Source organism: Labrenzia sp. ATLA3 (assembly GCF_057180185.1).
Window position 1 is genome coordinate 802,424 of the sequence record NZ_JBXUKV010000001.1, and the last position, 55,603, is coordinate 858,026.

Genomic DNA, 55,603 nt, shown 5'->3' on the forward strand with positions numbered 1-55,603 from the left:
ACCAGATCGCCGAACTGGCGGGCAATCCGAAGCTGGTCGGGCTGAGGCCGATGATCCAGGATATTGAAGATCCGGACTGGATGCTGCGCCCGGACCTCGTGCCGGCATATGAGGCGCTGATCGAGCAGAACCTCGTGTTCGATGCCCTCACCCTGCCACAGCATCTGACGAACCTCCTGAAAATCGCGGAGCGCCATCCCGGCATGCGCATCGTCATCGATCATGGTTCCAAACCGCATATCGCGGATGGCCGTATGACCGGGTGGGCAGAGGATATGGCCACCGTTGCGCGGGACACCACAGCCTACTGCAAACTTTCCGGTCTGGTCACGGAAGCAGGCAGCAACTGGACCACGGAAACCTTGCGCCCCTATGTGGCGCACCTGCTGGACACCTTCGGCCCGGACCGCCTGATCTGGGGCAGCGACTGGCCGGTCTGTACCCTCGCCTGCTCCTATGAGGACTGGATCGGGATCACCGATGAGTTGCTGCGGGACCTTGGTGCCGCGGACCGGCGGGCTGTTCTCGGTGGAAATGCCGAGCGGGTTTATCTCAAGAGGGCGGATTAATTCTCACGCTCATACTGAGGAAGGTCGATAGGCCTCTCTCAAAGGATAAGCCAGCTACTCGGAGCAAGCGGCCCATCCTTCGAGACAGCGCTTGCGCGCTTCCTCAGGATGAGGCTGAGTGTCGTTGAATCTGGTACAATCCGTCCCGGTGCTGCAGCGACGGCCACCCGGCCTGTCCGCTGAATGACTTTGGACACCTTGCTACGGATTCACCCCGGACAGGCGTAGCGCAGATCCGGGGCCTACTCTCAATGCAGCTTGCTGAAGCCCGCGTCATTTCGAAAGTGACCGTCATTCCACCATCTGGAAATGAGTGCGCGCAGGGCCTCCCTTCGGTCGGCCGAGGTGACGTCAAAGTCTGGCGCTGGCGACCGGCATCATGTTGGCTGCCGGTCACCGACCAAACAGTCTAAACGCGCCGCCCTGGCGTCAGTCCATTCACCTTCTCGATGATCGACGCCGCGTCGATGCCGAAATGCTGGTAAAGGTCGCCAATCGTGCCGGTCTGGCCGAAATGTTCGACGCCGAGCGGGATGGTCTGGTGACCGGCGACACCGCCGAGCCAGGCGAGCGTTGCCGGGTGACCGTCGATTACGGTGATCAGTTTGCAATGACCTGGGAGATCGCCAAGCAGTTGCTCGATATGGGATCTTGCAGCCGCGTTGCCGCGTGATCTTGCTCGTTGTGCTGCCGTCCAGCCGGCGTTGAGGCGATCGGCGGAGGTGACGGCCAGCACGCCGACATCACGCCGATTACCGGCGAGTTCTCCTGCGGCCTTGATGGCTTCAGGCGCAACGACGCCCTGATAGGCGATCACCACTTCACAATTCGGACCTGGTTTACGCAGCCAGTAGGCACCATCGATGGCGCCCTGGCGGAAAGCATCGTCAGCCCGTTTTCCCGGTTGTTCGATCGGGTTGGTCGACAGGCGCAGGTAGACGGAACCGCCAGTCTCGTCGCGCAGCCAGGTGCGCTCATCCGGATCACCTTCGCCGTCGCGCTGCAGGTAATCGAAGGCCCATTCCATGATCACGGCCAGTTCGTCGGCAAAGGCCGGTTCGAAAGCGGCCAGCCCGTCCTGGCTCATGCCGATCAGCGGCGTACCGATGGACTGGTGCGCACCACCTTCCGGAGACAGGGTCACGCCGGAGGGCGTGCCGACAATCATGAAACGGGCGTCCTGATAACAGGCATAGTTGAGTGCATCGAGACCGCGGCAGACGAAGGGATCATAAACAGTGCCGATGGGGATCAGCCGTTCGCCGAAGAGCGAGTGAGAAAGACCGGCAGCGCCCAGCAGCAGGAACAGGTTCATCTCGGCGATGCCAAGTTCAATATGCTGGCCTTCCGGCGCGAAGTCCCACTTTGCGGTCGAGGGAATCCGGTGTTCGATAAAGGCATCCGCCAACGCCTTGCGGGCGAAGAGCTTGCGCCGGTTGACCCAGGGCCCGAGGTTGGTGGTGCCGGTCACATCCGGCGACGTGGTGACGATACGTTCCGCCAGCTTGCTGTCACCCTTGGAGAGATCGTCCAGCACCTTGCCGAAGGCCATCTGGGTGGAAATATCCCGATCCGAAGCCAGCTCGATGGCAGGCACGGCGAGTTTGTCGTCGGAAAAGCGCCGCGTGCCCTTGGCGAAGAACGGAACCTGATTCAGGAATGCCTTCAGCGCGCCGACGTCCGAAACGGTCGCGAAGGGCTCCCATTCCTCCCCCTCGGCAACACCCATGTGCTTTTGCCACTCGGCCATCTGGTTCTTGTTCATCAGGCCGCCGTGATTGTCCTTGTGGCCTGCAATCGGCGTGCCCCACCCCTTGATGGTATAGGCAAGGAAGCAGGTTGGCTTGTCGTTATCGATGGCTGCAAAGGCTTCGGCCATGGTCTCGGTGCAATTGCCGCCGAGGTTTTCCATGAGATCCGCCAGTTCGTCGTCCGACCGGCGGTCGATCAGCGCGGTAACATCCCCCTGGTCGCCCAGGTCGTCCATCAGGCGTTTGCGCCAGACGGCCCCGCCCATGAAGGTGAGCGCGGAATATTCCTGGTTGGAACACTCGTCGATCCAATGGCGCAGCTTGTCACCACCCGGTTCTGCAAACGCAGCGCGCTGCAAGGCACCGTATTTGACCCGAACCACCTGCCAGCCGAAGGCATCGAAGATCTTCTCGACCCGGTCGAACAGCCCCTCGCGGACGATACCGTCAAGCGACTGACGGTTATAATCGATAATCCACCAGCAGTTCCTCAGGTCGTTCTTCCAGCCTTCCTGGAGGGCTTCATAGATATTGCCCTCGTCGAGTTCCGCATCGCCGACCAGAGCGATCATTCGGCCAAGCGGCTTGTCGCCAGACCAGCTTTTGGCTGCGATGTAGTCCTGCACCAATGAGGCGAAGGAGGTGATCGCGACACCGAGACCGACCGAGCCGGTGGAGAAATCGACGTCGTCGATATCCTTTGTGCGGGATGGATAGGACTGGACGCCGCCCAACCCACGGAAATTCTCCATCTTCTCGCGGGTCTGATTGCCCATCAGATACTGGATCGCGTGAAAGATCGGCGAGGCGTGCGGTTTGACCGCCACCCGGTCTTCCGGCTTCAGTACCGAGAAGTAGAGGGCCGTCATGATGGAAACCATGGACGCCGAACTTGCCTGATGCCCGCCAACCTTGATGCCGTCCACCTTCGGACGAATATGGTTGGCATGGTGGATCATCCAGTGTGACAGCCACAACAGGCGCTGTTCTATGGTCTTCAGGTGTTCGGTGCTCATGGAGGCGTTCCCGTTAAGTGCGTACTCGCCGTTACTGTAGCTTCAGGCAAGAACCGGTTTCTTGCTAATTCCTAATCTTTTGAGCTAAGTCTTGGAGACTTTCACCAAGAAGGAAGCTTTCCTTGGCGATTTCCGACACGCTCGACACATTTGATATCCAGATCCTGCGAGAGTTGCGCCAGAACGGCAGAATATCGATTCAGGATCTTTCCGAGCGTGTCGGCTTGAGCCCGACTCCGGTTGCCCGCCGCCTGCGAAACCTGGAAGAACGCGGCATCGTGACAGGATATTGCGCTCTGATCGATGAGGTGAAGCTCGGCTACGAGGTCTCGGTTTTCGTGTCCGTCGAACTCGACAAGCAGATCGACATCACGCTGGACCAGTTCGAAGCTGCCATCCAGGCGTTTCCGGAAGTGGTCGACTGCTGGCTGATGACCGGCAACCGGGACTACCTCATGCGCGTGGCAACCACCGGGCTCGCAGCCTTCGAAACCTTCCTGACCGGGAAACTGACCAAGGTGCCTGGCGTTGCCAACATCGAAAGCTCCATACCGCTGCGACGCGTGAAATCCGGCGTAGCGCGGACACCCTGATTTGGGCCAGCTGCCGGCTTTGTCTGAGCCTCTGGTTTCATATTCCAGATCCCTCTCCTCACCTTCCCCAGATCCTCATCCTGAGGAGGGCCAACGGCCCGTCTCGAAGGATGGGCCGCTTGCTCCCGGACTTGCTGCCCATCCTTCGAGACGCGAGTAAACTCGCTCCTCAGGATGAGGTGGTAGGGGGGAAAGGATTTGGAACGCAACGTTGCGGGTTGACGCCAAGCCGACTTGGACAAACCTCAGGCAGCAACGGCCGCAGGAACCTGCGGCATGGCCTGCGCAATGTCTTCAAGAATATCGTCCAGATCTTCCAGCCCGACGGACAGGCGTACGAGGCCGTCGCTGATGCCATGGGCCGCGCGTTCTTCCGGGGTGTAGGTGGAATGGGTCATGGAGGCCGGATGCTGGATCAGCGTTTCGGCATCGCCCAGGGACACGGCCCGCTGGATCATCTTCAGGCCATTCATCATTGAAATTCCAGCGTCCAGTCCGCCCTTCAGTTCGAAGGCGATCATGCCGCCCGGCTGGCTCATCTGCCTGTTGGCCAACTCGTGCTGCTCATAGCTTTCAAGACCCGGGAAATAGACCTTTGACACCGCGGGGTGTGCTTCCAGCCATTCGGCGACTTTCTGAGACGACGCACAGTGTCTGTCCATGCGCAGTGCAAGTGTTTTCAGGCCGCGCAGGATCAGCATGGCATTGAACGGGGCCATCACGGCACCGGTCATATCCTTCATGCCGACAAGGCGAATTTCCTGGATCTGTTCGGCCCGTCCGACAACAAGACCGGCCACGACGTCACCATGACCGCCCAGATACTTGGTGGCTGAATGCAGGACGAGGTCGGCGCCGAGTTCGATCGGGCGCGTCAGATAAGGGGTGGCATAGGTGTTGTCGACAATCACCGTCGCGCCAGCTTCATGGGCGATTTCCGAAACGTGGCTGATGTCGACAAGGCGCATGTTTGGGTTGGCCGGGGTTTCGAAATAGACAACGCGGGTCTTGTCGGAAATGACGCTGCGCAGGTTTTCCGGGTCGGTCAGGTCCACATGGGTGATCTTGATGCCGAATTTGGTCAGGCCGTGGCGCATATAGGCAAAGGTGCAGCCATACAGGGTTTCATCAACGATGATCTCGTCCCCAGGTGCCACGAGCGTCCAAAGGGTTGATGTGATCGCGCCCATGCCGGACGACAGGGCGAGACCAGCCTCCGCTCCTTCCAGATCCGCGATGCGTCGCTCCAGCAGATCCAGCGTCGGATTGGAAATGCGGCTGTAGATGTGCCCTGCCCGTTCACCGGCAAACATCTCGCCGCCGGCTTCGGCCGTCTCGAATACGAAGGTTGAGCTCAGATGCAACGGCGGCGTGAGCGACCCCTCGTTTTCATGCGGATTGTAAGCGAGGTGGATCGCGCGGCTGGCAAAACCCTTGTAGGCACTCATGGTTGTCTCCCTGATTTCAGCCTGAGCAATATGATCTAACTTCAGGGGTGATAGATTTCAAAATCTGTCAGTGATAGAATTGAAATTAGCATAATCTGCCAATTGAGATCGAGATGGACAAGAAAGACCGCCAGATCATCCGCGCCTTGCAGCAGGATGGCCGCATGACCAATCAGGATTTGGCGGAGGCGGTCAACCTGTCGCCCTCACCCTGCCTGCGCCGGCTGCGTAATCTGGAAGCCTCCGGGGCAATCAAGGGGTTTTCGGTGGATGTGGACGCCGCAGCCTACGGCCTGCCGATCACGGTCTTCGTCCGCATCCGTCTGGAGCGACACAACGAGGAGGACGTCCGCCGGTTCGAAAGCCGGATGCAGACCATTGAGGAGGTTCTGGAATGCCACGTCCTGACCGGCGCGATGGATTATCAGCTGCGCGTGGTGGTGTCGGATCTTGAAGCCTATGAGACTTTCATCCGTAACCGCATTCATCCGATCGGCGGCATTGCGTCAATCGATACCAGTTTCGTTTATGGCACCGTCAAGAAGACGGCGGTGTTTCCACCGCTCGCCTGACCTGATGAGCCGTGTTCCTATTCCTTCCGGAATTTCACCGGTGGCGATTTTTCCGGCAACAGCCCGGACCGGAAGCGCTGCAGCACCACCTGAAGAAGCAGGCCAACCAGCAGCATGCGGATGAAGGAACTGCGGGTCGCCCATTCCGGCGGCAGACGGTTGGTGAAGATTTCCGTCACCGACCACAGCGTCCAGATGGTCAGAGCCCCAAGGATGGCGCCCCTGTTGTTGCCGGAACCGCCGGCCATCAGCATCACCCAGACCAGGAAGGTCACCAGCAACGGATCTGTGGCCGTCGGCGACAGGAAGCGGAAATAATGCGCAGATAGAGCGCCCCCGATCCCCATGATGGCGCAGCCGATGACGAAGGTCTGGATCCGGAATTTCTCGACATCCTTGCCGGTGGCCGCCGCCGAAGCCTCGTTGTCGCGGATCGCGCGCAGGCTGCGTCCCCATGGGCTGTCGTGCAACCGCGAAGCCGCCAGATAAACCAGCAGCACCACAAACCAGACAAAGCCGAGAAATACGACGTCGCCCATGCGCCCGGTGGTGAGATCCGCCAGAGGTCTTGGAATGCGGGACAGGCCCAGGCTGCCGTTGGTGAGCCAGCTTTCATTGACGATGACGAGCCGCAGGATCTCCGCGATCCCGATGGAAGCCATCGCCAGATAGTCGCTCTTGAGGCGCACGCAGATCTTGGCAACCGCCCAGCCGGTGAGCCCGGCGAGAATGGCTGCCCCAATCAAGCCAAGCGGCACAGGCAGACCGAAACCGCCAAGGTGCTTGGACGAGGCCGGGGTTGTCAGGATCGCCGAGGTATAAGCCCCCACGCCATAGAACCCGGCGATGCCGGCATTGAAGAGACCGCCCATGCCCCATTGCACGTTCAACGCAAGGCAGAGTATCGCGTAGATGCCGCCCAGGATCAGGAGGCTGACCGCATAGAAAAAGAGACCGGTAAGTTCCATCAGAGCAACCTCCCCTTGAAGAGACCCTGGGGCCGGAAGATGAGCAGGCCGATCATCAGCACGAAAGCGACCGCAGTCTTGTAGGACGGCGAAATGAGCGCATCGTCGCCAATCCAGTGGTAGGAGGAAAGTTCTTCAGCCAGGCCGATGATGAATCCGCCTGCCATGGCGCCCATAGGTTTGCCGATCCCGCCGAGAATGGCGGCGGCAAACATCGGCATCAAGAGGTTCCAGCCCAGATTGGGGTGCACGCTGGTGTTCAGTGCGGCAAAGGTTCCGGCAATGGCCGCCAGAGAGGCACCGATGATCCAAGTCCAGCGAATGACCTTGGCCGTGTCGAGGCCGGAAACTTCAGCCAGTTCCGGATCGTCGGCAACCGCCCGCATGGACCGGCCGGTTCTTGTGACGGTCAGGAAGTAGTGCAGAAGCACGGCAATGATCGCCGTCAGGATGACCGCCTGAAGATGCAGGACGGACACCCGGAATGTGTCGAACAGCACCATTGGCGGTTTGACACCGGTGAAGAACACCTGGTTCTGCGATCCCCAGACCAACTGGACGATGGAGCGGAAGACGAGCGCGATGCCGAAGGATGAGATCACCGTGTAAATGGTCGGCAACTCACGCAACGGCTTGTAGAAATAGCGGTCGACCAGCAGCGCCGAGACGATGGTGAGCGCAATACCGAAGGGAATCAGCAAAAGCGGATTGACCGGGACAATGGCGGCCATGGCCAGGACACCGTAGGTCCCCAGGGTCATCAGATCACCATGGGCGAAATGGGCAAACCGCAGGATGCCGAAGATCATGGAGATACCGACGGCGCCAAGCGCATAAATGCTGCCGATGGCCAGCGCCGGAAACAGATAGAAATTGACGAACTCGATCATGCGGCCGCTCCCCCGAGGAAGAGGCGCCGGACATCGTCATCTGCCAGCAATTCCTTGCCGGTGCCGCTGGCATAGTTCCGGCCATTCACCAGGATATGGCCATGATCGGCAATCTGCAGAGCCTGGCGGGCATTCTGTTCCACCATCAATATCGTGATCCCGGTTTTGCGGATGTCGATGAGCAGGTCGAAGATCCGCTCCAGATAGGCAGGCGACAGACCGGCTGTCGGCTCATCCAGGAGCACCAGCTTCGGATCGCTCATCAGGGCGCGGCCCATGGCCACCATCTGACGCTGTCCGCCTGAAAGTTCGCCCGCAGGCTGTTTCAATTTGTCCCGAAGATCCGGAAACAGGGACAGCACGCGTTCGCGCGTTGCCGCCTTGTCCTTTGGTGGAGCTGCGTAGGTTCCGACATCAAGATTTTCGTCCACGGACATGGTCGCAAAAACGTTTTTCGTTTGCGGCACGGCTGAAACGCCGAGCGGAACAAGGGCTGATGTCTTGCAGCCCGCAAGCTCTTTCTCTCCAAGCTTGATCGACCCCGCGGACACGGTGGTCAGTGCAAAAATGGTTTTCAGCAGGGTCGACTTGCCGGCGCCGTTCGGGCCGAGAATGACCGCGATTTCACCCGGCTCGACCGTCAGCGATACGTCCTCGATGATCGGCGGTCCGCCATAGCCGGCGCTGACAGCCGCAACGGAAAGTCGTTCGGTCATAGCTGCGCCTCATATTTTCCGCCGCCGAAATAGGCTTCGATCACCCGTTCGTCGTTCCGCACTTCATCGACCGAGCCTTCCGTCAGGAGCGTGCCCTGCGCCATGACCAGCACGTGGTCGCACAGCTTGGAAACGTAATCGAGATCATGCTCGATGAGACAGAAGGTCAGCCCCCGCTCCCTGTTCAACATCAGGATCTTGTCCGCCAGCTTGGACAAAAGCGTTCGGTTGATGCCGGCGCCGATCTCGTCCAGCAGAATAATCTTCGGGTTGCGCATCAGCGCGCGGCCAAGTTCGACCAGCTTCTTCTGACCGCCGGAAAGATTGCCCGCCTTCTCGTCGATGACATGATCCAGTTCCAGCAGGTGGACGGTATCGCGCGCCGTCTCATAGATCTGCCTTTCCTCGGACTGATAGTGCCCGCGGCGGAAGATCACGTTGAAGACATTCTCGCCTTCCGGTGCGGAGGCGGATGCCATCAGGTTTTCAAGGACGGAGAGATGCCCGAATTCATGCGGTATCTGGAAGGTGCGTGCGAGACCTGCCTTGGCCCGTTGGTGGGGTTTGAGCGAAGTGATGTCCTTCCCGTCCAGAAGCACCCGACCGGCGCTTGGCCGAATGGCGCCTGCAATGACGTTGAAGGCGGTTGTTTTTCCCGCACCGTTGGGCCCGATCAGGCCGGTGATGCGGCCTGCGCCGATCTTGAAGCTTGCATGGTCAATGGCCCGCAAACCGCCAAAATCGACGCAGATTTTTTCCAGCTCAATCACGCTGTTGCCTGGTCGGCTTATTCAACAATTTCGACTTGCTTGTAGCCGTCACCATCGACGACGAACTTGCCGATATAACCGCCGACATCACCATTTTCATCGAACTCCGCGGAGCCGCTGGCGCCTTCGTAGTCGATGTCCTTGCCTTCCTTGATAAGCTCAATCGCCTTCGCCCATTCGCCCGGGCCGACTTTCTCACCCGGAGCCATGGCAACTTCCTTCAGGGCTTCGGCAATCTTGGCGCGGTCGGTCGAGCCGGCCTTTTCAATCGCCAGCAGCGCCAGGAAAGTTGCGTCATAGGTCTGGTCGACAAAGGCCTTGTCTGCACCTTCGCCATATTCCGCGTTGAAGGCATCATGCAGGGCCTTCTGGGCCGGGTTTTCGGCCGGAGACGTTGGTGAGGAGAAGAACGATGTCTTCAGGGCATCCGCACCCACGTTCTGGATCAGCAGTTCGTCGCGCAGACCATCCGTGCCGATGAATTTGGTGAAGAGACCGCCTTCAATGGCCTGACGCACGATCTTGCCGCCGCTGTCGCCGGCATAGGCGATCACGACCAGTGCTTCCGCATCGCCCTTGGCCAGGCTGGCAAGTTCGGAGCGGTAGGAATCTTTCTTTTCTTCGTGCTTCGCCTCGGCGACGATCTCACCACCGGCTGCTGTGTAGGCGTCGATGAAGGTTTCGCCAATGCCGACGCCATAGTCGTTGTTGACGTAGGTCAGCGCTACTTTCTTCAGGCCTTCGTCCAACACCATCTTGGCGAGGATCTCCCCCTGATAGTTGTCGGAGGGCACGATGCGGAACACCAGGCCGCCGTCTTCCAGGGTGGTCATGGCAGGTGACGTGGCGGTCGGCGAGATCTGCGGGACGCCCGCCGGAATGATTGCGGCTTCAGCCGCGGCAATGGTGGTGCCGGACATGAGCGAGCCCATGATGATCGGCACGTTTTCAACGTTCACGAGTTTCTGGGCGGCGTCGACCGCGCCCTGTGCCGTGCCGGTGGTGTCACCATAAACGGCAATGGCAGAGCCGCCGAGCAGGCCACCCTGCTCGTTCACCTGCTTGACCGCGAGATCGGCCGCGTTCTGAAGCGGCGGAATGAAATTGGCGATCGGCCCCGTGATGTCCATCAGGACGCCGATCTTGGTGTCGTCCGCCAGTGCGGCTGTTCCCGTGCCGAGCAAAGCCGCTGCGGCCACAATTGTCGTCAACTTTTTCATACTGTCATCCCCTCATTGCTTGACTTTGAATTCCTGCACAGCCTTTTCTTTCCTCCTTGAAAGGCCTTGTCTTTTTTAGTCGCGCAGGACTTCTGTTTCGAACCGACCCGGCAAGCTGACTTCCAGCAGTTCCAGGTCGGAAGTTGCATCCGCGTATCGCGTCGCCATGTGCGGCGGGATTACGAAAGCGTCTCCGGCAGACAGGCGGTAAGGATCTTTGCCTTCGCCCTCCAGGGTCATTTCACCTGCCAGCACAAAGTTGAATAGAATATCGCAGTCATGGCGTGTCCAGGGAGCAGCCTCCCCGGCCGGACGTGCCACCATAACAGACGCCACGCCCTTCGTGTTGTCGCAGATGGTGGTGTCTCGCGCTTCGAAACCCGGTATGCGGAACGGACTGAAGGCGCCGTCTTTTGCCAGGCTGTGAACGAACTTCTGGCCCTGCCACTCGCGGTCCGGCCGCTCATGGGGTGTTGGCAGGGTCATCTCGTGATCGATCTCGGTAATGTGTTCCGCGGGAACACCGATCTCGACCACCTCGATGCCTTCGGCCGCATGCATCACCCGGTGGCGGATTTCCGGTGGCTGAATGAAGCAGTCGCCTGCCCTCAGACGGCGCATGCCGCCCTGGTCTTCGTACAGAACGTCGACCCAGCCGTTAACGCAGAAGATCAGCTGAAAACCGACCTTGTGGAAATGGACCATGTCCGGCACCGGACCGTCCGGCACCCGAATATGCGAGGCGATCATCGCGCCGCCAAGGCGCGTGGGCACCAGATCCCGATAGGACATGCCGGCCCGTCCGATCACCCAGGGGGCCTGGTCGGCGAGGCGGCGCACCACGAACGCGTGTTCCGTTTCCGGCATGACCAGTGGCGGATTGAGTTCGTCAATCTCGACGCGCGTCCCGCTTGGAGAAACCAGAAGACGTTCGCCGTCTGCAAATTCATCCGGATTTTCGGTGAGGATGCGCAGCGTACCTGGGGCTTCGCTCGCGCCCTTTTCCACCCGCACGCGCAGGCCGTGGCCTGAAAACACCGCGATTTCCGGACTATCGGCCGGATAGATCATGTCCAGCCGCATGTTCAGCTTCTTGGTGAAGAACGGCAGATCCTTGGAAAGGTCCTGTGTCGGCAGTCTGACTTCCGCGCGGGTTTCGCTCATGTCCTGTCCATCGCTCCTGTTCCTACTGCGCGTCAGCCTGCTTGCGCGGATGAGTTTTCGTTCTGATTGCGGATTTCCTCGTGCGCCTGGAGGTAGGCCGCCTCCCCCTCGAAGACGAACCGCAGGATCCTGTCGCTGGCGGCAACCGCATCCCGGCGGCAGAACGCCTGATAAAGCTGGGTGTTGCCGGCGACGATCAACGGGTGGTTGGCCTTGTCTGCAAAGGTCATCAGGCGAACGGCCTGAACCTGTGTCATGTAGCGTTGCAGCGCCTTGCGCAGCGAAACATTGGGAACAGCGGCGATCCAGCTGTTGCGGAAGGTCTCGCAAGCCCGGTGCAGCCGCTCGAAATCGTCTGCTGCCATGGCAGAGTGTGCTTCCGCCTGGATGTCATCCAGACCCTTCAACTCCTCTTCCGAAAGGCTGAGAGCTGCCATGGCCGCCGCCCGTGGCTCAAGGAGCCGGCGCAGGTCGAAGATTTCCAGAATTTCCTGATGATCGAGCCTCGGCAGCATGAAGCCGCGCGTCGTGGGCTCCAGATACCCCTCGTGAGCCAGGCGCATCAAGGCGTCGCGTGCCGGCATGCGAGAAACACCGAACTCGGCGGCAACAGCCGTGTCGACAAGACGGACATCCTGACCAAGTTCGCCGCGCTGGATGCGCCCCATCAGCAGATCGTGGATCTGTCCGCTGGTGCTTTGAGCCGCAGACGCGTTGGCGGATGATTTTCCAGCAATCACCGGCAGGCCTCCCCTGTCACACACAGCGACACACCACCAAAATCGTATACGAAACAATTCAAGGCAAATCGGATCAATCGCATGTTCAACCCATTTTCCCGCACTTGAAAAGTCCTTTAAGCTTGAACTATCGGAAAAACTGTATACGAATAATTCCATACTGGTCAATAGCGTGTTTGATGCAGGAAGGAACTGCTTCGGCACTCTCACCGACCTGCGGACACGAGCTTTCGGGGAAACGCATGACAACCAGAGAAGACGGCTACTTCCTCTATCATTCCATCGGCCAGTATCCCGGCAAGGCCGCCGGGTTGAGCGCCGCGATGGCGGAGTTTGCCTCGGTCTGGAGCGCCCCGAACGATCAGCAGTGGTCCTATCTGCTGGGCAAGCGTGAAGCCTTCATTGATCACTGGCGCGCAATTATCGAAGCACCTGCCGGGTCTGCCACAACGTGTGAAAACGTCACCCAGGGCGTGGACATGGTGATGCGGGCCCTGCCGGACGGCCTGCTGCGCGGCCGGAAGGTTCTGGTGGCAGCGGACTGCTTCCCGTCCAACCATTTCCTTCTAACCCGCCTGCAGGAACGGCTCGGCTTCGAGCTGGTGACCGTACGCGCCCGTCAGGGTGCGAATTTTGTCTCCGACGAAGACATGATTGCCGAGTGGGACCGCGATGTCGCGCTCTGCCTGATTACCTGGATCAGCTCGACCACATCCCGCCGCTCAAATCTCGAAAGCCTCGTTGCCCACGGCCGTTCGATGGGCAGCATCATCGGCGTGGATATCACCCAAGGTGCGGGCCTGCTGCCCTTTTCGGTCGACGCGCCGAATGTGGATTTTGTCGTATCGACCAGCCTCAAATGGATGTGCGGTACACCTGGCGCCGGCATCCTTTACGTTCATCCGGACCTGATCCGCGATTGCAGACCGGAGCTGCGTGGCTGGTTCAGTCAGGACAACCCGTTCAACTGGGATATCGACGCCTTCGAATACGCGCCGGACATTCGCCGCTTCGACAACGGCACACCGTCGATCATGCCTGCCGCAGCTTCCCTGCCTGCGCTCCAATGGCATGCGAGCGCCGATAGGGACGCCATCTTGCGCAGCAACAGGCATCTTTGCAGCATTCTGATCGATGGCGCGGATGCACTCGGGCTGAAACTTCTCACACCCCGGGTGGAAGAAGACAGAGGTGGCAGCCTGATGTTCGGTCTCGCCTCAGCCGAACAGGCCACGCTCGTGCTGGACCATCTACGCCATGCGGGCCTCATTGCCGATACCCGCGGCGCGACCCTGCGCCTTTCTCCTGGCATTCAGACGTCGGAAGACGCCGCACGTGAATTGGTGGTGGAACTGGGGACGGTGCTTTCCCGGTAACCCCGGGAGGGAGCTTCGTCAGCGGATGTCGCCCATCCTTCGAGACAGCGCTTCGCGCTTCCTCAGGATGAGGTTGGCATAAGTTAACAGGTTTACTCGGGGAACTTTCAGCCTCGCATCAACCTACCCCTCATCCTGAGGAGGCCGTGAGGCCGTCTCGAAGGATGGGCCGCAAACTCAGCAACCACACACCCTGATCTGATACAGCTTACGTAGCCACTCGCCTGCTTCGCGGTCCTTCTCCCGAGAACCGATCTTGAAGCTCAGCTGCTCCGCGCAAGAGCGACACCCGGGTCTCGCCAAGCTCGCCCGGGGTCACAATCGAGTGGGATGATCCGTCACTTAAGTCAGGACCGGAATTGGCTCATGCAAAGCTCTCAACGGTCTTCAGCGCTCCGTCGAGATCCGCGCCCTTTTCATCCTTGAGAGCCGCTTCGCGCAGGCGTGCGACCCATTCCGGGCCGTCGTCCCGATTTTCCACCAGCCGCGCCCCCGCCAGCACCTTGTCGAATTTCGACAGGCCTCTTGCGTGAGTGTCAGAGTAGCCCTTGATGAGGCGTCGGCACCTCAGCACTTCAACGGCCATGGCGTAGCGGTCAGGCAAATAGCCCGACACCATCTTCAGCCAGCTCTCCAGATGGTCCTGTTCCATCTGGTGGCGCAGGGTTCTGCGGCGCCAACCACGCAAGCCGCCCAGAAAGTAAAGCATCGCAAAGCCGCGCAGACTGTCGGTGCGGATCCGGCGGCCACGGTTGAACCAGCGGTCGATGCGTTTCATCCACGCCGGATCGCTTTCCATCTTGCGGCCCATCTTTTCCGGCAGCAGGCCAACGATTTCTTCCGCGCGCGGATGAAGATAGTCGGTCAGATGCAGCAGCTTGCCGTCCTCCACCTTCATTTCCGTCTCGATCCGGTTGAACCGCTGAGGACGTGTTTTCAGATCGGCAACCCGGATGACATCGTCATAGGCCATCGCATTGGCGATGTATTTCGCGGCCTCGCGGGAGAGTTCGTAATCCTTCTCCGCGCTATCCCGGCTGATGAGACCTTCCAGCCGGCCAAGGTATTCCGCGCCGTAATCCGTGTCCTGAAAATCGACCACCTTGCGCAATCCGGCACGGGCCATTTCGCGCACCGGTTCCGGCAAGCCCGCAACCTTTGCTTCCAGCGAGGCCCAGGCCTTTTGCGCCATGTCCGGGCCGGCAGGCCTGACGATTTCCTGCTGTGCGGGTTTAACAGCCTCGGGCTTGGGGTCTTCACCGTGTTTCGCCAGATCAAACCCGGCAGCAAAAGCCCTCAGACTGGCTTCCACACCCTTGCCGCCTGCACGAATAGCGTCTTCAAAGGCTGCCCGTTCGAAGGGCAGAGCACCGGAGCCAGCCAGCGCCCCGAACAGGGAAGCGGAAATCACGGAGCCGACCTTTAGGGCAGCGGTATCCATATCGGCCAGAACCAGCTTTTGTGCCGCCAGTTCGGCGGCGGCTCTCACTTCTTCGGAAGAGGCCATGCCGTCACCCGGCACGGATTTTTCGGACACCGCGAGCATGCGGTGGCTCGAAGCGATAAGCGTGGTGCGGTCCGGGGTCACGAAGCCACGAATGATCGCACGGCCGGCTTCCATCATTTCCGCTGCAACGATGATGTCGACATCACCGGCAGACGGGGCGAGCGAAAAGACCGGGGCTTCAACGTCCCCCGGGGCCATCTCCATGTAATAGATGGTCGCGCCGGTTCTCTGGGCAACGCCTGCCACGCTCGTGGCCTGGCAATGATAGCCCTGCGATCTCGCCAGGCTTTCGATCCAGTTCGTCAGAACGCCACCGCCCTGCCCGCCGACGGCGAGAATGGCGAGCTTGATAACCCCTTCGAGCGCGGGATCGGCCGGTCTGGCATCCAGTGGCAATGCAAGCGACATCACGCGCCCTCCCCGGTAAAGGTCAGCCGGGCACCAGCCCGCCGTGTCTGCAGCCAGGAAATGATTTTCGTCCGAAGGCCGGCATACCAGGCTTCGAAACCGGTCGGGTTATGAACCACTTTCGCCTCAAAGAAGGACGGACACAGGATTGCCGCATCGGCGACTTCGCCGCAGTTGCCGCAACCGACACAGGACTGGTCGATGTGGGCCACCGGATCGTCGCGCAGCGGATCGTCCAGCTTCTTCAGCGAGAGCGACGGACATCCAGACAAGCGGATACAAGCATGATCGCCGGTACAGACGTCCTGATCGACACCGAACCGGGGTATCTCGACCCGTTCACCACCCGCAATCGCCTTGTTGCGCAAGGGCTTTTCCCTACGCTGGCGGTTGAGCATGCACTCGGACGATGCAACGATCACCTTCGGACCGTCATATTCGGTCGTCAGTGCCTCGCGGATGGTTTCGCGCATCCGGGTGACATCATAGGTGCGGTTGATCTGCCGGATCCACTTGACCCCGGCGCCCTGAAGCGCCTTCGTAATCGGGTTGTTGGTCGACTTGGTCTCGTTCTTTGCCCGGCTGGAGGGAATGTCCTGCCCGCCGGTTGCCGCCGAATAATAGTTATCGACAATAATCGCGACACTGTCGGACTTGTTGAACACCATGTTGCCGATGGAGCTGCTGAGACCGTTATGCCAGAAGCCGCCATCGCCAATGATGGAGATCGCCCGTCTCTCTCCGCCGCCATCGAAGGCAGCGTTTGAGGCCGGCCCGAGGCCATATCCCATGGTTGAGCCGCCGATTTCGAAGGGCGGCAAGCAGGCAAACAGGTGGCAGCCGATATCACCGGTGATCTGGTGCTGGCCGACTTCCTGCTCCACCATCTTCAACGAGGCGAAGATCGGACGTTCCGGACAGCCCGTGCAAAATCCGGGCGGGCGGATCGGCACCGTCTTGGAAAGATCCGGCAACTCCGGCTTGGGCGTGTTCGGCGCCAGCACCTTGCCCGGAAGAAGCTCCGGCGCATATTGGCGGACAAAGGCATCCAGACCGTCGAGCATGATCTGGCCGGTGTATTCCCCCGCACGCGGGAAAATGCCCTTGCCTTCCAGCTTTGTCGTCCGGCCTTCCTTGTAGAGCATGGCCCCGAGCTGCTGCTCGATGAATTCCGGCTGGCCTTCCTCGATCATCAGCACGGCTTCCTTGCCCGCGCAGAACTCCAGAAGCTCCGATTTCACGAGCGGATAAGTCACATTGAGCACGTGAAGCGGGATCGAGGTGTTGCCACTGATATCGGCGAGCCCGAGCCGTTGCAGCGCACGGATGACGCTGTTGTAGATGCCGCCAAGGCAGACGATACCGACCTTGCCCTCGTCCGGTCCGAAACGCTCGTTCAGACGGTTTTCCAGAATGAACTTTTCGGCTGCCGGCCAGCGGTTGTCGATCTTGTCATGCTCATGGGCATAGGACATGGGCGGCAGCACCACCCGCTTGAAGTCGCGCATCGGACTGGACAGCGCATCGCGAACGGAAAGCGGCGGCGGCACGTTGTCCCTGGTCTCGAACCGGCCGGTGACGTGGCAGGAACGGATACGCACCATCAGCATGACCGGCGAATTGCTGGCCTCCGACAGGGCAAAACCATCGCCGACGGATTTGACGATCGACGTCAGGTTGGGCCTTGGATCGAGCAGCCAGAACTGCGATTTCATGGCAAAGGCGTAGGAGCGCTCCTGCATGATGGAGCTGCCTTCGCCGTAATCCTCGCCAACGATGACAAGCGCGCCACCATTGACGCCGGAAGACGCCAGATTGGCCAGCGCATCCGAGGCAACATTGACACCGACCGAGCCCTTGAAGGTGACTGCGCCGCGTATCGGATAATGCACGGAGGCGGCCAGCATGGCGGCTGCGGCCGCTTCGGAGGCGTTGGCCTCGAAACGTATGCCGAGTTCACCCAGAAGATCCTCTGCATCGGCAAGCACATCCATCAGATGAGAGATCGGCGCGCCCTGATAGCCGCCGACATAGCCAACACCATTTTCCAGAAGCGCCTTCGTGATGGCCAGAATGCCCTCACCCGTGAAGGTGTCTCCGGTTCCCTTGCGAAGATGCTCTACCTCAGCCTTGAACGACCTTTCGGCCATCGGCCCCTCCTTACGCGATCAACTTATATCGGGTGCTTGCGCACGTTCTTCAAAATTGCCTGCAGCGTGGCGACAAAAGCTCTTTGATCCGCGTCGCTGATGCCTTTGAACATCTGCCGGTAGGCGCCGGCCAGATGTGGCCAAAGCTGCTCATGAGTGTCCCGTCCCTTGGACGTGAGATGAATACGGACAGCGCGACTGTCTTCCTTGTCAGACACCCGGCGCACCAGACCGTCCCGCTCAAGCGCGTCCAGCGCCCGGCTCAACGTCGAGACTTCAACAACCGCGTAGATCGCGAGTTCGCGGATCAACAGGCCGTCGATCACGGACAACACGGCCAGGGTTCTCATCTTCGGTGTCGTCAGGCCCAGGTTGGCCATTTCCTCGCGCAGTGCGGCGTTGTAGCGGCCCATGATGCGGTTCATCAGATAGGGTGGAAAATTTTCCAGTCCGATTTCACCGAGCCGCGGCAAGCGGGCCTCGTCCAAAGTTACGTCCGTCAGATCCTCATCGCTCATGCACCCATCCCCTTCGCCAGATTGTAGCCGGAACCGCCGCCGAGCCCCGGCCCGGGATGGGTCGAAGCTCCGATCATGTGGAGATTCCGGATTGGGGTGGCGCTATTAGCTGAATGCGCAAAGGGGCGCCAGACAAAAAACTGATCGATGCTGCAGGCCCCGCCATAGGGATCGCCGCCGACCAGATTGATGTTGAGGTCGTTCAGATCCGCCGGAGAATAGGCCCGCCGGGCAAGTTTGATCTGATCGAAATTGCGGATGTGCCGCCTGAGGATGTCTTCCAGACGATCAGCGAAAGCTTCACGAATAGCCTCGGTCCATTCGGCCCCGGTCTCGATCTTGCCGGCCGCATCCCCTTTTATCGTGCGCGGGGCATCGGGTATCTGAAGCCACAGGATGCCCTTGCCGTCCGGTGCACGCGACGGGTCCAGCCTATGGGGCTGGCCAACGCAGATCGTCGGAACTTCCGGCAACAGGCCACGCTCGGCCTCGTTGGCAGACTTCGAAACACTGTCGATGCCGTCCGCCAGATGAACCAGCGCGACATCTTCCAGGCCTTCGGCGATCCAGTCCGGATTCCCGTCCAGGGCATAGTGAAGCTGAAAATTTCCACGGCCGTAGCGATAGGTCCGGGTTTGCTCCGGAAGAGCTTCCTGTTTCAAGAGCCGCTGGTAAAGCTGTGTCGGCGTGACGGAAGCAATCACCGACTGGCCCTTGATGGTTTCACCGTCTGCTGTTTCCACGCCGAACGCCTTGCCATCCTTGACCAGAACACGTTCGACATCGACACCCGTGCGGATCTTGCCACCCTTGGCCTCGATCAGGCTTCTGAATGCCTCGGGTACGGAACCCGAGCCACCCTTGGCCACCGGTGCGCCGGCAGCTTCCAGCGCAAATGCGATTACCCGGCCCATCTGGCCCGAATAGGTGCTTTCCGGCGTCAGACCGGTATGAAGAACCCAGGGCGCCCAAAGCGCCTGCAGGGTCTCGCTCTGATAACTTCCTTCCAGCCAGCCGCGAGCCGGTTGCAGACAGGAACCGAGCCAGGCTTTCAATCCGCCGAGACCGCGCTTCCAGGCCTGACTGAGCATCAGGCGCGCCATCTTGCCGGACCAGAGTGGACCGCCCAGCAAGGCAAACAGGAACTCCGCGTCGGCTTCGATACCGCCGACATCAGCTTCATGCTGTTTGCCGTCTCCGGCCGCAAGGGCTTCGAAGGCGGCAATGTTAGCCGCGCGGTCCGTCGTCAGCTTCAGCGCCTCGCCTCCCGGCCGCAAAACGGCGGTCGGATGCGGAGAGTGGCAGAAATCGAGGCCGTGACGGCCAAGATCTTCCGCCAATTCCGCATAGGCAGGAGAGGTCAGGAAAAGCACAAAGGTTGCCGCCATCACATCATGCCGAAACCCCGGCAGCGTGATTTCCTCGGTCCGCATACAGCCACCGAGGACGTCAGAGCGTTCCAGAAGCAGAACCGGCTCTCCCCGCCGCGACAGCATGGCTGCCGCGACAAGAGCGTTGATGCCGGATCCTATGATGACATGCGGAGCGGCCATCCCGGGTCGCCTCAGGCTTTCGCGACCAGAGCCAGCGCACGGATCGGGCTGCCCGTGCCGCGCTCGATCTTCAGCGGCGTGGCGATCAGGATCGCCCCCTTGGCCGGCAGCTTGTCGAGATTTGCAAGCGAGGCCAGACCGAAGCAATTGTCCCGATGCAGCAGATTATGCGCCGGGAACGGCGGCTCCATGCCACCGGCCTGGCCGGCATCGGTTCCGATGCACTGGCTGCCCCAACCGACAATCTTCTTGGACAGAAGATATTCAATGGCATCCGGGGTCGGTCCGGGGCTGTGCGGGCCGGTTTCGTCGGCATTGAGGAACGCTGCCTCGTCGTCGGCGCGTTTGTCCCAGTCGGTGCGCATCACCACCCACTCGCCGGCTCCGATCTCGCCGTGCTCGGCTTCCCAGGCCTTGATCAAATCCGCGGTCAGCAGGAAATCAGGGTCCGCCGCGCTCTCCTTGGAGCAGTCAATCACGTTGACCGGCGCAATCAGGCGCTGCACGTCCAGGGTGTCGGTAAAGCCGTCGCTGTAGTCCTTGCCGGTAATCCAGTGATGCGGCGCATCGAAGTGAGTTCCGGAGTGCTCTCCCAGCACCATCCAGTTCCAGGCGAAGAACGGGCCGTCAGAGTCGTACTCACTGATCTTGTGAATCTCGACCTTCGGCGTATTCTTTGCAAAATCGGGCGGAAGCTGCAGGATCGGCGTATTCGGACCCAGAACGCCCGTGCAATCCACCACTTCGACTTCTCCGGACAGGAGTTTTGCTCCAAGCCCGCTGAGCGCGCTCTGTGCAGACATATTCGTTCCCTCTGTACCTCTGTAGCCTGTCGGCTTGTTATCACAATTCAATGCTAGACAGATTTATTTGTATTTGCAATTATCTTCTTCGAACGATGGAGGGGATTAATCGTGACGGAGACGTTTGACGGCATTATTATCGGCAGCGGGCACAACAGCCTCGCCTGTGCTGTACATCTTGCCGCTCAGGGCTGGAAAATTGGCGTTTTCGAGCGCGCTGCAGAACCCGGCGGCGCCGTCAAAACCGGTGAGTACACTCTTCCGGGCTTCCGCCACGACTGGGCTGCCATGAACCTGTCCATGTTCGCAGGCTCCGGTTTCTTCAAGAAATATGGTGAGGAACTGGGCGGTCACGGTCTTGCATTCGCTCCGGCATCCAATTGTTTCTCTTCTGTTTTCCCGGACGGAACCTGGCTTGGCGTCAGCAACGACCTGGAGACGACCGCTTCAAGAATCGAACAGGTCAGCCCGGAAGATGCACGTGTCTGGCGGACACTGGCGTCAGAATTTCCCGAGCATGCAGAGACATTGTTCTCTATTCTTGGCAGTCCGGCAAAAAAACGTGCATTTGCATATATATTGTTCAAGCAGTGGCGTAAAAACGGTTCGGGCGGCGTCATGGACCTTGGCCGCTTCCTGCTCTCGGCCCCGCGCGACTGGCTGACCACAACCTTCACCTCGCCCAAGGTGCGCGCGCTTCTTGCCGCCTGGGGCATGCATCTTGATTTTGCGCCCGACATGTCAGGCGGCGCCCTGTTTCCCTACCTGGAAGGCATGACCAATCAGGCCTTCGGCATGGTGCTGGGCCAGGGCGGCGCGGACACGATCGTCAAGGCCATGATCTCGCGGATCGAGGCGGGCGGCGGATCGGTGACCTGCAACGCAGAGGTAACGCGCGTGATTGTCGAAAACGGGCAAGCACGCGGCGTCGAACTGAGCGACGGGCGGCAAGTTATGGCAAGCAAGGCCGTTATTGCCAATGTGGCCCCGTCTGCCTTGCTGAAACTCACCGGCGAGACGGGCGACAAGCGCTATGACATTGGACTGAAGACATTTACCCATGCGCCCGGCACGATGATGATCCATCTGGCGATGGACGCCCTGCCCGACTGGGCAGCCGGCGAAGAGCTGAAAAAATTCGCTTATGTGCATATGGCGCCGGATCTCGACCAGATGGCCCGAACCTATGCACAGGCACAGGCCGGTCTGCTGCCGGATGAACCGGTGATCGTCTGCGGCCAGCCAACCGTCGTCGACCCGAGCCGGGCCCCTGAGGGAAAGCATGTGCTCTGGCTTCAGGTGCGCATGGCGCCTGGCACCATCAAGGGGGACGCCGCCGGCAAGATTACGGCCACGGACTGGAGCGAAGCGGCGGAGCCCTTTGCCGAGCGCGCCCTCGACATCCTGGAAGGCTATGCTCCCGGCACGAGAGCAAAGATCCTCGGCCGGCATATCGTATCGCCCGCCCAGCTGGAGGCGGACAATCCCAATCTGGTCGGCGGAGATCAGGTCTGTGGGAGCCATCATCTGAGCCAGCATTTCATGTTCAGGCCCGTACGCGGCTTTGCCGACGGCACGACACCGGTGGGAAACCTTTACCACACCGGCGCTGCCGTCTGGCCGGGTGCGGGAACCGGCGCGGGGCCCGGATATCTGCTCGCACAAAAACTTGCCGGATAGCGACAAAAAGAAACGCACCGGCTCCAGAGGTAAGAATGGGGAACAGTAACAATGAAAGTTTCAAGACGCACACTGCTTAAAAGTGCGGCTGCCAGTGGATTGCTGATAGCCGTCGGAACACCTGCCTTTGCCAGCGACATCGATGAACTGGTAATCGCCTACAACGTCAACCTGCCGAGCTGGGACCCGACTGTCGGCCCGTCTGCGGTCAACCCGACCATCCAGGGCATCTACCAGTCCGTGTTCGACATGTTCATCCATCAGAACACCGATCTCAGCTTTGCACCGGGCATCATCACCGCCTGGGGCTGGAACGACGACAAGTCGAAAATCTGGATGGATGTGCGCGAGGGCGTTACCTGGCACAATGGCGACCCGCTGACCCCGGAAGACGTTGTCTGGTCGCTGGAACGCGCCGGCAATCCGGACACCGGCAACCCGATCCAGTTCATCTGGGGCAAGATCGGCAACTTCCAGATCGACGGCAACAGGATCACTGCAGACGTCAAAGAATACGAGCCGACCATCTTCAAATGGATGAGCTTCCTGACCGGCTACGTCCTGCCTAAGAAATACTTTGAGGAAGTCGGCGCGGAAGGCTTTGAAGCCAAGCCGATTGGCACCGGGCCCTACATGGTCGACAAGTTCGAGCGCAATGCCTTCGTTCGCCTGAAAGCCAACGAAAACTATTGGGGCGACGTACCGGAGTTCAAGACAGTCACGATCAAGTTCGTCACCGATGCCTCCAGCCGTACCTTTGAAGTGATGTCCGGCAACGCTCATGTCACGCTGGAAATGCCTTACGAGGAATTCGACCGGCTGAAGGAGAAAGACGGCATTGTCGGCACCTCCGCGCCAATCTCCGATATCGGCATGATCTTCATCAACGATGTCGATCCGATGCTGGACGAGAACGTGCGCAAGGCCATGGCCTATTCCATCGACAAGAAGACCATCATCGAGCGTCTGCTGTCCGGCTATGGCGTTCCCATCGACACGCTGCAGACACCCGAGTACAGCGCGTATGATGCCTCCATCACCGTTCCATACGATCCGGAAAAGGCAAAGGAACTGCTGGCTGCTTCCGGCTATGGCCCGGACAATCCGGTCAAGTTCAAGATCCAGACCACGCGCGGCTTCAAGCCCAAGGATTACGAAATCATCCAGGCGATCGTTGGCCTGTGGCGCAAGATCGGAATCGAGGCGGAAATCGAAGTCTACGAGATCGCCAAGCATTACGAACTGCGCGCAGCCGATCAACTTGCTCCGGCCGCTTTCTACAACTGGGGCAATGCCATCGGCGACCCGACGACCTCGACCGGCTTTGCCATGTTCGGTCCCTCGCCTCATTCCGTATGGGATGGCGAAGAGCTGATGCAGAAGATCCTGCCACTATGGGGCGAGGCCGACGAGGACAAGCGCATCGAAGGCTGGAAGGACGTTGACCGCTACATTGCAGACAACGCCCTGGTCATTCCTCTGCTGCAGTACGTCCAGCCGATCCTGCACAGCGACAAGGTCAAGGTCACGCCGCATGCTTCCGGCGCGCTGCTGCCTGCCTTGATGACGCGTCCTTAAAAAACGGAATTTTCGAACCCGCCTTCGCCGCAACACCCTCCAAAGCTTGCTCCCGGGGTGTTGCGGCGGCTTTTTTCCGATTTTTTGGGCCAAATACTGCCATGCAAATCGTGCGCGCGCTGCTGACGCGCCTCATCACAACGTTCATCACCCTGTTCGGGGCCGCGATCATCGTTTTCGTGGTCATTCGTGTCGTTCCGGGCAACCCTATCGCCATGATGCTGCCGCCCGGGGCGAGCGAGGCCGACATAGACCGACTGAAAGCGCTTTACGGGCTCGACAAGGGCATCTTCGAGCAATTCGTGATCTGGATCTCCAATGTGGTCCAGGGCGATTTCGGCACGTCCATCACCCTGCGCCAGCCGGTTTACGACCTGGTGATCGGTCGCCTGCCCGCCACGCTGGAACTATCGGTAATGGCACTGCTGATCGCCGTTTTCATCGGCGGTGCAGCCGCGCTCACCGCTACGCTCTACCGCGGTTCCAAGGTGGAAGGCGGCATCGACGTTGCCGGAGGCATCGCGCTGTCCCTGCCGGATTTCCTGTGGGGGCTGGCCCTGATCCTGCTGTTCGGTGTCCTGTGGCCGCTGTTTCATATTTCCGGCCGGATCTCGCCATCGCTCGGGTTCGAGTTCACCTCCCACTTCTATCTGTTCGAAGCGCTCGCTCGCTTCCGCTTCGACGTGGTGCTGGATCTCATGGGCCACATGCTGATGCCCGCCCTTGCGCTGGCGATCCCGCTGGCAGCCATCATTCTGCAGCTCCTCAAGCAATCCCTGAAGGAATGCATGCACGACGATTACATCACCCTTGCCCGGACAAAGGGCTACGCGGAAAGCTCCATCATTCTGCGTGATGCCTTGCCGAACGCGATCCTGCCGACACTCACGCTGATCGGCGTGCAGTTCACCTTCCTCATCGGCGGCACGGTTATCATCGAACGTCTATTTTCCTACGAAGGCCTCGGCAACATGGCGATTGACGCGGTGATCAACCGCGATCTGCCGCTGATCCAGGGCATCGTTCTGGTTTTTGCCCTGCTCTTCACAATGGTCAATCTGGTGGTGGACATGGCCTATGCCGCCCTGAACCCGAGGCTGCGCCATGCGTGACGCTCGTGGAAACATCCGCCGCCTGCCCGGCCTCAGACTCTGGCTCAGCGGTGGCTGGCTCACCTTCCTGGTGCTGGCAGCCGTCTTCGCCCCCTTGATCAGCCCGCATGATCCGCTGGCGCAGGATCTGTTCGCCGGGCGCCTGCCGCCCTTCTTCGAGCAGGGCGCCGATCCAGCCTATCTCCTTGGCACCGACAGCCTCGGCCGCGACGTGCTCAGCCGCATGCTTTATGGCGCAAGGCTGGCGCTGATCGTGGCGCTGGTTGCCGGAACGCTGACCTGCCTCATCGGGGCAACCCTCGGCCTGATCGCCGGATACTATCGGGGCTGGGCGGATCTGGTGATCTCGCGCTTCATCGATATCTGGATGGCCTTTCCGCCGGTCCTGTTCGCGATCCTGCTGATTGCCGTGCTCGGCACAGGTCTGATGTCCGTCATCATCGCCATTGTGGTCATCGACTGGACGCGCTTTGCCCGCGTGGTGCGGGCGGAGGCGATGGGCCAGGGGGCGATGGACTATGTCGCTTCGGCCCAGGTGGCTGGCCGCACCCGTTTTGGTACGGCCCTGACGGAGATCCTGCCGAACGTGCTGCCGACCATCGTTGCCCTGCTGACGCTGGAAATGGGCATTGCGGTGATCGTCGAGGCAATCCTGTCCTTCGTGAACCTCTCCATTTCCACCGACCAGCCGACCTGGGGCGGCATGATCGCTGAAGGCCGCACCTCGATCTATCAGGCCTGGTGGGTTCTGGTGTTTCCTTTGTTCGCCCTTTTCCTGACGGTGCTGAGCTTTTCCCAGCTCGGCGAAGGCCTGAAGGACCATTTCGATCCGGTGCTGCGATGAGCTTTCTGTCCATTCAGGACCTGACGGTCCAGTTGAAGAACGGCATGCCGCTGCTCCGGCAGGTCTCGCTTGATGTCGCCCCGGGTGAAGTGCGGGCCCTCGTTGGAGAAAGCGGCGCTGGCAAGAGCATGATCGGCAAGGCCGTTCTCGGCATTCTGCCAAAGGCTGCGAGGCTGACCGGCGGCAAGATCCTGCTGGATGGCGAAGACCTCCAGACGCTCCCCCAGAAGGCCAGACGTCAGCGGATCGGTGCCCGGGCTGCCCTGATACCGCAGGACCCGCTCACCGCGCTCAACCCGTCCCGCCGCGTCGGACCGCAAATCACCGACAGGCTGGTGGATATTCTCGGCTGGAAGCGTCCGGATGCAGAGAAGCGGGCATTGGAACTTCTGGAGGAGGTTCACATCCAGTCGCCGGACCGGGTAATGAAGGCCTACCCGCATGAACTTTCCGGCGGCATGCGCCAGCGCATTCTGATCGCCTCCGCCTTTGCGGCAGAACCGAAGCTGATCATCGCTGATGAGCCGACAACCGCACTCGACGTAACCGTGCAGAAGCAGATCCTCAAGCTGATCCGCGAAATGCAGCAACGCCACGGCACCGCGTTGCTGTTCGTCACCCACGACCTGGGCGTCGTCTCGAAGATCGCCCAGTCCTTAAGCGTGCTCTATGCCGGCAAGGTGATCGAGGAAACCACCGTCGAGAATTTCTTTGCCTCCCCGTCTCACGCGTATTCCAGGGCATTGCTTGCGGCAACGCCGAAGTACACGGACCCGGAAGGGTCGCTGACGCAGGTGCCCGAAAGCGTGATTGCAGCAGTGGAAGCCGAAGTGGCTGCTTTTGATGATCAAGTGAAGGCAGGATCCCGGCCATGAGCGAGACGATTTACGAGCTGAAGGACCTGCGCGTTTCCTTTCCGGATATGTCCCGCAAACCGCTTCTGGGGGCAGCACCACGGATCGATGTTCTGAAAGGGCTCACCTTCGACATTCCCAGGGGCGAGGTCCTCGGTATCGTCGGTGGGTCCGGGTCGGGCAAATCCACACTCGGCAGGGCGCTGATCCGCCTGATTGAGCCCGACAGCGGTGCGATCCTGTTTGAAGGCACCGACATCACCCATCTTCACGAGGACAGGCTGCGGCCCCTCCGCCGGCGCTTCCAGATGATCTTTCAGGACCCGATGTCTTCACTCAATCCGCGCCGGCGGGTCGGCGGGATCATCGCCGGGCCGCTGCGTCTTCAGGGGCTCGACAATATCAGGGGGCGTGTCGAGGAAGCACTGGACATGGTTGGCCTGCCCCGGCACTTCGCGACCCGCTATCCGCATGAATTGTCCGGCGGTCAGCGCCAGCGTGTCGGGATCGCAAGGGCAATTGCCCTGAAGCCCGACTTCATCCTGGCGGACGAGATCGTGTCCGGGCTCGATGTGTCGTCCCAGGCGCAGGTGCTCAACCTGCTCGAGAGCCTCGTCAAGGACCTTGGCCTGACACTGGCCTTCATCAGCCATGATCTCTCGGTCATTCGGCGGCTGTGTACCCGCATCCTGGTGCTCTACAAGGGCGAGATCGTCGAGAACTCCGAAACGGCGGAGCTTTTTGCCAATCCGAAGGCGGAGTACACGCGCACCCTGCTCGACGCCATTCCATTGCCCGATCCGCAGCAGGCCTGGTTCTGAAGAAGGGGCGCCGCTCCGTACGGCCGGATCGGCGTTCCATCTCCGGCGGAAAGATGTGCTGTTTCAGCATTCGCCAGCGCTTGTCTGGCTTTTGAGGTTGTTCTGAAGCCCTTCTCAACCAGCCAGGTGCTTGTGCATCGGCTTTTTCCGCTGGCAAAATTCAGCTCGCCCATCCCTTCAATTCTTCAAAGGGCTGACCTACTCTCATTTGAAACAACGCATCATCCCAGGGAGAGACGACACGATGGCTGCCATTCCACCCGTTTGCGATTTCGGCTGGAAAGCTCCCGATTTCGAGCTGCCTGCAACCGATGGCAAAACCTACAAGCTGTCCGACATTGCCGGCCCCAAGGGCACGTTGATCATGTTCATCTGCAACCACTGCCCCTATGTGGTTGCCGTGCGTGACAGGATCGTGCGCGACGCCCGCGATCTTCAGGCGATTGGAATTGGCGTTGCCGCGATCAGCGCCAATGATGTGGAGAGCTATCCCGAAGACAGTTTTGAGAAAATGACCGAACTGGCGAAGCGGGAGAACTTCCCCTTCCCCTATCTTTACGACGAAGACCAGTCTGTCGCCCGCGCCTATGATGCAGTCTGTACGCCGGATTTCTTCGGCTTCAACACCGCGCTGGAACTGCAATACCGCGGGCGTCTTGATGCGTCTCGCCGGGAAACCGGGCCTGCGGACCTGCGGCGTGACCTGTTCGAAGCCATGCGGCAGGTGGCGGAAACGGGCAAGGGACCGGAAGACCAGATCCCGTCCATGGGATGCTCCATCAAATGGAAAACGGCATGACACCGATCCTGATTTTCGACCTCGACGGAACGCTGATCGACAGCGCACAGGATCTGCACGCAGCGGCAAGCCGCCTGCTGCAAGGCGAAGGCCTGCCGACGTTGTCGCTTGAGGCCATCCGGTCTTTTATCGGCAACGGGATTCCGACGTTGGTCGACCGCATGATCAATGCCACAGACCTTCAGCCCAGGGATCGCACCCGCCTGATTTCGGCCTTCCTGGACGACTACCAGGCGCATGCGACAGACCTGACCGCTCCGTACCCCGGCGTTGAAGCGACGCTCACCCAGCTGCGGAAATCCGGATATGTTCTGGCAATCTGTACCAACAAGCCACAGCGGCCAGCCGAGAAGATTATCGAAGACCTTGGCCTGTCGCATTTCTTCGACGCGCTGGTGGGCGGTGACAGTCTGACCACCCGCAAACCCGATCCGGCAGGCCTGCACTATCTGCAATCGTCCCTCGGAGGTGGCCCCGTCGTCTATGTCGGCGACAGCGAGGTAGATGCCGAAAGCGCCGTCAATGCCGGCATGCCCTTCGCGCTGTTCAGCGAGGGCTACCGCAAAAGCCCGGTCTCCGAGATCCCGCACACGGTGGTCTTTTCGAACTTCACCGACCTTCCGTCCCTTGCCGAAAACCTGTTGTCCGCCCCGGCCTGAAGCGGGTTTGCGACAATTCCGGCCCCCGTCCAAACGAATTGCGGCTCCTTGCATTTACCCCGACCGATCTCAACTCAAAGCTGATATCGTCTTCGGTTAAATTAAGCCCTCATTAAAACGATTGTATTATTTTTCGATTACGTAAAGTCCAGCAAACACCGAAGTTCCGCAAGATAATTTGTCGTACAAATATGGTAACATCAGAAAAAACGACGATGGTAAAACCTCAAATCGTCTCAGAGTATTCAATCTCTACCTACGTACCATTTGCCCTGATCAGCGTGGCGGGATTTCTGGTTGTTGGCTATCTGACCTTGTTTAGTTTCGCCGAAGATGCCCCGGTGATTGTCATTTCATCTCCGTGGGACAGCGAACGACAGGCGGTTACCAGAGCGCTGACACCTGCATCCAAACTTATACGATCCGACTTTGACGGAACATTCGTGACAGTTTTGCCTGAGCAACAGGATTACCCGGCAAAGGTCCGGGCGCTTGGTGCATGGGTGGTCATCAGTTCCCTGGGTATCGGAGGCTGCAATCCGAAACCTTCAACGAGCTACGGCAGCAACATTTAAGAAAAGCACCAAATCAGCTTAATCCTGATCAAGCTTATCCAGAGGCCACAAATGCACGCTACCTCCGCATCATCCGACGTTGAAACCGCCCCTGAACTGGTAAGACTTCGCCAAATAGCGAGCAAGGCATTCGTTGCCGGCCTTTGGCTCATGGTCGCGGTCATTGGAGGCGTCTCTTCTTTTACGTCTGCACCAGCTCTGACGACATCTGTGATCGCAGCAGCTCTTGCCGGCATCTCGACGCTCATGTTTCTCAAGGATCCAATTGGACCGTCGACCAGATTTGCCATTGGGGCATCCCTGACCACTGACTGGGCGCTCCTGGTCTATTGCGCAAGTGGATTGCCGGATGGACTGGTTCTGGATGCCCACATGCTGTTTTTCGTTTTGAATGCAGTGCTGGTCATCTATTGCTGCTGGCGCACAATCCTCATCGTCAACGTATTGGCGACTGTGCACCACCTGGTCTTTTCCTTGCTTTTGCCGCTCTATATCTGGCCATCGGCTGAGTATGTTCTGCATCATTTCCTCATCCATGCTACATACGTTGTGCTGGTGGGCGGGCCGATGCTCTGGCTAGCCTTTCGCATCAATCGCCAGTTCACAGACAATTATCAGGCGATGAAAGATCTGAATCTGGCTCAGACCGAGGCTGGACAACTGGTAGAAGAAACCAGAATCCGCGCAGAACAAGAAGAGACCAAGCGGGCAGCCATGTTTGCGTTGGCCGAGAAACTCGATACGAGCGTGGCAGAAGTTGTCGGATCTTTGTCCTCCGCATCGACCCAACTCCGGGCGTCCGCCCAGGAAATGGCCGCCGGAGCGACACAAACAAACCAACAAAGCCAGACCATGTCTCAAGCAGCCAACGAGACTTCAAGCAATCTCGAAACATTGGCAGCAGCTTCTGAAGAACTATCCGCCTCGATCGCCGAGATCAGCGGGCAGATTAGCCAGTCAACCGACATTGCAAGTGGGGCTGCGAGGGAAGCAGAAGAAACCAACCAGAAGATTCAGGGTCTGGCCAAGGCCTCCTCAAAAGTTGGCGAGGTTGTCCAGCTGATCACTGCCATTGCAGAACAAACCAATCTTCTGGCTCTCAACGCCACGATTGAAGCTGCCAGAGCCGGGGATGCCGGTAAGGGCTTTGCCATTGTGGCAGCGGAAGTCAAGGAGCTGGCCAATCAGACCTCGAGCGCTACGGACAGCATCGTTGACCAGATTTCTCAAATTCAGAGCGCCACACAGGAAGCTGTTGATGCCATTGATGGCATCGGCAAGACCATCGACAAGGTGAAGGAAATCTCGGTTTCCATCTCCAGCGCCATTGAAGAACAGGACAGCGCCACCCGCGAAATTGCTCGCAATGTCGAACAAGCTGCAAACGGCGTAAAAGACGTTGCCGACAACCTTTCAGATGTCGCCAGTGTTTCGGAAAGAAATCTCAAATCGGTTGGAAACTTTGCCGATACGGCTGAGGAACTTTCCAACCAATCCCAAGCTTTGCGGACAGAAGTCGACGACTATCTGAACAAAACAAAAGCCATTTGATTGGCAAATATCTCCCACAAAATGGCAAATATTTTTTCAGGTTACAGAAAGAATATTTGCCATTTTCACGAGTGCTTTCAGGGGCGCATCGCGAGACAGCGAAGCAGATATCATGGCGCGTTGGCTGGCAATGAAGAGCCGTGACTGGGTAAGGACCCGAACATCTTTTCATTGATCCAGAGTGCACCAACGGGAAACATTCAACCCTCGCGGTGAACACACCTGCCCTTCAGTCGCGGGCATCGCTGCGCCAGCCAGAACAGACCGGTCACCACATAGCGGTGCGCACTTTCGTAGTCCCGGTCGATGGCAGTTCCGAGCGGCTTCCATTTATCTGTCTCGCAAGCTCCCCAATTCCCGACGGCATCAACACCACGCCTCTCTCCAGACCCAACGCTGATCGTAATCGCCCCATCAGCCTCCCCCGCCTTCAAAGCGAGCCCGGCAAGGTCCGCTCTTGCCAACGGCAGCTGAGGCAGAGCATCTGCGCGCAATAAACGCTCTCCGCCCAGATATTGATTTGGTTTCGGACTGGCCGTGACCGTCAGGGCTAAGGCGACTGTCTCAAAGGTCCGCGATCCATACGCCTGGCGGGCGTTCGTGCTGCGCTATGCATCAAAGAAAGGGTTGCAGCCACTATACACAGCCGTCCAGCAGCCTTGGCGAAGAATAGGTCTTCAAACAGACACGCTTCCAGGACACCGAGACAAGCGCGATACATCGCTGTCGGCTCGAACAGGCAACACTAGTTCCCGACAGGAAAACTGGCTGAACGTATCGGTGAGAAATAGGGAGAAAAATGGGCCCGGGGGCAAGTGGCGGGCCATGCGGGATAGCGATGAGAACCATGTCTACGCCATAGCCCTCCAAGGCGACTCAATCCTTCGTCGCAGGAAATCTCCTCGCCGGAGCGGTCCGGTTTTTACGACGCTTCTACCTGTTCGTCTATGAAGGCCTTGATAGCCGAGCGGGCGCGGGCCGCGGACAGCGGTGAATAACAAAGGCGCGCTTTTGGGTCGCTTCCAGCCTCCGGATTGTCGAAGGCGTGGCCGGTCTGACTGAACAGCATGACACGCAGGTCGTTGCCCGCAGCATCCATTTCGGCAACCAGTTCGGCAATCACCGCCATCGGCGAGACCTGATCCTGCGTTCCCTGCAACACCAGCACCGGTGCCGCGATACGCGTCCCCATCCCCTCCGCTGCCGCCTTAAGGAGCGCCGAACATGTGATGATCCCGGCAACAGCGCCGCCACTGCGTCCGAAATCCAGCGCCGCCGTGCCGCCGGCGCTGAACCCGAGACAAAAGATCGGCGTGCCTTCGGGCAGCGCCGCTTTCAGAGCCGCGACGCAGGACGCCACTGCGGCCGCTCCTTCGTGCCGGTGGCCGAGAAGGTGTTGCACCATCGGGCCGACCTGATCCGGGCTGTCCGGGTTGAATCCGTCGCCATGGAGATCGGCGATGACGACCGCGCAACCGAGGGCGACGAGGTGCTGGGCATGGTCATGCGCCAGTGGACCTTGTCCGCGCCAATCGGGGAGCAGCACCACGCCGGCACGCGGTGTCTCGACCCTCGCGGCTATGAAGGTGCCGATATAATTGCGCTCGCCAGCTGAGTAGTGGATAGCTGTGTCAGTCATGAACTGTCCCTCGTGTGAAGTAACGACTATCAGGGTCCGGCAGACGGGATGGCCCCGAACTTAAGCCGCTACCGGCGGGTCGATTGCCGCCACCAGCAATTCGGCGACGGCCTGAACCGAAGCCGGGTTCTGGCCGGTGATCAGATTCCCGTCACGGATGGCGCAGCTGGCAAAATTGTCGGTGCCTTCGAAGATCGCTCCATTGGCCCGCAATGCGCTTTCAACCAGAAATGGCACCGTTTTCGTCAATCCCACGGCCTCCTCTTCGGCGTCGGTAAAGGAATTGACGCGCCGCCCTTGAACGATGGGGGTCCCGCTAGAAGTCCTTGCCTCGATCAATCCGGCGGGGCCATGGCAAACGGCGCCGACAATGGCATTTCGATCAAACATGCGGCCAACAACACGGGCCAGATTAGCGGATTGAGCGAAATCCCACATGGTGCCATGGCCACCGGGAAGGAAGATCAGGTCACAGGCATCGGGATCGACATCTGCGATGGCGATGGAGCTCTGCAGTGCAGCCATCGCGGCTGGATCGTCCAGAAACCGCTGAACCGAGGATTTACGGCTTCCTTCCTCGCCTATCGAAACTGGATCGGCAGGCGGTCTGCCACCGGCAATTGAAGCGATTTCGACGGTCACGCCGGCATCATGCAAGGCCCAATAGGGCGTTGCCATCTCATCCATGTAAAAACCCGTCCTGCGTCCCGCCTGCGCGCCGGCCTCGGCGGGAAAGGCGCCGACGGAGGTCAGAACAATCAAGGCTCGATTTGGTGCGAAAGTCATGCGTTCATCCATTTATGAGGGCTCGGCATCGGAAGCCATGCTCAGGATGTAGGTCGCTCCAGTTATTCGCAGTAGCAAGAAGTTCATGTAGCTGCCATAATTTATCTTATGTCTACTCGCGGTTTTTGGCCATGAATCTCAATCATCTTCGCACCTTCGTCGAGGTCTGGCGCACGAGATCCATTTCACGCGCATCGGACATTTTGAACATCACCCAGCCCGCCGCCTCGGGCCAGATCAGGGCGCTGGAAGCCGAGCTTGGCCATGCCCTGTTTCGTCGTCACGCGAGAGGCGTCGAGCCGACTGTGGTTGCCAATGAGCTGGTAAACATGATTGGCGACAGGCTTGATGGTGCTGACGCGGCGTTTGAACGGCTGCGGTTGCGTTCGGATGCGTTGGAAGGCGTCGTTCACTTCGCCGGACCTGCGGAGTTCGTGGGGGCTTCAATGCCGCCCGTTACCGCCGTCTTGGCCACGCAGGGAATTGACCTGCATATCCGCTTGGGTGGGCGGGATGCAATCTATCAGTGGTTCGCGGATGAAGTGATAGAGCTTGCGATCACGGCCTCCGAACCCGATGATCGGGCACTTGGCTATCAATCCGTTTTCGAGGAAGAGCTGCTTGTCGTTGCAGCCCCGAATCTCGATCTAACTTCGATCCCTCGCGCTGACTGGCCGTGGCTGGCCTATGATGAAACATTGCCACTGATCCGCAGCTATCTTGCCGCCGTTCACACCGACATTTCAGCGCGCCCGGCTCTGATCGCAGGGTCGCTGACTTTTTTGCGGGATGCCGCGATGGCTGGAGCTGGCGTCGCGGTTCTTCCTGACTATCTTTGCAGCGCCGCGATCAGCGAGGGAAAGCTTGTCCATGTCGACCCGATAAACCGGCTTCCGGCCAATTGCATCTTCCTCGCATGGCGCAAGGCCGCGCTCCGCAGCCCCCGTGTCGTGTTCACCCGAGACAGATGCCTCGTAGAACTTGCAAAGCTGGAAGCCAGATAAGGTTCGGGAGTCATTCGATAGTACGCACTCAACAGCCGACCCGATGAGGGGCGGTCAGTAGCGTACAATCGGCGGCGCGATGGCTATTGGAAACGGCAATCGGCGGCCAATGGCGGAGAGGAAGGGATTCGAACCCTCGAGACGGTTGCCCGTCTACTCCCTTAGCAGGGGAGCGCCTTCGACCACTCGGCCACCTCTCCGGTAACGCCCGTGTACGAAGAAAAGCCTCACAGTTCAAGGCGTTTTTTGCGTCTTCTCACTTTTTCCACCGAGCTTGGGCGCGCAACTTCCGGCAGGTGCAAAGGAGGCGTGAACGTGGAAACGCGGCTGCATCTGCGCGAAATGCACATTCACTCGTTTCAATTTCAAAAAGTGCGTCCTGCTTTTTCATCCGCGGCGCCGAAGGGGCCAGTTTCATTGAGCGAGATTTTACTTATTTCCTCGCTACCCCTGTTCTCTTTCCATCCGAGAGTTGACTTTCTGCGCGCTCCCGGCAAAACGAGCATCTTTCGTCGTCAAAACTGAGCTGCGGGTGATATTTGAAAAACGTGTTCGTTTCGCTGGGTGGTGGGTGTGACGTGGCGACCAACCTCAAGAAACTCGGCCTCAGGCTTGAGCCTTATCCATTCGACTGGCTTTGGAACCTCGATGCGGGACTAGACTACGTGTCGAAAATTATTGCCACAGATTTCAAACATCTGAGCAACAAGGACGACTACATTTTCGCATCACACCAGATCAGTCCGGGTGAAAAGTTCCTCATCTTCAAAAGCTACCCCAAAATTGCGCATTTGCATTCCAATCCATACGAGAACGATGACGTCCTTGAAGATTACAGGGTTCGGATCAACCGGTTCCGGAAGCTGATCTCCAACACCAACGAAAAAGCCACCTTCATTTACTATCGAAACGCGGATGTAGCGGAAGACAATCTCGCAAACAGCCTTCAGTCGGAGTTGGCTTATTTGAAACGTGAAGCCGCGCTTTTTGAAGATATGATGGCGCGCATTCATCCTCAAAAACCGTTCATACTGGTCAGCCTTCTGGCCATACCTGACGATTGTTTTGACAATCATTCCCTCAAAGAGGACTTGAGACACATTTGCGCAGCAGGCCGGTCAGCCAGGGTGACTTTCGAAATTGTGCCCCTTCGCGACGACCGGCATCCCGAAAAACTCAAGGCTTGGTCAGGGGAATGGTGTACGGCTCTCAAACGAGCGAAGGCCATTTCCATGCTGGAACTTGTTGGCGGGAAATTGTCGAAGCGGAAGATCCGCGCGAAAAAGAAGATTGCACAGCTGCTCGCTCCTGTTTCCGTGTGACAATAGGCTAGCGTCCGAACTTTTCTTGCGAAACCGGATCGCTGACGAGGCAACGACCTCAGAATGATTTGGCATGAGAATAGCCGTGTCCGGTCCTGCGTGTGAACTGCCCGGCATCCAGCCCCTCCCCTTCATAATTAAGCCGCAGTCCTCTGGTGCGATGGGCACTCTTCAACTTGTCCGAGTATCGGAGAAGTGCCATGGCCGAGCTCACTCCTCCGACACATCCGGCACATCTGACACGCTTTGTCGCGGAAAAGTTTCCGTGGCTCTGTGCGCTTTGGCTGCACCTTGTGCTTTATGTGGTGTTGAGCGACGCAGCTCTGTGGCGGAGCGTTTTGCCGGATCCGCCTGAGCCTGTCTCGGTCGAGATCATTCCGGAATTCCTGCCACCATCCCCGCCGGAAGTGCCAGCGGAGGAACCTCAAGAAATCCAACCGCAAACGGCAGCGGTTCCGCCGCAGAGTTTGCCCGATCCGGCTCCCGGTTCAACGGGCGCTACGGACCAGCCGTCCTCCTCAAGTGCCCGTGTGCCGGAACAGACAGCCCCGCCGTCTTCTGCCCCCAAACCTGAACAGGAGTGGGTTACTGCCAAAACCTATTTTGCCACTGACGTGCTGGACGACCCGCGCTCCGCGCAGGCACGTGAGTTTCTTCCGACACTTACAAGTGAAGACGGGCGCGAGCAGATATGCGCGCTGGAGGCGATGGAGCAGGTGCGCCATGCACGGCCGGGGTTCAAGCCAACACGGCTTGCGCCGCACGCTTTCCGCAATTCATTTCAAAAGGAAAATACGATCGTCGTGCCCGCCGGTGCGCTCAGAAGCAACAGGGTCTGGTATGAGATCGCCTATAGGTGCCGGCTGGACGCCAGCGGCAAGGTCGTCAACGGGTTCGAATATGCGCTTGGTGCGCCCATCGACCGATCGCTCTGGGACGAATACGGTCTCGCGCCGGTCTATTGACCGGATCGTCCCGGCAAAGCTCCGGGTACTGGACGCGGCAGAAACCTGTGCTGCCGCGTCAGGGTGTGAAATTTGGTTCAGGTGCCGTATGGCCGGCAGCCTTCACGCAGTTCAATGCATCGACAGCCATTCACGGGCCGAACGCTGCGCTTCGGCGATTTCGGTCGAGGACATTTCACCGGAGATTTCCTTGCGGTAACGTGCTGCGTCCTTGTTGCCCTTGAGAGCGGCAATGTTGAACCACTTATGCGCGGTGATCAGGTCCGTCGTACCATGACGGCCACATGCGCTGTCCAGACCCATCTGGAACAGGATATCAGCGGTAACCGGCTTTTCGCCAATGATGGCCATATCGGCCGAGTTGATTTCAAAACGAGCCATAACGCTCCCCTTTCGTCGTCTTTTCGACTTCTGTGGAACGGGCCGATCCTTCTGGATCGACCGTTCCGGTTCCTACTGCCAATCGGTCGCGTTGCTGAACACAAATGCCTGGCACGGACCGACCCAAGAAACACAAGCTTTCATGAAGCTTTCCCCGTTGTTTCTTGACCTCTACTTCATCAGCAGCAGTTAAAAGGGGCGTTAAGAGACACGTTTAACGTAATGCGAATAAAATTTTAAATAAGTCTGAAATTCATAATGCGGTAAGTATGTGGTTGAAATTTCCTCTTTTCAATCAATCACATTCTCCGAAAATTTGACAAGGTCGATCAACCTTCTGTTCACCATGGATTCGTTTCCACATCTCTTTGTCTGACTGTGTCCCTCTCCGGGGTTACCAGATCGCAGCGCTTCGCTTTCTCTCCACCAGCACAAGGTTTTCGATAGAGGTGACGTTGGGTGACGGCTTTTCAGCGGGTTTTCAGGCCTATACATTCCCTTTCCGTAAACGGAAGGCATTCCGCTTTGGGAGGAACAAATGCTCAAGACCATTCTGACGTCCGCATTTCTGGCGGGCGCCCTCATCACCACATCGGCAACGATATCCCTGGCCGGCGATGCCACGGGCGACTGGGTTCGTCCCAACGGCGCTTCCAAGATCCGGATCAGCTCCTGCGGCAGCTCCCTGTGCGGCAAGCTGATCTGGCTGCGGGACCCGCGCAATGACACGAAGAACCCGGACGCCGCCAAACGGGACCGGCCCTTATTGGGCGTGCAGATCGTTCAGGCCATGAAGCCGACCGACAAGGAAGATCAGTGGAAGGGCAAGGTCTATAACGCCGAGGATGGCAAGACCTATACCGGTTTCATTGAACTGACGTCCGCCAACGCGCTGAAGCTGGAGGGTTGCGTCATGGGTGGCCTGATCTGCAAGGGGGAAACCTGGAAACGGGTGCAATAAACGCCTGACCAGAGCCTGAAATTGCCAAATCAACTGATTTGGCCTTTCCTCCGTCGCAATTGCCGGTCACAGATTGTGGCGCAGTCGTCACCAGCATTGCGGCGGGGGATAATCTTGGTTCCTTTTTCTTTCTTTGTGTCTGCTTTTCCAGCTTCCAAACTTTATTCACGCGCGGGTCTGTTTGCGCTTCTGCTTGCGGGGGCTGGTGGAGAAGCCGCGGCCGCGCCGGACATCAACGGCAAATGGCAGACACCGGCAGGGGCCGTCATCAAGATTGAAAAATGCGGCAAGGTGCCCTGTGGCAAGATCGTCCGGTTTCCAGCGCCCAAAGGCTATTCCATGGAATCCACGCCGGATCTCAAAAACAATGACCCAAGCAAGCGCAAGCGGAAGGTGCTCGGCCTGACCGTGCTCTGGCGGCTTGCACCGCAAAAGAATAGCTGGAAAGGCCGGGTCTACGACCCTCGGCGCGGCTTCAGCGCAAATGCCACCGTACACCGCAAAAGCGCATCCGCCCTGGAAGTACAGGGCTGCGTCCGCGTTGTCTTCAATGTGTGCGAGAAGGAAACCTGGCGCCGGGTCGACTGACCACGCCAATTTCCAAGATCAGCCCGGTGAACCATGCCTGATACGAGCCTCCAGCTAGCGGATGTCGAAACGCTCACAAGGCTGGAAGAAAGCCTGTGGCAGACCGAAACGCGTTACGAACCGGTCCTGATGGATCGGCTTTTTGCGGACGACTTTTTGGAATTCGGCCGATCCGGCCGTGTTTACTTGCGTGAAGACCTTATCCTGCCTGCCAGTGCAAAGCGGCCCATTCATGTGTGCTTGCCCCTGCCCCGCCTGAGGTTCACGGTGATCGACACAAACTCGGTGCTCGTGACCTATGTCAGCGAAGTCCGACGCGAGAGCGGTGAGGTTGAACGGGCGAACCGCAGTTCGATCTGGAGCAGACATAACGGAGCCTGGAAACTGAGGTTCCATCAGGGCACGCCGATCCAGACACCGGCTGATACCTGAAGGCTCAGACGAACATCTTCTTGTAGCCTAGATGACTTTGGTCATAGCCAAGGCGTTTGTAGAAGTGATGGGAGCCTGCACGTTCCTTGTTCGACGTCAGTTGCACCATGCAGGCGTTGCCCTGTCGTGCCAGGTCCTCGGCCTTCTCCATCATCAACCTGCCGATGCCGGCGCCGCGCTGATCTGCGCGCACATGAACGCTTTCCAGTTCCACCCTGGGGCGGCCCTGAAAGGCGAGGCCCTTCATGAAATGGATCTGGAAGGTACCAACCACCTCGCCGCTTTCCGCAAGCGCTACATAGATGTCGCACTCAGGAGCCGTAACCAGAGCATCAAAAGCCGCTCGGTAATCCTGCCAGTTGGTAAACTCCTTGTCCTTGCGCACGCTGGTTGCGCCCGCATTGATGATGGCGACAATCTCACGCAGATGTTCCGGGCGGGCTTTTTCGATGGAAATCGCTGTGTGTGTTGTGTCCGGCATGATCGGTTCGCACCTTTGGTCGGGAAAGTGTTCGGTCAGCGACAGACGGGGCTTTCGGGCGGGAGCTTGGCAACGCCCCACCAGCTTGTCCGCCAGCCGGGGGCTTTCCACAAATGCGGCCAGGCGCCGGTTAGATATGTTGCCTCCAGCGGCTCGGCAGCGTCCCAGAAAGCGGCTTGCTGAAAGCGCTCTGCGGCAGGCGCATCCGGCTCCCTGTCGCCCTCTTCCCAGATGAAGAAACAGCTTGAACGTGGCGGCGTTCTGGCCGGAATGGCCTTGGTTACAAGGCGGGCGTCAGGGAAGAGAACCCTCAGGTTGCCGCCGGTGTAACCATCGTCAGCAACCAGGGTTGCGTCCGCTGCTCCCAGTTCGGCCAGTGGCGCTTTCAGGTCCGCGTAGGGCTTCATATGCCGGCACTTGCCACCGCACCAGAATTTGTCCGGGGCTATCAACCCGGGAACGCGGGCAAGAAAGGCAACGGCGACGACTGCCAGAAGAATGGCTGTCAGCCAGCGCCACTGTCTTTGGAAACCGAAACGCTCGAGATCGGCGAACAGCCACACGGGCAACAGCAACAGCAGCGGGTGCATGTGCCGTTCCTTCACGTAGGTCGCGCCGGTAAGCGCAATCATCAGCGCGGTCAGCAGGATCATCACCAGAACCGTGCGCCCGCACAGGCGCGCCACGTTACTGACGGTGGGTGTTTCGGGCTGCCTGCGACCGAGATAGCGTGGCCAGAACAACAGCAGCAGTAGCGGAACCAGCGGAACGGAAAAGCCGACAAGTCCGAAGGCGAGTTTCCCGAGCCCTTCGCCGGCGCGCATCAGATGGGATGTTTGTGCGCTGACGCCCATGGTGTCGGAGACCGATGCCAGCAGCTTCAGCCCTTCGCTGAAGATCCAGTAGGCGTAAGGGCTGTAGATCAGTGCCGCCGCAAAGGGCACGAGCACCAGACCTGAAACACGCAGCCGGCTGCGCCAGGATTGGTCGCTTGCCGCGGCCAGGATCAGGGCCAGAACGAAAATCGGGTAGGAATGCTTGCCGAGCAGCCCTGCCCCGGCTGCCATGCCGAACAGCACGTAGAAGCCGAGCCGCCCCGTCTCCAGTGCCTTCAGGAAGAAGAAAGCGCTCATGGCGCAAGCGGTAGTCAGAACCACCGTGTGGGTCACACCTTCATGAAGGTTCCAGCCGAACTGGTAGAACAGCGAATAGGAAAAGACACACAGGGCCGCAAGGCGCGTGTCGTGAATGGCCTTGCGCGCGATCAGGAACAGAAACAGCGCGGCTATGGAAATCAGGGTGTATTTGACGAAAAGCGCCGCCCAGATCGTCGGGCCGAACACCTGTTGCGCAGACCAGAGCAGCCACTCGTAAAGCGGCGGCTGACGCAGCATGTAACCGGGCTCCAGGGTCTGCACCAGAACGTTCTCGAACATGTCGTCCGTGCCGAGCACCGGCGTGTTCAGTGCCCTCAGCAGGATATGCGCCAGCCCCCAGAGGGCGACGATGGCCCAGACGCCAGCAGGCGTTGCATAAAACGGAGCCGGCCTTGTCCCGGCGGTCGAACTGCGAAACATCATGGCAGGGGGATACAAGATTTTCAGAAGCCTGTAACCTCGCATTTTCCCATGCGAAAACAAAAAACGCGCGGCTTGGCACCGCGCGTTTCAAGCGTTCAGCCGGATGGCTTCAAAGGGCTGGCAACGGCGGCAGCGGTGTCTTCAGCCATTTCTTCGAAAGTTCGTCCAGCTTGCCGTTCAGCTTCTTGTGCAGAACGAAAACATTGACCCACTGCAGCAGGTCGATGTTGCCCGTCTTCACACCAATGAAGGACGGCGAGTTGGCGATGATGAACTTGTTTTCCAGATCGAAGTCCGGGTTGTCATTGGAAATACCCAGCGCGACCATGTTGCCGGTCACGATGACATCTGCCTGGCCGGAAACATAGGCAGCGATGGTGGCGGCATTGTCGCCAAACCGGATGATCTCGGCATCTTCCGGCGCATCCGCCGTGATTGCCAGATCTTCAAGCGTGCCGCTGGTGACGGCGATTTTCTTGCCCGAGAAATCCTCGATGGCGGATACTTCAACGTCAGGCTTGGCAAAGGCTCCGGAAAAGAACGGGGCATAGGCAGAAGAGAACCAGATCGACTTTGCCCGTTCCGGATTGGCACCGAGCGTCGCGATTACCAGATCCGCCTTGTCTGTTTCCAGAAACGGAATGCGCTGTTTGGAGGTGACGGGCACCAGTTCCAGTTCGACGCCGAGATCTTCGGCAATCATCTTGGCGACGTCGATATCGTAGCCTTCATACTCGCCTTCGCTGCCCAGCGAGCCGAATGGCGGAAAGTTTTCCGGTGTAGCGATCTTGATCTTGCCGGCTTCCAGAATGTCCTTCAGCTCTGCGGATGCGGGACTTGCGATCATCAAGGCGGCAGATACCGCCAAGCCGGTCAGCCCCAGAAATCTTTTCAACATTACGCGACCCTCCTTCGGTTGTTCTTCAAGCGCGATTTGTCAGGCGGCGGCGGCAGCCCCACCTTTGGACGATGCGGACCCAAGACGCCTTTCCAGACGCCGCGACCACACAGACAACGGAAAACACAGAGAAAAGTAGATCATCGCCATCAGCGGATAGATGACGAAGGGCTGAGTGCCGGGTACGGGTGCGTTCGCCCAGCGTTTGCCAATCGTCATGAGGTCGTGAAAGCCGATGATGTAGGCAAGAGACGTGCCCTTGATGATCTGCACCATGAAGCCGACCGTAGGCGCAATGGCCAGGCGAAACGCCTGCGGCAGAATGATCAGAAGCATGATCTGCGCAAAGGTCATGCCCAGCGCCTTGCCACCTTCATGCTGACCTGCAGGAATGGCTGTCAGCGCCCCGCGCCAGACCTCAGCCAGATAGGCACTGGTATAAAGCGTCAAGGCAATGCCGGCCGCCCGCCACGGATCCACCTGGATCTTGAATAGATGCGGAACACCCAGCCCAAGCAGGAACAGCAGCATCAACAGGGGGACTGACTGGAACAGCCAGGTGTAGGCGGTGAAGATCCGGCGAAGTGTCTTGACCGGCGAAACCCGAGCGGCGGTGACGCACGCACCGATCAAGCCCCCACCGATGAAAGCGATCAGCGACAGATAGATCGTATATTGGGTCGCTTCCAAAAGCTGGAACAGGACGATGCCAAAAGGCTTGCCAAGGATGGCGACAAAGGCGTCTTTCATCGGACCACCTTCCATTTGAACAGCCAGTCATGCAGCAGCGACAGGACTGTTTTGAACCCCAGCGACATCAGCAGATAGATGATCGTGAGCGTGAAGAAGATCTCGAAAGATCGGAAATTCCGGCTGTCGATGAACAGGCCTGCCCAGGTCAGGTCGGCAACGCCGATTTCCGAAATGATGCCGGTCGTCAGGAACAGGAAGATGAACTGACTGTTGAGCGAGGGAAACATGGAGGCGACCGCCTGAGGCAGGCTCACCTTCACGAAGCTGAGCCAGCGCGGCAGGCCAAGCGCATCGGCGGCCTCAGTCTGACCATCATCAAGGGAGGCCAACCCCGCGCGAAGGATCTCGGCAAAATAGGCGGAAAAATTGATCGAGAGCGCCAGCAGTGCATGGGCCCAAAAGGGCCATTGATAGCCAAGCAGCAGCGGCAGCCCGAAAGCGACGAAAAACATCTGCACGATCAGGGGCGTGTTCCGGATGAATTCCACATAAGCCGCCGCCACTTGGGCCAGAACCGGGATCTTGTAATGACGGACAGCGGCCAGCAGTACGGCCAGCAGAAACCCGAGAATGCCGCCGCCGATCGTCAGCGCGGCACTGATGAAAGCCCCCTTGGCAAGAAGCCACAGGTATTCCGGATTCCGGTATATCTCGAAAAATCTAAGGTTGGACATTCATGCCAACCAGAGAAGCAAGGCCACCCTTCATCTCATTCTTCCAATGGTTCGAACCTGAGCCCGAGGAGCAAGGCTTGTGCCAAAGGAAAGAATTGGAGGTCTGCGCAGTAAATCTGCGACACGACTTTAAGTATAAGCGAACGACGAAGGCATTTGCCTATTTATTGATCAGTGTCTTTTTTGAGCAAACTGTAATCGCCCGACATAACCGGAAATCAGGGCCGTCAGCAAGAGCGGGCCGCTTCAGTCCACAAAGGTCCAGGTATCGGCACCGTCGAAATGGCGCAGGCCGATGGCTTCGATGGTACCGGGAGGGGCAAGGCGGAGGTTTACGGCCAGGCGGTCGGGATAGTCTGCCGACAGGCTTTGCCAGTGCGTGGTGCAGCCGCAGGTGCTGCATGTATGGAACGCCAGCCCCTTGTCACCCCAGGAATAACTGAGCGTTGCACCGGGTGCTGCCTTGATCTCGATATCGCCGGTTTTCCCATGGCCCCAGATGGTGCCAAGACGGCGGCAGAGAGAGCAGTTGCATTCAACAGCGTGACGAGGTGGTGTCTTCATTTCATAAGACACCGCCCCGCAATGGCAGGAACCGGTGATGGGCAGCTCGACTTTCGAAGCTGTCCCTTCACCGGCCATGGTCTTATTCCAGACCGATCTTCTGTTTCAGCATGTCGCTGACGGCCTGCGGGTTAGCCTTGCCCTGAGACTGTTTCATCACCTGGCCGACGAACCAGCCGAGCAGACCCGGCTTGGCGATGGCCTGCTGAACCTTGTCCGGGTTTGCGGCAATGATCTCGTCGACGATGGCTTCAATGGCACCAAGGTCGGTCACCTGCTTCATGCCGCGTTCTTCGACGATCTTCGCCGGGTCACCGCCTTCGGTCCACACGATCTCGAACAGGTCCTTGGCGATCTTGCCGGAGATGACGCCCTCCTTGATCAGATCGACGATGCCGCCGAGCTGCGCGGCGGAAACCGGGCTGGTCGAGAGATCCTTGCCTTCCTTGTTCAGGCGGCCGAAGAGTTCGTTGATCACCCAGTTGGCGGCCAGTTTGGCATCGCGGCCCTTGGCGACTTCCTCGAAGAAATCGGCCGAAGCTTTTTCGGCAATCAAGATCTCGGCGTCATAGGCTGTCAGGCCATAGTCGCCCATGAAGCGGTTCTTCTTGTCGTCCGGCAATTCCGGCAGGTGCTGCGCCAGTTCGTCGACGAATTCCTGCGTGAACTCCAGCGGCAGCAGATCCGGATCCGGGAAATAGCGGTAGTCATGCGCCTCTTCCTTGGAGCGCATGGACCGCGTTTCACCTTTCACCGCGTCGAACAGGCGGGTTTCCTGATCGATGGAGCCGCCGTCTTCCAGAATGGCGACCTGACGGCGGGCTTCATATTCGATGGCCTGACCGACGAAGCGGATCGAGTTGACGTTCTTGATCTCGCAACGGGTTCCGAATTCACCGCCCGGGCGGCGAACAGATACGTTGACGTCGGCCCGCATGGAGCCCTGGTCCATGTTGCCGTCGCAGGTGCCGAGATAACGCAGGATGGTGCGCAGCTTGGTCAGATAGGCCTTGGCTTCGTCGGAAGACCGCAGATCCGGCTTGGAGACGATTTCCATCAGAGCCACGCCGGAGCGGTTCAGATCGACGAACGACATGGTTGGATGCTGGTCATGCAGCGACTTGCCGGCGTCCTGTTCCAGGTGCAGACGCTCGACACCGATCTCGACCTGTTCGTCCGGCATGTCGAGCAGGATCTTGCCCTCGCCGACAATCGGCTGCTTGAACTGGGAGATCTGGTAGCCCTGCGGCAGATCCGGATAGAAGTAGTTCTTGCGGTCGAACACGGATTTCAGATTGATCTCGGCCTTGAGCCCGAGGCCGGTGCGGATCGCCTGCCGCACGCATGCCTCGTTGATCACCGGCAACATGCCCGGCATGGCCGCGTCGACAAGGCTGACGTTATCGTTTGGGTCCTTGCCGAATTCCGTGGAGGCGCCGGAAAAGAGCTTGGCTTCGGACGTGACCTGGGCATGGACTTCCATACCGATCACGATTTCCCAATCGCCCGTCGCGCCCTTGATGAATTTCTTCGGATCGGGTGTGCGTACGTCGACAATCGTCATAGTCGTCAAAAATCCTGTTCGTTTTGATTTCGCGCTCGATCAAACAGCGGGGAAGACTTGCTGCGGCGCGAATTTGTAGCCGTTTGATGACCTAGTCGGGAATTGTCCCGGCTGCAAGGTTTTCCTTGCCTGAAACGTCAGCTTTCGCACAGCAGGACGCAGCTTCGCCGCTGAACGGCCTGACAATCCCCTCCCTGCAGCGGTTGACCTTGGGACCAGCCAGGTTGGGTCATTCCAGCGGAGGGTGCTTGGCATGCCCGGTGCGCATGATAAATCCGATCAACACGGCAACCGCCTGATACAGCTCAACCGGAATTTCCTGATCGACCTCGATCTGCGACAGGGCCTCCGCCATCATCGGGTTCTGTTCAATCGGCACGCCTGCTTCACGTGCAAGCCGCTCGATCTGCTCCGCCACGGATCCGGTACCCTTGGCGGTGAGGACAGGAGCACCCTCATTCTCATACTGCAGCGCGACTGCCAGCTTCTTGCCTGGTTTGTCCTGTTCGCTCATGGCCGGTTCCGTCTCATGATTGCCTGTCGATCAGCGCGCCAAATTTGGCGGCGGTTCTCGGCGGTAGCCCCCGGATCAAACGCAGCTCCTGAAGATCCAGCCCCGCATCGGCAAAGGCGGCTTCCATGGTTTCACGCACTGCGTTCAGACTGTCGAAGGTCTCCTTGCGGTCAACCCACAAGCTGGCATAGGTGCCGCCGCCGCGCAGGCTGATCGCGGCTTCAAGCGGGCCCGTGGCCGTCAGATCGAGCGCAAAACGCAGGCGCCAAGCCGGTTCGCTCTCGTCTTCGTCCTTGTTTCCAGCTCCATCGCGGCCGACCTGCATCTGGAGGACGGCCGTTTCATGACCGAACGCAAGCGGCAGCTCGACCACAAGATCCATCGGTCGCGAACCTACCCGCGGCGCATCATCCCTCGACAGTTTCGTGTTGCTGAGCTGGGTGAGCCGCAGCCGTGCCAAGGCAGAATCTGTTTCCTTCAGAAGAGCCTGAAGATTTTGCGGGGCCGCCCCTGCCCAGAAACCGCTGCTGGTCTGTTGCGCCTGCCCGTGCGGCGCCCCATGCCGGGAGGGTGCCGGGGGCTGTCCCGCAGGACGGCTGATTTCGGAGCGCGCACCCAGTTGCTGCAACAGGGCCTTGAACGATAACAGGGCGGACTTCAGGTCGGGCAGCGCAGCTTGCCCCGCTGCAGGCGCGCCAGAAGGCAGCGCCAATTGTGCTTCGCGGAACTGTCCGGACAGGCGTACGGCCTGCTGCAAGTCCTGCGCTGTCGGTGGCTGGGTGGACGGCAGGCGAAACCCGAGGATCTGCTGCATTGCCTTGACCACGGGATCCGGCAGAGAAACGTTTCCGCTGCTCTGCGCCGACATGAGGCTTCCAATCTGGGCAAAGAGACTGCCCAGACCGGCCTGCTGCTCGCTCAGCGGCTGCTTGAGCATGTCTGCGATCTGGCTGGCCGGTTGTAAGCTCGCCGGCGGCAGACTGGCGGATTGCCCTTGTCCGGCAGAGGTGACGGCTTGTGAAACGGATACGCCTGCAGAAGCGGGATAGGGCTGGGAAACGGCGGTGCGCGTCAGCACTGTCGCTTGCCCCCCCGATGACAAGAAGGTACTGCTTGTCTGTGCAGCGGCTTGATTGGCCGCTCCAGGCCCAGGCGGGTTTGCGGTCGGCGCGGAAGACGGACCGGCATTTGACGTTGAGACGAGCGGCGGCGGCTGAGAGCCCGGATTGGAACTGGTACCAATCACGCCGGACGTCGGACCTTGCCCCGGTGCTGTGTTGGCAAGCGGGGTAGCCATTCCTCCCCCAGCTGCTGGCATCGAACCCGATGCCTGTCCGACGACCGGAGCTGGCGCGCCAGGCGTGCTTCCGGCTGGCGGGCTCGGGTTTCCTGCAGCAACACCACCTGGCAGTGGCGCTGATGCCGGATTGCCCTGCGAAGCGGGCGGCGTTGAAGCAACCGCTGAGCCTGTTGCTGGTGAGGCCGGCAGTCCTTGAGCAGGTGCGACGGTGGGGGAAGCAAAAGGAGCGGTCGCCACCGGTGCGGCTTGCACGGGTGAGCCCGTAGCGGCTGGAGCAGTCGCTGCCGCCGGTGTCGACACCGGTTGGCCGGTTTGCTGGCCCGGCACACCAACCCCGGGTTGGCCTGGACTGCTTGGTGCCGGGGCCCCTGCCCCCGGTTGAATCACACCGGTTGCCGCGTTCGCCAAAGCGGCAGGCTGCGCGGACTGAGGAGCTGTGGTGACAGGGCCCCCTGCTTGAGGTGTCGCACTTGCTGGGGGTGGCGCGGTCGCTGTCTGCGGCGTACCTGCGCTTGAGGCCACACTGTTTGGAACCGGCACGGAAAGCTGAGCTTGGCCGGTGGCAACCGGAGGCACCGCAGAACCTTGAACTACAGGGCCTGCCGGAGGTGTCGCATTGCCAGGAACTTGTACCGAAGCGGTCACCGGGGGCAGAGGTTGAGCCTGTGCCGTGTTTCCGGGACCTGCTGGCTGCGACGAAGCGGCCCCTTGTGGGGCCGCGGTTGGAACAGGACCTGCCGGAGGTGGAGCCTGTGGCAGAGGCTGGCCACTACCAGTTGCCTGCCCCGGCGCCGTGTTGACGGACAGGACCTGTATCAAATGCGCCAGAACCGGCGCCGGCTTCGGATAGGCTGCAGCCGTCGAGGGCTGTGGCTGCGATTGCGCGCCGGCCTCCGACAGCAAGAGGGCCTGGCCTGCCTGGCCTATTTGGGCCGCTGCTTGCGATCCCTGAGCTTGGGGTATCTGGCCTTGTGATCCCTGAGCTTGAGGTACCTGAGTTTGCGGGACTTGAGTCTGGGGTGTCTGGGCTTGAGGCGTCTGGAGTGGGGATCCCGGAATTGGCGAAGATGGCACCGGCGTGGCCGGCTGCTGCGTCTGCGCCTGCTCCTTGCCGAGAGTTATCAGGATGGCGGGCTGCTGCCGGGTGCCGGATACGGTCACAGTCACCGCGCCGCCTTCAGGAAGAGGCGCAGGAACGCGCAGCTCCAGCTTTGCATCGGCGGTTGCCAGGCGCACCACGCCTCCCGGCAGGTTCGCCTCGATCTTGGCCTTGAGTTCCGTTCCCGGCTCAAGCCCCTGGTTTACCGCGCCATTTCCGGATGCCTGAGGCAGCGGCGATGCGCTTACCGTTTCAACCATCACACCGTCTCCAGGTGTTGCGGCGCTCCAAAGTGCAGGAGGCTGCCTGGCAGGGTCGCAGAATCATGAACCTTCAGTATGGCCGCTTTCGCGATGCTTGCCCAGAGTTGACCCTGATCAAGGTAACGCAGTTGTTTCTGCAGCAGAGTGTCCTCCTCATTCGGCGCCAAAAACCAGAACGGTGCCAACAGACAGAAGGCCTTGGCAGACATGGTCTGCACATGTCCCGTGGGAAGGAGAAACGGCTTGAACTGGATGAATCGCCTCAACGAGCGTGCCGAACTTATGGGCAGAATGCTGGAAACAATCGGCGCCATGAACCATGTCCCAACGGGCGCGCACACGGACGCGGCCTTGAGATCTGCCGCTCATCGCTGCATCAATTGCACTGAGACAGAAGCCTGTCGTTCCTGGCTGGAGAGCCACCCGGACGGTGCCGACGAGGCGCTGCGAAACTGCCCCAACGCGTCTCTCTTCAACAGCTGGATCAAAAGCTGATCCTTCAGCTCAAGGCTGTGGCCCGCACTTGCCCTTGCATCTTCATCCAGGGGCCGGGCCCTGATGTGCCTCAGGCGCGTTTTGCGCGGCGGCTGAGCCAATAAGTCACGGCAGAGGCGATCAGACCACCGACAAAGCGGAATGGAAAGACCGCCAGCGCACCCGCGTCATGAGCAAATGGCTGCGGCACAGGCAGCGCGCCTATTGCGACGTCCAGAATAAGCGTCAGCGCTGCGGCAGCAAATCCCGCGATCCAGAGCTTTTGCGGCCGGTCTGCCTTCCATCCCAGATATCCGCCGATCAGCAGCGCAAACGGGTTGAGCAGGCCAGCAAGGCCGAAGAGGTCGTACCAGGTTTCGGAAAGCGTCATCATGAGCCTCTCATACCCGCGCACGGGGCAAAATGCGAGCCGGTTTCCGGTTTTGGCGTCACTAAATTGGTGGCAAATTGCTGCAGGCGCCGTCTGAACGGTTTACCGTAAGACTATGTAATTTCATGAAACAGGCCGCCTGCCCCGGCAAGACTCCGAAACATGAACGATCACTCATATCAATTAAAATGGTTTTGCATAGCAAAACTCTATGCTACTTTTGTCTCAGTAAGTATTTACCATGAATTGCCACCGACAGTTCCCATTACCTGTAGCAAGTATTTAAAACCATGACTTTGCATTCCTCTATTGAAACTGACGATCCCACGGTCGAGACCCTCTACAGAACGGACAGGCGTCTCGCCATATTCTGCCATCATTGTGGCCGCTTCCGTTACATGAACTTTGCCCGGTTCACGGGAGATCAAAGAGTATCGTCTTTGAGCGAAAAACTGACTTGCGCCTCTTGTGGCTCGCAGGATGTCGAGGCTGTCGCTGTTTCCCGTGACCCCGACAACGGCTACTGGCCCGCCGAACACAGCTGAGGCCGATCAACGCCTGAAACCGGACAAACGAACACCGATGGTCCGGATCGCTGCGGATTTACAACAGCCACCGACATATCTCACGCCTCGCCTGTCCGTTGAACCTCGGCGCGTTGCCGCATCTTGATGCCTGTGCTACGAGAATTTTTCCAACTGAGAGGTTTTATGCGCGGATTGCAACAGTCCCGGTAAACCCCGGCTGACGTTAGCCGGGGACAGTCACAACAGCGCTGCAAGCGGTTTGCTGCAGCGGCTGCATTTCTGTGCATACTTTCAGGCAACTTTACATCAATGGACATTTCCAAAGCCGAGCAGCGGGTCCTGCACCTGCTGGCTCAAGGCGGCCATATCCTTGTGCAAAAGGACGAGGACGGCCGTGTCGTCAAACATGAAACCGTTACGCGCGATGGCTGGTACTGGGGAGGCTGTTCGCCGCACCTGTTCCGGAAGCTGAAATACAAACGGCTGATCGCCTCCAGAAACAGTGGTCCCTATCGCATTACCCCGCTTGGGCTGAAACGCGTGAGGGCACAGTTGGACAACAGATGAGAGCAACCGCCGGGAGTGCCTGTGCGCTTCCCGGCGGCTTTTCCGAAACCTGAAACCGGTTCAGTCTTCAGTGATTTCCGGACGGTCGCCAAGCAGATAGCGCGGGCCCCGCCCTTTGCTGGCGGCAGCGTCTCCCGCATTGTAAAGCTGGCAGGACTTCATCGACAGACAACCGCAGCCAATGCAGCTGTCCAGCTTGTCTCGCAAGGCCGTCATGCGCTCGATTTTTCGGTCGAGGTGCATCCGGAACTCGCCGCTGATCCTGGTCCAGTCTGCTTTCGTCGGCGCTCGCCCCTCAGGCAAGCGTTGAAGCTGCGCCGCGATTTCCGCAATGGAAAACCCGAATTCCTGCGCAACCAGCACGAAGGACAGGCGCCGAATGTCGGCCCTGAGAAAACGCCGCTGACCTCCCGCATTGCGGCTTGGGTGCACCAGCCCCTTTTCTTCGTAAAATCGAATGGCCGACACGGACAGGCCCGTTCGCTCGGACAGGTCTCCGATGGTCAGCAGATCCGAGCCCTTCATGGCTTTGTTCAAAATATCGCCTCGCCTCTCTTGACCTCAACTAAGGTTGAGGAATTATCTCTGGTGTCCACCAAAGGTCAAACCTTGAAAGGACACCGAAATGAGCAGCGCATTCCTGGAACACGTGAACGTCACGGTCAGCGACCCCGAAGCGACCTCCAAACGTCTGGAGACATGGTTTGGCTGGAAAGTTCGCTGGAAGGGCGCAAGCCTTGGCGGTGGCACGACGTACCATATCGGCAATGAAACCAGCTATGTTGCGGCCTACTCTCCACCGGGCACAACAAGCAAAGTTGCCGGAGACAGCTACAGCCAACACGGCGGCCTCAATCATATCGCCGTCGTGGTTGACGATATTGACGCCACCGAAACACTCATCAAGGCCGATGGTTACATCACGCACAATCACGGCGACTACGAGCCGGGCCGCAGGTTCTATTTCTACGATGACGATGGAATCGAGTTCGAAGTGGTAAGCTACACCAAGTGAAAGACCCACAATCCGGCGGAACGGAACGGTTTCGTGCTGTTCCGCCGGAATATGATTGGTTTAATGGCCCGTGAGGACAAGGGCCTGGATCGGGTACAACAATGCCTGCAGACGGATGATCATGGCATGGACGAGACCGACCGTGTCGACCACATGCAGGAAGATGAACTGTCCCGTTCCAAGGGGTTCGCCGGAGGTCAGGCGGTCATGATTGCTGGTATAGGCGTTGACCGTGCAGATTGCTCCCGGGGGAAGCTTTTCCAGACCGTCCTTGTAAAGCGGTTCCAGCATCGTGGTGATCGTCGCCGGTTTTACACTTTGAGCGGTGTCGATAAGCTGTCCGGACGTGGTGATCTGTCCGGAGGCGATCTGTGACTGAACCTCTGTGACCACCAGCGGAATGATGGTGAAGGGAACGGCCCCGCAAAAGGCTTCCGCCACCATTCCTTCCTTCAGAACCTGCGCCTCGATCTGGCCGAAGCCCGCAACGATCCGCTCCCGTTGCGCGTCCTTGGGAATGAGCACACCTGCGGGCCGCATCATCGGGTTGACCATGTCGCCCGGGCGCAGAATAAACTGGCTCATCGTTCCATCGACGCCGGCGTAGACGGTCATCTTCTCCAGTTCCACCTGAGCCTCGCTCAACCTGGCTTCCGCGCTTTTCAGGCGAGCCGGCAGAAAAACCGAAATCTTGGTCTGCACCAGCTCCTGATTGGACTGTGCCGCACGCAGCGCCCCTGCCCGTGCATCCACGGTGTTCTGAAGCTTTTCGATGTCCCGCTCGCTGACAACATTGGCATTGCGGTTGAAAAGCTCCTGTCTCGTGTCAAGTTCGTCCTGCGCCTGCTTCAGTGAAGCCTGTGCCTGATCGACCTGGGCATTAGCAACGGACAGTTCGCTTTGGGCCAGCGCAAGTTCGCCCTCGATTTCGACCACCTGCTGCTGCGCGGTCACGACATCGGCTTCCTGGCGTGTGCTGTCGAGCTTGAAGATCGGATCGCCCGCCTTGATCTCGACCTCAAGCTCACGCGGAACGAAGGTTTCGATGACCCTGCCGGAAGCTTCCGGCAGAACGGAGATCGTCCGGAAGGTCGAAACGGCCGTGGTTGCCGTGGGATGGTAATAGAAGATCAGCGTGATCAGGGAAACGGTCAGCATCAGGCAGAGCACGATGCCGTAGCGCAGCTCGAACCAGACCGAATAGAGCGTTATTTCCCGGCCGATGCGTTTTCCCTGGACATATCTGCGGATCAGATAGTCTGGCAATATCGTGAGAAGGGAACAGAACAGGAGTTCAAACATGTTTGTTCTCCTGCGTTTCTGCCGACGAGACGGCCGGAGTGCCCTGCTCTGCAGAAGGCTCGTGGAGTGTTGCGTCCGTGACGTTCATGCCGTCTTGCGCCGCGTGCTCCTCCTGCTCGAGATCACGTTCGACCAGCGTATCGGAGGGAATACCGCCCGTTCCAGCCAGCCGGCTCAGGGAGTGAGCCATCGATTCCAGCGGTGTCCAGAAATCGGGAAGCTGAATGAAGGCAAGCAGAAGCGCTGCGACCCAGAAGATGTTGTTGTGTGTGAACAACGCCAGAAGGCCGAGAACGGCAACAAGTTCGAACTGCATGCGCCCGTGTTTGTGGGCAAGCCGTTCGGGAATCGAATGCAGATGCAGATAGAAAACACCGACAAGGATCGCACCGATAATCAGCACGACCAGCATCACGGTAAAAAGCCAATCACTACCGTCCGCTGCCGGTATGAACGGCGGCAGATGATGCGGCGCAAGCTCATGAGCACTTTCCGCCATAGAATACTCCCCTTTTGGTCACTCCACCTACAATGGCGAAATCCGTAACGTAACCTTAGAAGGGATTTTTGCCCATGCGTACGAAAAAGTATGACCGTGGAGGAGTTTGACACAACCTATCCGCCCGGCGGCCTTTCAGCATCGGCCGGGCAGATTGTGCTGTTTGCGAGTCCGTGATGCAGCGTCTGGTGCAGCTATCTCACCGGGGAGCCATGCGGATGGCGCCGTCCAAGCGGATAGTCTCGCCGTTCAGCATGTCGTTCTCGCAAATGGATTTGACCAGCTGGGCATATTCCGTGGCCTTGCCGAGACGCGAGGGGAACGGAACCTGCTGACCGAGAGAATCCTGCACCTCTTGCGACAGGCCCAGCAGCATCGGCGTTTCGAAGATACCCGGTGCAATCGTCATGACCCGAATGCCGGACTTGGACAGGTCACGGGCGACAGGCAGCGTCATGCCTGCAATCCCTGCCTTGGACGCGGCATAGGCGACCTGACCGATCTGGCCATCGAAGGCGGCAACCGACGCCGTGGAAACGATCACGCCGCGGCCACCGTCCTGTGTGACGAGGTCCATCCCGGCCATGCCGGTTGCCGCAATCGAAAGACACCGGAAGGAACCGATCAGGTTGACCGAAATCACCTTCTCGAACATGTCCATCGGGTGAGGTTCGCCGCGGGAAACGGTCTTGGCCACCGGAGCAATCCCGGCGCAATTGACCAGAATCCTTTCCTGACCATGCGCCGCCCGCGCTTTTTCGAAACCGGCTTCGACGCTGGCCTGGTCCGTCACATCGACGTCGGCAAAGACACCGCCGATTTCGGTGGCAACCTCTTCGCCCTGCCCGGCGTTACGATCAAACAGCGTCACCTTGACGCCTTCGGCTGCCAGCATGCGTGCAGTTGCAGCACCCAGCCCGGATGCGCCGCCCGTAACAACGGCAGCAAGTGTTGAGTCCAGTTTCAAGGCAACCTCCAAATGGATACAATTCATTGATATCAATGAATTTAATCTTTCTAATTGACGATAAGGTCAACTTTGGAGGCAAAGTGGCCCAGATTGACGTGTGGGTCAAGCGCTTCCGTATCCACCAAAAAGACAAGACCGAGGGTGGTCAGGTTCCTACCTTGCCAGAACAACCAGATCGACCGGTTGCTTGATGCCGGTGACATTGGCTTCGACCCGGGCTTCGAGCAGAGGCAGTTCGAGGCCCTGGCTGAGTGCAAGCTCGAAAGTCGCCCTGTCCGTCAGTCCTGTTGTGCATTGGATCTTGTTGGCGTCTTCCAGTTTCGCAGCGCGGTTGACGGCATCACCGATGACCGTAAATTCCAGGCGCTGCTTTGACCCGATCACGCCGACCGTGACCGGCCCGGCGGCGGCGGCCGTACCGATACGCATAGGCTGCGGCCAGCCTGCATCGAGAAAACGCTGCTGATCCCGTTCCACAGCTTCCACAAGCCGCCTTGCAGCCCGCAGCGCGTCGGCTGCATAAGTCGTTGAAGGACAAACGGCCCCGAAGGTCGCCAGAATGCCGTCGCCCAGAAATTTGTCGACCCTGCCGCCTTCCTCCACGATCACATCCACCGCAAGGTTCTGGTACTCGGCCAGAACCCTCAGAACGGTCTCCGGCGCCAAAGATGCGGAGGTGGAGGTGAAGGAGCGGATATCGGCATACAGAATGGCGACGTCGCGCAAAGTCCCCTCGCCGGCCTGCAACTCGGTGTTCGAGCCTGTGATCGAGGCGGCGACTTCAGGCGAAAAGAAACGGCTCAGGTCCATGGCAGCCGCATGGTCTTTCGATGCCTCGAACAACATGGAACGCCCCCGGTAGAGGGCAACGGACAGAATGATGGT

58 protein-coding genes and 1 tRNA gene (2 of these 59 cut by a window edge) are annotated in these 55,603 nt (G+C 59.2%); 24 read left to right on the plus strand and 35 right to left on the minus strand.

The annotated features are described in order from the left end of the window. Nucleotides 1-569 carry the 3' portion of an amidohydrolase family protein gene (locus AC2A6O_RS03610; protein ID WP_498925761.1) on the plus strand. The gene continues 265 nt to the left of window position 1, outside the view, so the window shows 569 of its 834 coding nt (coding positions 266-834); the start codon falls outside the window, past its left edge; it ends in the stop codon at nt 567-569. A gap of 409 nt (nt 570-978) precedes the next feature. On the opposite strand, the gene AC2A6O_RS03615 is transcribed toward AC2A6O_RS03610, so the two are convergent. After that, nucleotides 979-3,336 carry a thiamine pyrophosphate-binding protein gene (locus AC2A6O_RS03615; RefSeq protein ID WP_498925762.1) on the minus strand — a complete coding sequence of 786 codons (2,358 nt, stop codon included), beginning with the start codon at nt 3,334-3,336 and terminating at the stop codon, nt 979-981. Nucleotides 3,337-3,458: 122 nt separating this feature from the next. On the opposite strand from AC2A6O_RS03615, the gene AC2A6O_RS03620 reads away from it, so the two are divergent. Then, entirely contained in the window at nt 3,459-3,929 is a 471-nt protein-coding gene (locus AC2A6O_RS03620) for an Lrp/AsnC family transcriptional regulator (RefSeq protein WP_498925763.1), read from the plus strand. Between the two features lie 245 nt (nt 3,930-4,174). On the opposite strand, the gene AC2A6O_RS03625 is transcribed toward AC2A6O_RS03620, so the two are convergent. Next, nucleotides 4,175-5,377, minus strand: a complete 1,203-nt coding sequence (locus AC2A6O_RS03625; RefSeq protein ID WP_498925764.1) for a methionine gamma-lyase — start codon at nt 5,375-5,377, stop codon at nt 4,175-4,177. Between the two features lie 113 nt (nt 5,378-5,490). Between AC2A6O_RS03625 and AC2A6O_RS03630 the strand changes: the two genes are divergently transcribed. Then, nucleotides 5,491-5,949 carry an Lrp/AsnC family transcriptional regulator gene (locus AC2A6O_RS03630; protein WP_498925765.1) on the plus strand — a complete coding sequence of 153 codons (459 nt, stop codon included), beginning with the start codon at nt 5,491-5,493 and terminating at the stop codon, nt 5,947-5,949. Nucleotides 5,950-5,966: 17 nt separating this feature from the next. Here the strand turns inward: AC2A6O_RS03630 and AC2A6O_RS03635 are convergent, their stop codons facing one another. The 7 genes from AC2A6O_RS03635 to AC2A6O_RS03665 form a co-directional block, all read right to left on the minus strand. After that, a complete protein-coding gene (locus AC2A6O_RS03635; protein WP_498925766.1) occupies nt 5,967-6,917 on the minus strand; it encodes a branched-chain amino acid ABC transporter permease in 951 nt (316 codons plus the stop codon). Then, nucleotides 6,917-7,807, minus strand: coding sequence for a branched-chain amino acid ABC transporter permease (locus AC2A6O_RS03640; RefSeq protein ID WP_148584467.1), 891 nt, complete (start codon nt 7,805-7,807; stop codon nt 6,917-6,919). The genes AC2A6O_RS03635 and AC2A6O_RS03640 overlap by 1 nt, the downstream gene beginning before the upstream one ends. Continuing rightward, nucleotides 7,804-8,523 (minus strand): ABC transporter ATP-binding protein, encoded by a 720-nt coding sequence (locus AC2A6O_RS03645; protein ID WP_148584468.1) that lies wholly within the window; start codon nt 8,521-8,523, stop codon nt 7,804-7,806. Before AC2A6O_RS03645 ends, AC2A6O_RS03640 begins: the two co-directional genes overlap by 4 nt. After that, nucleotides 8,520-9,293: an ABC transporter ATP-binding protein gene (locus tag AC2A6O_RS03650; protein WP_498925767.1), complete on the minus strand. Its 774-nt coding sequence runs from the start codon at nt 9,291-9,293 to the stop codon at nt 8,520-8,522. Before AC2A6O_RS03650 ends, AC2A6O_RS03645 begins: the two co-directional genes overlap by 4 nt. A gap of 17 nt (nt 9,294-9,310) precedes the next feature. Beyond that, a complete protein-coding gene (locus AC2A6O_RS03655) occupies nt 9,311-10,513 on the minus strand; it encodes an ABC transporter substrate-binding protein (RefSeq protein WP_148584470.1) in 1,203 nt (400 codons plus the stop codon). Nucleotides 10,514-10,588: 75 nt separating this feature from the next. After that, a complete protein-coding gene (locus AC2A6O_RS03660) occupies nt 10,589-11,677 on the minus strand; it encodes a cupin domain-containing protein (protein ID WP_498925768.1) in 1,089 nt (362 codons plus the stop codon). A gap of 32 nt (nt 11,678-11,709) precedes the next feature. After that, nucleotides 11,710-12,417, minus strand: coding sequence for a GntR family transcriptional regulator (locus AC2A6O_RS03665; protein WP_498925769.1), 708 nt, complete (start codon nt 12,415-12,417; stop codon nt 11,710-11,712). 242 nt (nt 12,418-12,659) lie between these two features. On the opposite strand from AC2A6O_RS03665, the gene AC2A6O_RS03670 reads away from it, so the two are divergent. Continuing rightward, nucleotides 12,660-13,793, plus strand: a complete 1,134-nt coding sequence (locus AC2A6O_RS03670; RefSeq protein WP_498925770.1) for an aminotransferase class V-fold PLP-dependent enzyme — start codon at nt 12,660-12,662, stop codon at nt 13,791-13,793. Between the two features lie 364 nt (nt 13,794-14,157). Here AC2A6O_RS03670 and AC2A6O_RS03675 read toward each other — a convergent pair whose 3' ends face one another. From AC2A6O_RS03675 to AC2A6O_RS03695, 5 genes are read right to left on the minus strand one after another with little or no spacing between them, the layout of a single operon-like run. Continuing rightward, nucleotides 14,158-15,708 (minus strand): indolepyruvate oxidoreductase subunit beta family protein, encoded by a 1,551-nt coding sequence (locus tag AC2A6O_RS03675; protein ID WP_498925771.1) that lies wholly within the window; start codon nt 15,706-15,708, stop codon nt 14,158-14,160. Beyond that, nucleotides 15,708-17,858, minus strand: coding sequence for a thiamine pyrophosphate-dependent enzyme (locus AC2A6O_RS03680; RefSeq protein ID WP_498925772.1), 2,151 nt, complete (start codon nt 17,856-17,858; stop codon nt 15,708-15,710). The genes AC2A6O_RS03675 and AC2A6O_RS03680 overlap by 1 nt, the downstream gene beginning before the upstream one ends. 23 nt (nt 17,859-17,881) lie before the next feature. Continuing rightward, complete coding sequence (locus AC2A6O_RS03685; RefSeq protein ID WP_498925773.1) at nt 17,882-18,376, minus strand: MarR family winged helix-turn-helix transcriptional regulator; 495 nt, start codon at nt 18,374-18,376, stop codon at nt 17,882-17,884. Next, complete coding sequence (locus tag AC2A6O_RS03690) at nt 18,373-19,929, minus strand: phytoene desaturase family protein (protein WP_498925774.1); 1,557 nt, start codon at nt 19,927-19,929, stop codon at nt 18,373-18,375. Before AC2A6O_RS03690 ends, AC2A6O_RS03685 begins: the two co-directional genes overlap by 4 nt. Before the next feature lie 11 nt (nt 19,930-19,940). Next, on the minus strand, nt 19,941-20,732 hold the full coding sequence (locus tag AC2A6O_RS03695) for a cyclase family protein (protein WP_148584477.1): 792 nt from the start codon (nt 20,730-20,732) through the stop codon (nt 19,941-19,943). Between the two features lie 111 nt (nt 20,733-20,843). Between AC2A6O_RS03695 and AC2A6O_RS03700 the strand changes: the two genes are divergently transcribed. The 10 genes from AC2A6O_RS03700 (at nt 20,844) to AC2A6O_RS03745 (ending at nt 31,205) form a co-directional block, all read left to right on the plus strand. After that, the gene (locus AC2A6O_RS03700; protein WP_498925775.1) at nt 20,844-22,412 is read left to right on the plus strand and encodes a phytoene desaturase family protein; all 1,569 of its coding nucleotides are present in this window, start codon (nt 20,844-20,846) and stop codon (nt 22,410-22,412) included. Between the two features lie 51 nt (nt 22,413-22,463). Beyond that, a complete protein-coding gene (locus tag AC2A6O_RS03705; RefSeq protein WP_498925776.1) occupies nt 22,464-23,990 on the plus strand; it encodes an ABC transporter substrate-binding protein in 1,527 nt (508 codons plus the stop codon). A gap of 101 nt (nt 23,991-24,091) precedes the next feature. Beyond that, entirely contained in the window at nt 24,092-25,102 is a 1,011-nt protein-coding gene (locus tag AC2A6O_RS03710) for an ABC transporter permease (protein WP_148584480.1), read from the plus strand. Beyond that, the gene (locus AC2A6O_RS03715) at nt 25,095-25,946 is read left to right on the plus strand and encodes an ABC transporter permease (protein ID WP_498925777.1); all 852 of its coding nucleotides are present in this window, start codon (nt 25,095-25,097) and stop codon (nt 25,944-25,946) included. Before AC2A6O_RS03710 ends, AC2A6O_RS03715 begins: the two co-directional genes overlap by 8 nt. Further along, nucleotides 25,943-26,821: an ABC transporter ATP-binding protein gene (locus tag AC2A6O_RS03720; RefSeq protein WP_148584482.1), complete on the plus strand. Its 879-nt coding sequence runs from the start codon at nt 25,943-25,945 to the stop codon at nt 26,819-26,821. Before AC2A6O_RS03715 ends, AC2A6O_RS03720 begins: the two co-directional genes overlap by 4 nt. Beyond that, complete coding sequence (locus tag AC2A6O_RS03725) at nt 26,818-27,621, plus strand: ATP-binding cassette domain-containing protein (RefSeq protein WP_498925778.1); 804 nt, start codon at nt 26,818-26,820, stop codon at nt 27,619-27,621. Before AC2A6O_RS03720 ends, AC2A6O_RS03725 begins: the two co-directional genes overlap by 4 nt. A 244-nt stretch (nt 27,622-27,865) precedes the next feature. Beyond that, nucleotides 27,866-28,420: a thioredoxin family protein gene (locus AC2A6O_RS03730; protein ID WP_498925779.1), complete on the plus strand. Its 555-nt coding sequence runs from the start codon at nt 27,866-27,868 to the stop codon at nt 28,418-28,420. After that, entirely contained in the window at nt 28,417-29,079 is a 663-nt protein-coding gene (gph, locus tag AC2A6O_RS03735; protein WP_498925780.1) for a phosphoglycolate phosphatase, read from the plus strand. Before AC2A6O_RS03730 ends, gph begins: the two co-directional genes overlap by 4 nt. 215 nt (nt 29,080-29,294) lie before the next feature. Continuing rightward, the gene (locus tag AC2A6O_RS03740) at nt 29,295-29,654 is read left to right on the plus strand and encodes a hypothetical protein (RefSeq protein WP_498925781.1); all 360 of its coding nucleotides are present in this window, start codon (nt 29,295-29,297) and stop codon (nt 29,652-29,654) included. 51 nt (nt 29,655-29,705) lie between these two features. After that, nucleotides 29,706-31,205, plus strand: a complete 1,500-nt coding sequence (locus AC2A6O_RS03745) for a methyl-accepting chemotaxis protein (protein ID WP_148584487.1) — start codon at nt 29,706-29,708, stop codon at nt 31,203-31,205. A gap of 200 nt (nt 31,206-31,405) precedes the next feature. Here the strand turns inward: AC2A6O_RS03745 and AC2A6O_RS03750 are convergent, their stop codons facing one another. The 3 genes from AC2A6O_RS03750 to AC2A6O_RS03760 all read right to left on the minus strand — a co-directional run bounded on the left by AC2A6O_RS03750 (nt 31,406) and on the right by AC2A6O_RS03760 (nt 33,630). Further along, entirely contained in the window at nt 31,406-31,699 is a 294-nt protein-coding gene (locus AC2A6O_RS03750; RefSeq protein ID WP_498925782.1) for a hypothetical protein, read from the minus strand. Nucleotides 31,700-32,127: 428 nt separating this feature from the next. Next, a complete protein-coding gene (locus AC2A6O_RS03755; RefSeq protein ID WP_498925783.1) occupies nt 32,128-32,844 on the minus strand; it encodes a dienelactone hydrolase family protein in 717 nt (238 codons plus the stop codon). Between the two features lie 60 nt (nt 32,845-32,904). Beyond that, a complete protein-coding gene (locus AC2A6O_RS03760; RefSeq protein WP_498925784.1) occupies nt 32,905-33,630 on the minus strand; it encodes a type 1 glutamine amidotransferase domain-containing protein in 726 nt (241 codons plus the stop codon). A gap of 131 nt (nt 33,631-33,761) precedes the next feature. Here AC2A6O_RS03760 and AC2A6O_RS03765 point away from each other — a divergent pair, with 131 nt between their 5' ends. Then, nucleotides 33,762-34,634: a LysR family transcriptional regulator gene (locus tag AC2A6O_RS03765; protein ID WP_498925785.1), complete on the plus strand. Its 873-nt coding sequence runs from the start codon at nt 33,762-33,764 to the stop codon at nt 34,632-34,634. Nucleotides 34,635-34,744: 110 nt separating this feature from the next. On the opposite strand, the gene AC2A6O_RS03770 is transcribed toward AC2A6O_RS03765, so the two are convergent. Continuing rightward, nucleotides 34,745-34,834 (minus strand) — tRNA-Ser (locus AC2A6O_RS03770). 115 nt (nt 34,835-34,949) lie between these two features. Here AC2A6O_RS03770 and AC2A6O_RS03775 point away from each other — a divergent pair. From AC2A6O_RS03775 to AC2A6O_RS03785, 3 genes are all read left to right on the plus strand, one after another. Then, complete coding sequence (locus tag AC2A6O_RS03775) at nt 34,950-35,159, plus strand: hypothetical protein (RefSeq protein WP_498925786.1); 210 nt, start codon at nt 34,950-34,952, stop codon at nt 35,157-35,159. 23 nt (nt 35,160-35,182) lie between these two features. Continuing rightward, nucleotides 35,183-35,956: a DUF1796 family putative cysteine peptidase gene (locus AC2A6O_RS03780; protein WP_498925918.1), complete on the plus strand. Its 774-nt coding sequence runs from the start codon at nt 35,183-35,185 to the stop codon at nt 35,954-35,956. A gap of 200 nt (nt 35,957-36,156) precedes the next feature. After that, entirely contained in the window at nt 36,157-36,921 is a 765-nt protein-coding gene (locus AC2A6O_RS03785; protein ID WP_498925788.1) for a DUF930 domain-containing protein, read from the plus strand. A 111-nt stretch (nt 36,922-37,032) separates the two neighbouring features. Here AC2A6O_RS03785 and AC2A6O_RS03790 read toward each other — a convergent pair whose 3' ends face one another. Further along, complete coding sequence (locus tag AC2A6O_RS03790; protein WP_498925919.1) at nt 37,033-37,272, minus strand: hypothetical protein; 240 nt, start codon at nt 37,270-37,272, stop codon at nt 37,033-37,035. Nucleotides 37,273-37,840: 568 nt separating this feature from the next. Here AC2A6O_RS03790 and AC2A6O_RS03795 point away from each other — a divergent pair. From AC2A6O_RS03795 to AC2A6O_RS03805, 3 genes are all read left to right on the plus strand, one after another. Further along, a complete protein-coding gene (locus AC2A6O_RS03795; protein WP_498925789.1) occupies nt 37,841-38,263 on the plus strand; it encodes a DUF2147 domain-containing protein in 423 nt (140 codons plus the stop codon). A 114-nt stretch (nt 38,264-38,377) separates the two neighbouring features. Continuing rightward, nucleotides 38,378-38,851, plus strand: coding sequence for a DUF2147 domain-containing protein (locus tag AC2A6O_RS03800; protein WP_148584494.1), 474 nt, complete (start codon nt 38,378-38,380; stop codon nt 38,849-38,851). Nucleotides 38,852-38,884: 33 nt separating this feature from the next. Beyond that, nucleotides 38,885-39,283: a nuclear transport factor 2 family protein gene (locus AC2A6O_RS03805; protein WP_498925790.1), complete on the plus strand. Its 399-nt coding sequence runs from the start codon at nt 38,885-38,887 to the stop codon at nt 39,281-39,283. Between the two features lie 4 nt (nt 39,284-39,287). Here the strand turns inward: AC2A6O_RS03805 and AC2A6O_RS03810 are convergent, their stop codons facing one another. The 10 genes from AC2A6O_RS03810 to AC2A6O_RS03855 form a co-directional block, all read right to left on the minus strand. Continuing rightward, nucleotides 39,288-39,764 carry a GNAT family N-acetyltransferase gene (locus AC2A6O_RS03810; protein WP_498925791.1) on the minus strand — a complete coding sequence of 159 codons (477 nt, stop codon included), beginning with the start codon at nt 39,762-39,764 and terminating at the stop codon, nt 39,288-39,290. Nucleotides 39,765-39,799: 35 nt separating this feature from the next. Beyond that, a complete protein-coding gene (locus AC2A6O_RS03815; protein WP_498925792.1) occupies nt 39,800-41,344 on the minus strand; it encodes a glycosyltransferase family 39 protein in 1,545 nt (514 codons plus the stop codon). Nucleotides 41,345-41,453: 109 nt separating this feature from the next. After that, complete coding sequence (locus AC2A6O_RS03820; protein WP_162855029.1) at nt 41,454-42,242, minus strand: transporter substrate-binding domain-containing protein; 789 nt, start codon at nt 42,240-42,242, stop codon at nt 41,454-41,456. Between the two features lie 39 nt (nt 42,243-42,281). Next, entirely contained in the window at nt 42,282-42,992 is a 711-nt protein-coding gene (locus tag AC2A6O_RS03825) for an amino acid ABC transporter permease (protein ID WP_498925793.1), read from the minus strand. Continuing rightward, on the minus strand, nt 42,989-43,669 hold the full coding sequence (locus AC2A6O_RS03830; protein WP_498925795.1) for an amino acid ABC transporter permease: 681 nt from the start codon (nt 43,667-43,669) through the stop codon (nt 42,989-42,991). Before AC2A6O_RS03830 ends, AC2A6O_RS03825 begins: the two co-directional genes overlap by 4 nt. Nucleotides 43,670-43,915: 246 nt before the next feature. Next, nucleotides 43,916-44,311, minus strand: coding sequence for a GFA family protein (locus AC2A6O_RS03835; RefSeq protein ID WP_498925796.1), 396 nt, complete (start codon nt 44,309-44,311; stop codon nt 43,916-43,918). A gap of 4 nt (nt 44,312-44,315) precedes the next feature. Beyond that, on the minus strand, nt 44,316-45,797 hold the full coding sequence (gene gatB, locus AC2A6O_RS03840; protein WP_498925797.1) for an Asp-tRNA(Asn)/Glu-tRNA(Gln) amidotransferase subunit GatB: 1,482 nt from the start codon (nt 45,795-45,797) through the stop codon (nt 44,316-44,318). Between the two features lie 229 nt (nt 45,798-46,026). Next, nucleotides 46,027-46,311 carry an EscU/YscU/HrcU family type III secretion system export apparatus switch protein gene (locus AC2A6O_RS03845; protein ID WP_498925798.1) on the minus strand — a complete coding sequence of 95 codons (285 nt, stop codon included), beginning with the start codon at nt 46,309-46,311 and terminating at the stop codon, nt 46,027-46,029. Nucleotides 46,312-46,324: 13 nt separating this feature from the next. Further along, complete coding sequence (gene fliK / locus AC2A6O_RS03850; RefSeq protein ID WP_498925799.1) at nt 46,325-47,389, minus strand: flagellar hook-length control protein FliK; 1,065 nt, start codon at nt 47,387-47,389, stop codon at nt 46,325-46,327. 1,580 nt (nt 47,390-48,969) lie between these two features. Next, complete coding sequence (locus tag AC2A6O_RS03855) at nt 48,970-49,182, minus strand: hypothetical protein (RefSeq protein WP_498925800.1); 213 nt, start codon at nt 49,180-49,182, stop codon at nt 48,970-48,972. A 43-nt stretch (nt 49,183-49,225) separates the two neighbouring features. Between AC2A6O_RS03855 and AC2A6O_RS03860 the strand changes: the two genes are divergently transcribed. Then, nucleotides 49,226-49,468, plus strand: coding sequence for a DUF6455 family protein (locus AC2A6O_RS03860; protein ID WP_148585570.1), 243 nt, complete (start codon nt 49,226-49,228; stop codon nt 49,466-49,468). A 70-nt stretch (nt 49,469-49,538) separates the two neighbouring features. On the opposite strand, the gene AC2A6O_RS03865 is transcribed toward AC2A6O_RS03860, so the two are convergent. Continuing rightward, on the minus strand, nt 49,539-49,841 hold the full coding sequence (locus AC2A6O_RS03865) for a phosphatidylglycerophosphatase (RefSeq protein ID WP_498925801.1): 303 nt from the start codon (nt 49,839-49,841) through the stop codon (nt 49,539-49,541). Between the two features lie 833 nt (nt 49,842-50,674). On the opposite strand from AC2A6O_RS03865, the gene AC2A6O_RS03870 reads away from it, so the two are divergent. Then, nucleotides 50,675-50,932: a YjhX family toxin gene (locus tag AC2A6O_RS03870; RefSeq protein ID WP_498925803.1), complete on the plus strand. Its 258-nt coding sequence runs from the start codon at nt 50,675-50,677 to the stop codon at nt 50,930-50,932. 60 nt (nt 50,933-50,992) lie between these two features. Here AC2A6O_RS03870 and soxR read toward each other — a convergent pair whose 3' ends face one another. Continuing rightward, nucleotides 50,993-51,457 (minus strand): redox-sensitive transcriptional activator SoxR, encoded by a 465-nt coding sequence (gene soxR, locus AC2A6O_RS03875; RefSeq protein WP_148584507.1) that lies wholly within the window; start codon nt 51,455-51,457, stop codon nt 50,993-50,995. A 100-nt stretch (nt 51,458-51,557) separates the two neighbouring features. On the opposite strand from soxR, the gene AC2A6O_RS03880 reads away from it, so the two are divergent. Then, nucleotides 51,558-51,947: a VOC family protein gene (locus AC2A6O_RS03880; RefSeq protein WP_498925804.1), complete on the plus strand. Its 390-nt coding sequence runs from the start codon at nt 51,558-51,560 to the stop codon at nt 51,945-51,947. Between the two features lie 60 nt (nt 51,948-52,007). On the opposite strand, the gene AC2A6O_RS03885 is transcribed toward AC2A6O_RS03880, so the two are convergent. From AC2A6O_RS03885 to AC2A6O_RS03900, 4 genes are all read right to left on the minus strand, one after another. After that, a complete protein-coding gene (locus tag AC2A6O_RS03885) occupies nt 52,008-53,249 on the minus strand; it encodes an HlyD family secretion protein (RefSeq protein ID WP_498925805.1) in 1,242 nt (413 codons plus the stop codon). Further along, nucleotides 53,242-53,748: a hypothetical protein gene (locus tag AC2A6O_RS03890; protein WP_498925806.1), complete on the minus strand. Its 507-nt coding sequence runs from the start codon at nt 53,746-53,748 to the stop codon at nt 53,242-53,244. Before AC2A6O_RS03890 ends, AC2A6O_RS03885 begins: the two co-directional genes overlap by 8 nt. A 199-nt stretch (nt 53,749-53,947) precedes the next feature. Continuing rightward, entirely contained in the window at nt 53,948-54,742 is a 795-nt protein-coding gene (locus AC2A6O_RS03895; protein WP_498925807.1) for an SDR family NAD(P)-dependent oxidoreductase, read from the minus strand. Nucleotides 54,743-54,871: 129 nt separating this feature from the next. Further along, nucleotides 54,872-55,603: the 3' portion of an adenylate/guanylate cyclase domain-containing protein gene (locus AC2A6O_RS03900; RefSeq protein ID WP_498925808.1), read on the minus strand. The gene runs 624 nt beyond the window's last position; only the last 732 of its 1,356 coding nucleotides appear in the window; the start codon falls outside the window, past its right edge; the stop codon is at nt 54,872-54,874.

Bases quoted from the DNA above. Each gene is read 5' to 3' on its own strand.
- AC2A6O_RS03615 (WP_498925762.1), bottom strand. From the start codon at position 3,336: ATGAGCACCGAACACCTGAAGACCATAGAACAGCGCCTGTTGTGGCTG.
- AC2A6O_RS03625 (WP_498925764.1), bottom strand. From the start codon at position 5,377: ATGAGTGCCTACAAGGGTTTTGCCAGCCGCGCGATCCACCTCGCTTAC.
- AC2A6O_RS03630 (WP_498925765.1), top strand. From the start codon at position 5,491: ATGGACAAGAAAGACCGCCAGATCATCCGCGCCTTGCAGCAGGATGGC.
- AC2A6O_RS03635 (WP_498925766.1), bottom strand. From the start codon at position 6,917: ATGGAACTTACCGGTCTCTTTTTCTATGCGGTCAGCCTCCTGATCCTG.
- AC2A6O_RS03640 (WP_148584467.1), bottom strand. From the start codon at position 7,807: ATGATCGAGTTCGTCAATTTCTATCTGTTTCCGGCGCTGGCCATCGGC.
- AC2A6O_RS03645 (WP_148584468.1), bottom strand. From the start codon at position 8,523: ATGACCGAACGACTTTCCGTTGCGGCTGTCAGCGCCGGCTATGGCGGA.
- AC2A6O_RS03655 (WP_148584470.1), bottom strand. From the start codon at position 10,513: ATGAAAAAGTTGACGACAATTGTGGCCGCAGCGGCTTTGCTCGGCACG.
- AC2A6O_RS03660 (WP_498925768.1), bottom strand. From the start codon at position 11,677: ATGAGCGAAACCCGCGCGGAAGTCAGACTGCCGACACAGGACCTTTCC.
- AC2A6O_RS03670 (WP_498925770.1), top strand. From the start codon at position 12,660: ATGACAACCAGAGAAGACGGCTACTTCCTCTATCATTCCATCGGCCAG.
- AC2A6O_RS03675 (WP_498925771.1), bottom strand. From the start codon at position 15,708: ATGTCGCTTGCATTGCCACTGGATGCCAGACCGGCCGATCCCGCGCTC.
- AC2A6O_RS03680 (WP_498925772.1), bottom strand. From the start codon at position 17,858: ATGGCCGAAAGGTCGTTCAAGGCTGAGGTAGAGCATCTTCGCAAGGGA.
- AC2A6O_RS03685 (WP_498925773.1), bottom strand. From the start codon at position 18,376: ATGAGCGATGAGGATCTGACGGACGTAACTTTGGACGAGGCCCGCTTG.
- AC2A6O_RS03690 (WP_498925774.1), bottom strand. From the start codon at position 19,929: ATGGCCGCTCCGCATGTCATCATAGGATCCGGCATCAACGCTCTTGTC.
- AC2A6O_RS03695 (WP_148584477.1), bottom strand. From the start codon at position 20,732: ATGTCTGCACAGAGCGCGCTCAGCGGGCTTGGAGCAAAACTCCTGTCC.
- AC2A6O_RS03705 (WP_498925776.1), top strand. From the start codon at position 22,464: ATGAAAGTTTCAAGACGCACACTGCTTAAAAGTGCGGCTGCCAGTGGA.
- AC2A6O_RS03710 (WP_148584480.1), top strand. From the start codon at position 24,092: ATGCAAATCGTGCGCGCGCTGCTGACGCGCCTCATCACAACGTTCATC.
- AC2A6O_RS03715 (WP_498925777.1), top strand. From the start codon at position 25,095: ATGCGTGACGCTCGTGGAAACATCCGCCGCCTGCCCGGCCTCAGACTC.
- AC2A6O_RS03720 (WP_148584482.1), top strand. From the start codon at position 25,943: ATGAGCTTTCTGTCCATTCAGGACCTGACGGTCCAGTTGAAGAACGGC.
- AC2A6O_RS03725 (WP_498925778.1), top strand. From the start codon at position 26,818: ATGAGCGAGACGATTTACGAGCTGAAGGACCTGCGCGTTTCCTTTCCG.
- AC2A6O_RS03730 (WP_498925779.1), top strand. From the start codon at position 27,866: ATGGCTGCCATTCCACCCGTTTGCGATTTCGGCTGGAAAGCTCCCGAT.
- gph (WP_498925780.1), top strand. From the start codon at position 28,417: ATGACACCGATCCTGATTTTCGACCTCGACGGAACGCTGATCGACAGC.
- AC2A6O_RS03740 (WP_498925781.1), top strand. From the start codon at position 29,295: ATGGTAAAACCTCAAATCGTCTCAGAGTATTCAATCTCTACCTACGTA.
- AC2A6O_RS03745 (WP_148584487.1), top strand. From the start codon at position 29,706: ATGCACGCTACCTCCGCATCATCCGACGTTGAAACCGCCCCTGAACTG.
- AC2A6O_RS03755 (WP_498925783.1), bottom strand. From the start codon at position 32,844: ATGACTGACACAGCTATCCACTACTCAGCTGGCGAGCGCAATTATATC.
- AC2A6O_RS03760 (WP_498925784.1), bottom strand. From the start codon at position 33,630: ATGACTTTCGCACCAAATCGAGCCTTGATTGTTCTGACCTCCGTCGGC.
- AC2A6O_RS03765 (WP_498925785.1), top strand. From the start codon at position 33,762: ATGAATCTCAATCATCTTCGCACCTTCGTCGAGGTCTGGCGCACGAGA.
- AC2A6O_RS03785 (WP_498925788.1), top strand. From the start codon at position 36,157: ATGGCCGAGCTCACTCCTCCGACACATCCGGCACATCTGACACGCTTT.
- AC2A6O_RS03790 (WP_498925919.1), bottom strand. From the start codon at position 37,272: ATGGCCATCATTGGCGAAAAGCCGGTTACCGCTGATATCCTGTTCCAG.
- AC2A6O_RS03795 (WP_498925789.1), top strand. From the start codon at position 37,841: ATGCTCAAGACCATTCTGACGTCCGCATTTCTGGCGGGCGCCCTCATC.
- AC2A6O_RS03805 (WP_498925790.1), top strand. From the start codon at position 38,885: ATGCCTGATACGAGCCTCCAGCTAGCGGATGTCGAAACGCTCACAAGG.
- AC2A6O_RS03810 (WP_498925791.1), bottom strand. From the start codon at position 39,764: ATGCCGGACACAACACACACAGCGATTTCCATCGAAAAAGCCCGCCCG.
- AC2A6O_RS03815 (WP_498925792.1), bottom strand. From the start codon at position 41,344: ATGATGTTTCGCAGTTCGACCGCCGGGACAAGGCCGGCTCCGTTTTAT.
- AC2A6O_RS03820 (WP_162855029.1), bottom strand. From the start codon at position 42,242: ATGTTGAAAAGATTTCTGGGGCTGACCGGCTTGGCGGTATCTGCCGCC.
- AC2A6O_RS03825 (WP_498925793.1), bottom strand. From the start codon at position 42,992: ATGAAAGACGCCTTTGTCGCCATCCTTGGCAAGCCTTTTGGCATCGTC.
- AC2A6O_RS03830 (WP_498925795.1), bottom strand. From the start codon at position 43,669: ATGTCCAACCTTAGATTTTTCGAGATATACCGGAATCCGGAATACCTG.
- AC2A6O_RS03835 (WP_498925796.1), bottom strand. From the start codon at position 44,311: ATGGCCGGTGAAGGGACAGCTTCGAAAGTCGAGCTGCCCATCACCGGT.
- gatB (WP_498925797.1), bottom strand. From the start codon at position 45,797: ATGACGATTGTCGACGTACGCACACCCGATCCGAAGAAATTCATCAAG.
- AC2A6O_RS03845 (WP_498925798.1), bottom strand. From the start codon at position 46,311: ATGAGCGAACAGGACAAACCAGGCAAGAAGCTGGCAGTCGCGCTGCAG.
- AC2A6O_RS03855 (WP_498925800.1), bottom strand. From the start codon at position 49,182: ATGTCTGCCAAGGCCTTCTGTCTGTTGGCACCGTTCTGGTTTTTGGCG.
- AC2A6O_RS03860 (WP_148585570.1), top strand. From the start codon at position 49,226: ATGAATCGCCTCAACGAGCGTGCCGAACTTATGGGCAGAATGCTGGAA.
- AC2A6O_RS03865 (WP_498925801.1), bottom strand. From the start codon at position 49,841: ATGATGACGCTTTCCGAAACCTGGTACGACCTCTTCGGCCTTGCTGGC.
- AC2A6O_RS03870 (WP_498925803.1), top strand. From the start codon at position 50,675: ATGGACATTTCCAAAGCCGAGCAGCGGGTCCTGCACCTGCTGGCTCAA.
- soxR (WP_148584507.1), bottom strand. From the start codon at position 51,457: ATGAAGGGCTCGGATCTGCTGACCATCGGAGACCTGTCCGAGCGAACG.
- AC2A6O_RS03880 (WP_498925804.1), top strand. From the start codon at position 51,558: ATGAGCAGCGCATTCCTGGAACACGTGAACGTCACGGTCAGCGACCCC.
- AC2A6O_RS03885 (WP_498925805.1), bottom strand. From the start codon at position 53,249: ATGTTTGAACTCCTGTTCTGTTCCCTTCTCACGATATTGCCAGACTAT.
- AC2A6O_RS03890 (WP_498925806.1), bottom strand. From the start codon at position 53,748: ATGGCGGAAAGTGCTCATGAGCTTGCGCCGCATCATCTGCCGCCGTTC.
- AC2A6O_RS03895 (WP_498925807.1), bottom strand. From the start codon at position 54,742: ATGAATTGTATCCATTTGGAGGTTGCCTTGAAACTGGACTCAACACTT.